The organism is Streptomyces sp. MBT65 (assembly GCF_016612545.1).
Lineage (GTDB): Bacteria > Actinomycetota > Actinomycetes > Streptomycetales > Streptomycetaceae > Streptomyces.
The window spans coordinates 1-48,968 of sequence record NZ_JAENRY010000028.1; the positions used below are offsets into that span (position 1 = coordinate 1).

The following is a 48,968-nucleotide window of genomic DNA, read 5'->3' on the forward strand; positions in this document are numbered from 1 at the left end:
CCGCAGGACACGCTGCACGCCGGCGCGGGGCCGGCGTGCAGCGTGTCCTGCGGGGCGCCCGGAGGCACCGGCGGGAGCTGCGTCGTAGGGGCGCCCCCTTCGGGCGCGGCCGCCTGCGGGGAAGCTGCGGGAGATTCCACCGGCACAGGAGGTGCAGACGGGGCCGGGGGTACCTCAGTGCCCTCGTTCTCGGTGCTCACAGCTCTTCTCCTCGGTCCACGGCTGTTGTTCTCGGAAGCATGCGGTCACACTCTTCACGCTTGTCGATCGGTCCGGCGCGAAACAGCTGTGCATGTGCTTTTGTATGCCGTCAGCTTTTCCCACCGGCCGTCAGAGCACCATAAGCGGTGCCTGTGGGTTCATGGCGAACCTTTATAAGGGATTTGATGGGCGATACAGGGCTTGACGGGCTAAAAAGACATACTCTCCGCGTGCCTCGGCCGCCCGTCCACCGCCCTTCGGTTCCACGCCTTCCCCGTCGCGGTGGCACCATGACGCGGTGACCCACGCACGGCAGCACCGGATCCAAGTCGTCGCCCACCGCGGAGCCTCCGAAGAGGCACCCGAGCACACCCTGGCCGCCTACAAGAAGGCGATCGAGGACGGTGCGGACGCCCTCGAATGCGATGTACGGCTGACCGCCGACGGTCATCTCGTCTGTGTCCACGACCGCCGGGTCAACCGGACGTCGAACGGCCGCGGGGCGGTCTCTGCGCTGGAGCTCGCCGATCTGGCCGCGCTCGACTTCGGGTCCTGGAAGGGCCGCGACCTCTCCCGCGACTCCTGGAAGACACGGGACGAGGAGCCGGACTGGGAGCACCTCCCGGAGGACCGGGCGGACACCTCCGTACTCACCCTGGAGCGGCTGCTCGAACTCGTCGCGGACGCGGGCCGGCGGGTGGAGCTGGCGATCGAGACGAAGCACCCGACGCGCTGGGCGGGGCAGGTCGAGGAACGGCTGCTAGTGCTCCTGAAGCGCTTCGGGCTGGATGCCCCGGCCACCGCCGCCGACTCCCCGGTACGGGTCATGAGCTTCTCGGCGCGCTCGCTGCACCGGGTGCGGGCGGCCTCCCCGACGCTGCCGACCGTCTACCTGTTGCAGTTCCTCTCGCCGCGCCTGAGGGACGGTCGACTTCCGGCCGGTGTCCGGATCGCAGGGCCCTCGATCCGGATCGTCCGCAATCACCCTGCGTATATCGAGCGGCTGAAAAACGCCGGTCATCAGGTGCATGTCTGGACCGTCAACGAGCCCGAGGACGTCGATCTCTGCGTTGACCTGGGCATTGACGCCATCATCACCAACCGGCCGGGGGCCGTTCTGAGCCAGCTCGACGGGAAACATTAAAGAACCTCATAAAGACCGCCAAACACCCCTTGACCCGGGCACCTCACCTGCACCATCCTCCGAACCCGGCCACACCGTCGAAAACCGGCCACCCGATTACAGGGAGTGCTCCGGCGCGTTCGGTCCGTGTTCGATCGTTGTGAATGCGTCACTGAACGTGGATTGGCCGGTTTCCGGTACAGGCCAATGGGGCATCCACACCGTGGCGTGGGGCGAAGGAGGTCTCGGGGGTGGCGTTGGTGGTGGCACAGGAGGTGCCCACGTCGTCGAGCATGGCCGTGTCCCATGGCCCTGCGGGCGTAGGGGAAGCAAGACATCGCATGCGCGACCAGTTGCGTACGGGCGGTGTGTCGGAAGCGGTCATCGACGATGCCGTACTGATCCTCTCCGAACTGCTGAGCAACGCGTGCAAGCACGGCAGGCCCCTGGGCGACGCCCTGGCCGGTGACGGCGACGTCCGGTGCGCCTGGCGCGTGGACACCGGCGGCCGGCTCACGGTCGAGGTGACGGACGGCGGCGGCCCGACCCGCCCGGCTCCGGCCACCCCGTCGGTGACGGCCCACGGCGGACGCGGGCTGAACATCATCAGCGCGCTGGCCGACGACTGGGGCGTACGGGACGAGAACCGGGGCGGGATCACGGTGTGGGTCGTCGTACAGGACGACGACGGCCAGGACGGCGGCGAGGGCGCCGACGACCCGGACGCCGGGCACCCACGCCACGACTTCGCTACGCGCGTCACTTCTCCTACGGTGTCCGCGGCCCCCCGGCGGGAGTTCGCGGACGCGTTCGACGACCTGGACTGACGCGCGCTCCGGGCCGACGCGCCTGTCCGCACGCGCCGGGTTGTCCGTCCCACCGGGTTGTCCACAGGCCGTCCACCACGGTTCCCGCACCGCCGGGTTGTCCACAGGCTCCCGTCGGTCATGGCGTGAACGGCTAGGCTCCCGCCCGTACGAGACGAGCCGTAACCGGGAGACACCCACGATGGCCAAGAAGCGACCCCAGACCACGGCCAAGCGGCCGCAGCTCAGCGACACAGAGGTCCCGGTGGTCGGTGCCCGCGAGCCCTGCCCCTGCGGCAGCGGCCGCCGCTACAAGGCCTGCCACGGCCGCGCGGCCGCCCACGCGGTGACCGAGCTGGTGCAGCGCCCCTTCGAGGGGCTGCCCGGCGAGGGCGACTGGGTGGCGCTGCGCGAGCTGGTGCCCGCGGCCACGGTCGCACTGCCCCTGAAGGGCGGCCTCCCCGAAGGCGTCCCGTCGGTCACGCTCGCCACGGTGCTGCCGATGGCCTGGCCGGCCCTGCGCCGGGACGACGGCTCGGTGCTGCTCGGCCTGCAGAACGACACGGCGTCCGGCGACATCAGCCGCGACCTCGCCGACACCCTCCAGCGCGCGCTGGTCGCCGATCCGGGCACTCCGGTGCAGGCCCGCCGCGCCCCGGCCGACGGTCCGCGACTCCAGGATCTGCTCGACCCGGAAGGCGCGTTCGAGCCAGTTGTGCACCCGGGCTTCGAATTCTGGGTCCCGGAGGCGGAGAACGCGGCGCCGGAGGTGGCCGCCTCCCTGGAGCGCGCCAACGCCGCCGCCATCCCGACCGTGAAGCTCCAGGGCGTCGATGCCGCCTACTGGTGCGAGACGCCCGACAAGAACCATCTGCGCTGGGTCATGCCGTACCCGGAGGAGCAGCTTCTGGACGGACTCGCGCGGCTGCACGCGGCGGGCCGGTCGGGTCTCGGTGAGGGCACCCGTCTCGTGGGGTCCTTCCGTGCTCACGGTCTCACCGTGCCCGTCTGGGACCTGCCGAGCGGGCTCGGCGCGGACGACATCGAGAAGCCGGCCGCCGAGTTCGCCGAGCGCCTCACCGCCGCGCTGGCCACGGAGACACCGCTCACCGCGGACGAGCGCCGCGCGCGCGGCGGCCTCACCAACCGGCAGGTCACGCTGAGCTGACACCCGGAATGGGCCAGGGGTTCGACTGAACGACCGTTCAGCCGCAACAAGCCTGTTCACTCCGGTGACTCCTGTCGCAACTCCCCGTTGTGAAAGGGAAGTCGGTGTCCGAATAGCCGAGATCGAATTTGCGAACCGCCGATCTCTTGTTACCGTTCGAGTAGCCCGGTTGCTGGTGCATCCCCCGTCGCCAGCAACCGGGTCTTTGCTTGCCCGGCTCCCGTTTACGGAACGACGCCGTCCGTCAACTCGCCGTAGGCGCCGAGGAGTTGCTCCCCGAGCGCAGCAACAGCGGCCCGCTCCCACCCCGCCCGGCGAACTCCGCGACGGCCGTGTAGGCCCCCGGCTCGCCCTGGGTCCGCTCGCGGGGTGTCTCGCACAGCGCGGGCTCGTCCTCGGCCTCCACGACGCAGTGCATCTGCACGGTGCGGTCCGCCGGCCCCATGAGGCTCAGCACCGCGTCCAGGCCGTCGCCGGTCGCGTTGCGGTAGTAGGTGCGCGCCCAGGTGTCCTCACCCTGCGTCATGACACAGGTCTGCGCCTCGATGCCGTCGGGGGAGGAGAGTTCGGGCCCGCAGCGCGCGGCCGTCGCCAGTCCCAGGCCGAGCGTCGGCGGGGAGCGGACGGGCGAGGGCGCGACGGACGGCGCCTTGTCCTTGTGGTCGTCGGAGGCGTCGGACGAAGCTGAGCGGCCCGAGCGGCCCGCCGCGTCGGAGGAGCCGGCCGAGCCGAGGGAGCCGGAGGACCGCACCAGGGACCGTACGACCGCGTGACCCTCGTCGCGTACGGGTCCCGCGGACGCCACGGCCAGCGGCAGCGCGACCGCGCACACCGCGACGCCCGCGAGGGCGAGCAGACGAACCATTCGGGGGTCTGGGGGTCGTCCCCCGGAATGACGGCGCATGTAGCGGAAGATAACGACCAACTACGGGCGCCACGTTCCACGCACGCCCGACACCCTTACAACTCGGGCGCGCTCACACCCGTACGAGTGAGGGCCTCGACCACGGCGTCCACCACGGCCTCGACGTCGGGCACCCAGGGCGTGGCCGAGCCGGGCAGTGGTGCGCGCTCCCAGCGGATCCGGCCCTGGCCGGTCTCGGAGGGGGGCAGGGCGAGATAGCCGCCCTCGCCGTGGAAGCGGAGCGAGCCGGGGACGTGGTCCTTGGCGTAGAGCAGCTCGCCCAACTGCTCCAGGGAGTACGGCTTGACGAGCAGCGACCAGCGGGTGGGCGCGGCGACGACCGGGCCCAGGCGCATGCCCTGGCGGTCGAGCGCGGCCAGGGCCCGGGCGGCCGCGGGTGCGGGCAGGCTGACCGCGCAGGGAGCCTTGTCGCCGGTGGCGAGGACGATCGGCGCGGTGGGGCGGTTGCCCCACCACCAGCGCACCATGCGGGCGTCGGTGGTGGCCGCGAGGAGGCCGGGATCGAAGGGGTGGGCACCGGGCACCGTGCACTCAGGGTCCGGACAGCCACAGCGGGCCCGGCCCTGAGGGTCCGGTGCCACGCCCGGGAGTACGGGCCATTGCCATTCTGTCGCGAAGGTCAGGGCCGCGCTGAGCATCTCAGACCTCCTGTTGTCTCGCCTGGACAGGAGCCTGCGTCGCTTTCCGAGGATCTCGCGCATGAGCGCTCGTTCCTTTCCGTTGCACCGCTGGCAACACCGAGGACCACATCACACCATGTGTCGATCACTTCACTGTGCGTACCTGTTGGCGCATCACACCCCTGCCTTCGGCAAGGGGAACCCGTGCGTGCAAGAAAAGCGTGGGCCTGGCGTGGGGGTGGCGAAGTCTGGCGTTTTGCCGTCCCGCGTAGTTCTCTCCGCCTCCGCCACGGGAGGATGGGTCACGATCGTCGGTGGTTAAGACGCCCGGGTCCCTCACCAGGTTCCGGGTGGCCCCCAGCCACCCCTGGCCTTCTCCGAGTACGTACCCATCACGACCGCTGTGACGCTCCGTCGAGCAAACCCAGTCGACCTCAATGGACCGTCCCCTGATGCAGTTTTAGGCCAACTTTGCCAATCCGCAAGAGGAGAGCGAAATACCCCCGCCAAACCCATGGACACCAGGAATCCCAGCAGGACAATGCTGGACATCCCCTCACGAGTGCGTGTACATGTGGAGACACTGCCAGCGGCGCAGAATGACATGGGGGTTTGCGATGCTTTTGAGCAATACGCACCGGTCGGAAAGCCGGACGCCATGACCGCCCCGCATCCTTCGAAAGTGGCTGGAATCGATTCAACGGTTCCCTCGCCCGCACACACTGTCGCGCCCGCGCCTGCCGCCACCGGTACCCCTCCAAGCCCCTCCTCGAACACCCAGAACCCGCCGGATACCGTCCAGAACGCGCCAGGTGCCCTGCTCCAGGACCGGCTCGCCGGCTGGGTGTCCGATCTCACGACCCTCCATGAACTCACGGAGCGGCTGGCACGCACGGACGCACTCGCCGAGGCGCTCCAGGAGCTGCTGCGCGCCGGAGCCGCCCTGGTGGGCGCCCGCCGCGGACTCGTCGTCCTGGAACCCGGCGACGGCCTGGGCCCCGACACCACCATCGGCCTGGGCCTGGCCCGCGCCGACCTCGGCCACATCGAGACCGTCCCGCGCGGGGCGATGTCGTACGGCCAGATTCTCGACGGCGCTCCCGGGGGCGAGGGCGGCGAGATCGTCCACCCCGACCTGTTCGCCGAGGACGGCCTCGACCCGCGCCACCGCGAGGTCGCCGTACGCCTGGGCTACGCGGCCAGTTACGCGCTGCCCCTGGCGACCGACGCGGCCGGGCGGCTGGGCGCCGCCGTGTGGCTCTACGACGAGCCCGCCGAGCCGGTCGAGCGGCAGCGCCATCTGGTCGGGCTGTACGCGCGGTACGCCACCGAGCACCTGGCCCGGGTCCTCGAGGTCGAGCGCACGCGCGCGTGCATGACGACCATCGCCGAGGAGCTGCTGCCGTCCCGGCTCCCCCGCGTGGCCGGTGTGCAGCTCGCCGCGCTGCACCGCACGGGTCCGCGCGGCGGCGGCGACTGGTACGACGCGCTGCCGCTGCCCGATGCCGCGCTCGGCCTCGCGGTCGGCTCGGTGACCGGGTCCGGCCCGAGCGCGATCGCCGCGATGGGCCGGCTCCGGGCGTCCCTGCGGGCGTACGCGGTGATGGAGGGCGAGGACCCGGTCGCGGTCCTGTCCGACCTCGAACTCCTCCTGCGGCTCACCGAACCCGCCCGCTCGGCCACCGCGCTGTTCGCCTACTGCGAGCCCGCGCTGCGCAAGATCACCCTGGCGGGGGCGGGTCACAGCCCGCCGCTCCTGGTCGGGGAGCGGCGCACCGAGTTCGTGGAGACCTCCGTGTCCGCGCCGCTCGGCATGCTGGCCTGCTGGGAGGCGCCGAGCGTGGAGCTGGAGGCCGAGCCCGGCGAGACGGTGCTGCTCTACACGGACGGGCTGCTGCACCGCACCGGCGACCCCATGGACCGCGCCTTCGCCCGTCTCCACGCGGCGGCGGCGAGCGTCCCCAAGGCACTGCGCGAGGACCCGGCCGCGATCGCCGACCACGTGCTGCGGACCGTGCTGCCGGACGGCCTCGACACGGCCGACAGCGACGAGGACGTCGTCCTCCTGGCGGCTCGCTTCGAGTAGTCGCCAGGAAGCCATGTGTAACAGGCCATACGGCCCTGGGCCCCCTTCCGTACGACCGTACGATGGAGGGGGTCCAGTGCCGTATCTAGGAGGATGACCGTGGCCGACGAGCTCACCCCGGCTGTACCGGATCCTGCTGCTACCGCAGCGGGCCCGGAGACTGAGTCTGAGCAGCCTGAAGAGCCGATCAAGAAGCGGAAGAACGGCCTGTACCCGGGCGTCTCCGACGAGTTGGCAGAGAGCATGAAGTCCGGCTGGGCCGACACCGAGCTGCACGATCTGCGGCCCGTCGAGCAGGCCGAGCACACCGCGCGGCGCCGTGCCGCGCTCTCCGCGCGCTTCCCGGGCGAGCGCCTGGTGATCCCCGCGGGCAACCTGAAGGTCCGCTCGAACGACACCGAGTACCCCTTCCGGGCGTCGGTCGAGTACGCGTACCTGACGGGCAACCTCACCGAGGACGGCGTCCTCGTCCTGGAGCCCGGCACCGAGGGCCACAAGGCGACGCTCTACCTCCTGCCGCGCTCCGACCGCGAGAACGGCGAGTTCTGGCTCTCCGGCCAGGGCGAGCTGTGGGTCGGCCGCCGCCACTCCCTCACCGAGGCCGAGAAGCTCTACGGCATCCCCGCCTCGGACGTCCGCGAACTGCCCGAGGCGCTGCGCGAGGCCACCGGCCCGGTCCGGGTCGTGCGCGGCTACGACGCCGGCATCCAGGCCGCGCTGACCGACAAGGTCACCGCCGAGCGCGACGAGGAACTGCGCGTCTTCCTCTCCGAAGCCCGCCTGGTCAAGGACGAGTTCGAGATCGGCGAGCTGCAGAAGGCCGTCGACTCGACGGTCCGCGGCTTCGAGGACGTGGTGAAGGTCCTCGACAAGCCCGAGGCGACCACCGAGCGCTACATCGAGGGCACGTTCTTCCTCCGCGCGCGCGTGGAGGGCAACGACATCGGCTACAGCTCGATCTGCGCGGCAGGCCCGCACGCGTGCACCTTGCACTGGGTGCGCAACGACGGCCCGGTCCGCTCCGGCGACCTGCTCCTCCTGGACGCCGGCGTCGAGACGTACACCCTGTACACCGCCGACGTCACCCGCACGCTGCCGATCAACGGCCGCTTCACCGAGATCCAGAAGCAGGTCTACGACGCCGTGTACGAGGCCCAGGAGGCCGGTATCGCGGCGGTGCAGCCGGGCGGCAAGTACCGCGACTTCCACGACGCGGCGCAGCGCGTGCTGGCCGAGAAGGTCGTCGAGTGGGGCCTGGTCGAGGGTCCCGTGGAGCGCGTCCTGGAGCTGGGCCTCCAGCGCCGGTGGACGCTGCACGGCACGGGTCACATGCTCGGCATGGACGTCCACGACTGCGCCGCCGCGCGGACCGAGACGTATGTGGAGGGCACGTTGGAGCCCGGCATGGTCCTCACGGTGGAGCCCGGCCTGTACTTCCAGGCGGACGATCTCACCGTCCCCGAGGAGTACCGCGGCATCGGCGTCCGCATCGAGGACGACATCCTGGTCACCGAGAACGGCAACCGGAACCTCTCCGCCGGCCTGCCCCGGGCCTCGGCCGAGGTCGAGAGCTGGATGGCGTCCCTGAAGGGCTGACCGTCGACAGCCGGTAGCTGATACAAGACTGATGGCCGGGCACGTGCGGTGCCCGGCCATTCGTGTGCCGGACAGCTGCCGATCGTGTGCCTGGGGGAGGGCTTTTTTCGTGAACGCGCCTAGGGGGAGGGCTTTTTCATGAACGACTTCTGGTCCGGTGTCGGGGTCGACCTGCATCTGGAACCCGACCCGGAGGGCGGCCGCCGGGTCGGTCTCGAACGCGCGCTGCGGGACGCCGTGCGGGACGGCCGGCTCGCCCCCGGGACCCGGCTCCCCGCCACCCGCCGCCTCGCCACCGAACTCGGCGTCTCCCGGGGCACCGCGAAGGCGGCCTACGACCAGCTCGTCGCCGAGGGCTATCTGACCGCGCGCCAGGGCTCGGGCACCCAGGTCGCGCTGCTGCCCTCCGTCGACGCGGAGGCACCGGACGCGGCGGCACGCACGCGTGTACCCCGTTTCGACCTACGGCCCGGCAGCCCGGACGTCGGTGCGTTCCCGGCGGCGGCCTGGCTGCGCTCACTGCGCCGCGCCATCGCGACGGCACCCTCCTTGGCGTACGACTACGGCGATCCGCGCGGCCGTATCGAGCTGCGCACCGCGCTGTCGGGGTACCTGGGGCGGGCGCGCGGGGTGATCGCGCCCCCGGAGCGGATCGTGATCACGTCCGGGTATGTGCAGGGACTCGCGCTCCTCACGCGCGTGCTGGACGGTTCCCGCGTGGCCATGGAGGACCCCGGGCTGCCGTTCCACCGGGAGGTGGTGCGGCACAACGGCGGGCGCGTGGTGCCCGTACGGGTGGATGAACGGGGCGCCTGCGCCGAGGACCTGGGGGACGCGGCGGCCGTGGTGGTGACACCGGCCCACCAGTACCCGACCGGCGTCACCCTGCACCCGGAACGCAGACGGGCGCTCACCGACTGGGCACGCGCGCGTGGGGCACTGATCGTCGAGGACGACTACGACGGGGAGTTCCGCTACGACCGGCAGCCGGTGGGCGCCCTCCAGGGGATGGCGCCGGGACAGGTCGCGTACCTGGGGACCGCCTCCAAGACGCTCGGGCCCGCGCTGCGGCTCGGCTGGATGGTGCTGCCGCCGCACCTCGTCGACGCGGTCGCCGACGCCAAGCTGCACAGCGACCACCACACCGAGACCATCGGCCAGTTGGCGCTCGCCGAACTGATCGACAGCCATGCCTACGACCGGCACGTGCGCGCGTGCCGGCTGCGGTACCGGCGCCGCCGCGACCAACTGCTCGGCCGGCTGGGGGCGCGCAGCAGCGTGCGCGGGATCGCGGCCGGGCTGCACGCGCTGGTGGAGGTCGCCGACGAGGAGGCCGTCCTGGCGCGGGCCGAGGAGGAGGGGCTCGCGGTCGGCCGCCTCGGGGAGCACTGGCACGCGCCTGGCGAGGGGCGGCTCCAGGGGTTGGTCGTGGGGTACGGGACGCCTCGGGAGCGGGTGTATCCGGAGGCCTTGGAGGTGTTGGGGCGGGTGCTGGAGGGGGCGTGAGAGGCCTGGGGCAGGGGCTGGGCGCGTGGTGCGAATTGGACCACTGAAACGGTGACCGATTGGGTCTCTTGAGGGGCCCAAACCCGCCCTATCGTCGTAGCCATGACGAACTCGCTCGTCCCACCCGCGGGCCCCCAACGCACCCTCGCGCTGGCCCAGTTGACCAACTCCGTCGGCGACGGCGCCTACTACGTGACCTCGGCGCTGTACTTCACCCACGTCGTCGGGCTCGCCCCCGCGCGCGTGGGTCTCGGGCTCACGCTCGCGTGGGCCGTCGGTTCGCTGGTGGGGGTGCCGTTGGGGCGGCTGGCCGATCGGCGCGGGCCGCGCGGTACGGCGGTGCTGCTGGCGCTGGCGACGGGGTGCGCGGTGGCGTCCTTCCTCGTCGTCCGGGGATTCGTGCCGTTCGTGATCGCCGCGTGTGCCTACGCCGCCGCGCAGTCGGGGCTCGCGGCGGCCCGGCAGGCGCTGCTGGCGGGGCTGGTGTCCGCCGGGGAGCGGACCGGGCTGCTGGCGCACCTCCAGTCGACGCTGAACGCCGGTCTCGCGGTGGGCGCGGGTCTCGGCGGGCTGGCGCTGCGGGCGGGGACGCGGTCGGCGTACCTCGGGGTGTTCGCGCTGGACGCGGTCAGCTTCCTGGTGTGTGCGGGGCTGCTGCTGCGGCTGCCGTCGGTACGAGCCGGCCGGGTGCGGAAAGCGGGTGGCCTCGGTGTGCTGCGGGACCGGCCGTACGTCGTCGTCACGCTGCTCAACACCGTGCTGCTGCTGCGGATGCCGTTGCTCAGCCTCGGGCTGCCGCTGTGGATCGCGGAGCGGACCCACGCGCCGACCTGGCTGGTCTCCGCGCTGTTCGTGCTCAACACCGGGGCGGTGATGGTCTTCCAGGTGCGCATGGCCCGCGGGATCACGGGGCTCGCGTCGGCCACGCGCGCGGTGCGGCGGTCGGGCTGGATCATGCTGGCGGCCTGTGCGGTGTTCGCGCTCTCGGCAGGCGTGTCTCCGTGGGTGGCCGTGGGCGCGCTGGTGGTCGGGGCGGTGCTCCAAGTGGCCGCCGAGATGGGGCAGTCGGCGGGTTCCTGGCAACTCTCCTTCGATCTGGCGCCTGTTGACCGGGTGGGCGAGTACCAGGGCTTCTTCGGGACAGGCGTCACGGTGGCCAGGACGATGGGTCCGCTGGTGCTGACGTCCCTCCTCCTGGAGTGGGGGACACCGGGCTGGCTGCTGCTGGGCGGGGCGACGGTGGTGGCGTCGTACGCGATGGGGCCGGCGGTGCGGAGGGCCTCCGGCACGGGTGAAGTGACCGTCAGGCAGCGGGTGTTGGCGGGTTGACCGGCACGGGTCCCACCAGGCCGCCCGCGCAGGTCAGTCGCACCGGCGCCGATCCGATCAGGCCACCGGCGCCGATGAACCCACCGCACCCGACCCGGTCAGGCCACTCGCGCCAAAGAACCCACCGCACCCAACCCGCTCAAGCCACCCGCGCCAAAGAACCCACCGGCAACGAGTCCAAGAACAACGCGCCCGCCAGGAGCCCCGCACTTCCGCGGGGGCTCCACGCGCGCGTGTGCAGGTCGGCGTCGAAGGCAGTCAGGGCCTCCGCGCCCGCCGGTGTCGCCGTGCCGCCCGCCTCCAGGATGCCTCGGGCGCCCGCCTGGACCTGGCGCAGGCCCAACGGGCCCGCGGTGTGCAGGAGTTCGGTGTCCTGGAGGGTGGACATGACCGTGAGGAGGGCGTCCAGGCGGGCCTGGGTCTCGGTGGCACCTGCCTGGCGGGCCGTGTCGAGGGCGTCCAACGCCCTGCGTACGTGCGGGAATCCGGCCCTGGCCTCGCCCCGGGCGCCGGCCGCGCCGTACTTGACGGAGATCGACGAACCCCGGGAGGGGCGCCTGGAGGCGCCCTTGTCGTTGAACGCGGTGATCTTCCGTGTGCTCACGGCGATCTCGCGGGCCTTGGCGCCGGGGTCCAGGGCGGCCGCGGCGACCAGGAAGCCGAGGGCCCACAGGGCGCCCTTGTGGCCGCCTCCGGCCAGGCCGACCGAGTGCTCGGTGCACCGGCCGATCGCGCCCAGCTCCGCCCGCAGCGCCGGCGTGGCTTCGCCGGCACGGCGGGCGGCGGCGGCCATCGCCGCGAGGCCGGGCGCCAGCGCCTTGGCCGACCAGCGCAGACTGTCGTGCTCCCGGCGCGTGCTGCGGGCGTCCAGGTCACGCGGGTCGGGCAGGCCCGGCTTGGGAGCCAGGGCCAGCTGACCGGTGAGCGCGGCCACGGCGGCCCGCGCCAGCGCGTCGTCCTCGCGGCTTGTCATGTCCCTTACCTTAAGAGGAGGCCGAGGCGGAAGGGGAGGCACTGTCACTGGGCGCATCGCTGGGCGGGGCGCCCGTGGGGGCGTCGCTCGGCGGGGTGCCGCCTCCGCCGCCGCCCCCGCCCGTGTCCTCCGCGTCCGGGTCGACGCCGAGGGTCAGGGAGCCCTTGTAGCCCTTGGACGGGTCCTTCTTGTGCACGGCCTTGAGGGTGAGCAGACCGCTCGCGGCGCCTCCGCCGTCGTAGACCATGTCGTCGGCGAGGACCGTGTACGAACCCGTGTGCTTGGCGTACGGGTCGAGGGTGAAGATCTCCTCGGCGATGTCGTCGGCGAAAAAAAGCTGGCCGGTGTAGTTGACCTTGCCGCCCTCGTAGGTGCCGTCCTCCTTCTCGCCGCCGGTGTGCACCTTGACGTGGATGTGGCAGGTGCGGGGCGTGTACCAGCCCGGGAAGATCGTCTCGAACTTGACGACCCCGTTGGCGTTGGCAACCTGGTAACCGCGCAGATAGGTCAGGTCGTTGGCACTGTCGCCCTCCTCGCTCTCCGCCGGGGCCGAGCCGCCGGGGTTGGCGGTGGTGTAGCCGGAGTAGTAGCCCCAGGCGTCGCAGTGCCAGATCTCCACGGCCGCGCCGGAGACCGGCGTGCAGCCGTCCGTGGCGTCCACGACGGTCAGCCGCAGGGTGAGCGGGACGCCCGCCTTGCCCTCGGTGATGTCCTTGCGGACCAGCGCGCCGTCGAGGTAGTAGGGGCCCTCCGTGACGCTCGTCATCAGCGTCATGCACTCGCCGCTGGTCGACGTCGCCGTGGCCGTCGTGTCGGCGGTGTCCGCGGTGTCCGCGGTGTCCGCGGTGTCGGCGGACGCCGACTGGAATCCGGCCGCCACCAGGCCGCCTGCGGCGACCGTCCCGCCGGTCACCGCGAGGGCGCGGCGCCGGCTGATCGTTTTGTCTCTGTGGTTCCCGTGGTTCCCCTGGTTTCCCGTCATGGTCGCGAAGCTAGGGAGGGCCGCCGTCAAGGGCGTGAGCGTGCGCTGTGCGCAAGGTAAGAATTCCCAGAAAGCTGAAGTCGGGTCGTCAGGGTCGGGCCGGCATCGGGTCGTCGTCGTGCAGGATCCGCTGGAACAGCCGGTGGTCCCGCCACTGCCCGCCGACGTGCGTATAGCGCGGAGCCATGCCGATCGGCTCGAACCCGCTCTTCTCCAGGACGCGTTGGGAGGCGAGGTTGTCGAGCAGCGTGACCGCCTCCAGCCGGTGCAGCCCGATCGTCTCCCGCGCGATCCGGCACACCCGCTCGACCCCCGCGGTGGCCAGACCGCGCCCCTGGAAGTCGGCGGTGATCCAGTAGCCGAGCGAGGCGCTGCGGAAGGAGCCGAGGACGACCCCGGCGAGCGTGAAGGCCCCGGCGACCCGCCCGTCGGAGACGAGGAGCAGCGGCACGATCCGGCCCTCCCCGAACTCCCGCAGCATCGCCGCCAGCCGCCCGCGCTGCCCTTCGGCGGTGAAGAAGGCGTCCGGGCGGTACGGCTCCCAGGGGCTCCGGTTCTCGGCGAAGGCGGCGGCGAGGGCCGGGGCGTCGGCCGGCTCGGCGAGCCGCAACGTCATACCGTCGGCCAGTTGTTCGGGTCGGATGTCCATGCGCGGATTCTGCCGCCGCGGCGCCGCCACCGAGACACCCGCCTCGAACGCCGAGGCACTCGCGTCGAACGCACCCTCACACCGCCATCAACGGCGCGTCCTTCCGCCACTTCAGGATCTTGTCGAAGCTCACCACCGCCCCGCCCACCCCTGGCTTGTTGCCGATGTGGACGTGGTCGGCGAGCTCCTGGATGAGGCACAGACCGCGGCCGTTCTCGGCCTCGCTCGGGGCCGGCCGGACGGACTGGGTGCGGGCGAAACCGGGGCCCGAGTCCGCGACTTCGATACGACACTTCTCGCCGTCGAGGTACGCGGTGACCCGGTACGCCTCGGTGGGCGTGCCGTGCGCTGTGTCGCCGCCGTGCTCGACGGCGTTGGCGCACGCCTCGCTCAGGGCGACGGAGAGGTCGTAGGAGATGTCCGGGTCGACGCCCGCGGTCTCCATCGTGCCGAGGAACAGTCGCCGGGCGAGTGGCACGCTCGCGGCCTCGCGCCTCAGATGGAGTGACCACCAGATGCTCATGCTCCAGCCTCCCGGCCGCGGCTCGACATAGTGATACCTATTGCCGCCAGTGCCCCTGTGTAAGCACGGAGTTGACGTGATGCCGCCCATATGGGGGATGTGTCCCAAACGTAATTGGTGTATCCGGAGGTAGCTCACGTCGGAGAGTGATCTTTGTGACGTACGACACACTACGGTCCCGATGTTGCGGACCTGCCGTATAGCCGCGACAACGCCGGTGCGATGATGAGCCCGCCATGACTGCCCCCCACCCACGTACGGCGCGCTCCGGAGGTGAACTCCGGGTCCTGCGGGCCGCGGTGTTCGCCGCGGTCTGTGTCGTGCTGGCCGCGGCCGGTCATGCGATCGCCTCCTGCGCCACCGTTCCGCCGTGGACCCTGGGCGCGGGTTTCCTCGTCACGTTCCTCGTCGTGGCCCCGCTCGCCGGGCGTGAGCGCTCGCTGCCGGGGATCGCGGCGCTGCTCGCGGTCGGACAGACCGTGCTGCACACGCTGTTCGGGCTCGGACAGACAGCCAGTACGGCCGGCACGACCGGTACGCCGACCACCGGTGGCCTGTCCGCGTCGGACGCCGCGCTGGTCGCGCGCGCCGCGCATCTGCTGTGCGGGACCACCGCGGCGGCGATCAGCCCGGCACATGCCCAGCAGATCCTCACCGACGCGCGGCTGCTGCCGACCTCGGGCACGACCGGCTCCATGGGCTCGATGAGCGGCATGGGATCGATGCACCACCCGGCGGACGCCATGTCCACCTCCGCCGCCTCCTCCATGTCGCTGCTCCCCTCCGTGTCCATGCTGCTCGGTCACCTCCTCGCGGCACTCGCCGCGGGCTGGCTGCTGCGGCACGGGGACCTGGCGCTGCGGCGCCTGATGGAACTGTCGGCGCAGGGAGTCGCGGAAGGGGCGCTCGTACGGTCCCTGCGCGGGGCCCTCGCCCTGGTGCGCGCCCTGCGGGCCGGGTTGCCGGGGGCGCCCGAGGCGGGGCCGCGGCTGCGCCGTACCGCCTTCTCCGCGCCGCCCGCGCCGCACACCACCGCGCTCCAGCACTCGGTGATCCGCCGCGGCCCGCCGGCCGCCGCCGCACACGTCCTCGCCGCCTGACGCGACGCGACCACCACCCCGCACTCCCTTCCGTGCGTGGAGAGGCCGCCGTCGTGCGGCACACGCGCGTGCCCGGCTTTTTCCGCCGGGAAACCCCTTGGGTCACCCGGGTGTTCACGCGCCCCCTCTTCACCACCGGAACTCACTCGAACTCGAAGTGGAGTGCTCCTTCTTATGAAGGCTTCTCGTATCGCCGCCGCCGCTGCCGTCGCCGGCTCGGCCGTGCTCGTCCTGTCCTCCCCCGCCTTCGCGCACGTCTCCGTGCAGCCGGAGGGCGCGGCCGTCAAGGGCGGCTACGCGGTCGTCGACTTCAAGGTCCCGAACGAGCGTGACGACGCCTCGACCACCAAGCTGGAGGTCACCTTCCCGACCGAGCACCCGCTGGCGTCCGTGATGCCGGAGCCGATCAGCGGCTGGACCGTCAAGGTCACCAAGTCGAAGCTGGCCAAGCCCGCCGAGATGCACGGCGAGACGATCACCGAGGCCGTCACCAAGGTGACCTGGACCGCGACCGGCAAGGGCGTCGAGCCGGGCTACTTCCAGAAGTTCCCGGTCTCCGTCGGCATGCTGCCCACGGACGCCGACCAGCTCGTCTTCAAGGCGCTCCAGACGTACTCCGACAAGCAGGTCGTGCGCTGGATCGAGGTGCAGAAGGACGGCGAGGAGGAGCCCGAGAACCCGGCTCCGACGCTGGAGCTGACCTCCGCCACCACCTCCGGCGCGACCGCCGAGGACGCCTCCGAGAAGACCGAGAACACCGCCGCCGACACCACGTCGTCCGCCGACTCCTCCGACACCACCGCCCGCGTCCTCGGCGTGGTCGGGATCGCCGTCGGCGCTGCGGGCGTGGCGTACGGCGTTCTCGCCGGTCGTCGGCGTACGACCGTCTGAGGCCCGTCACTCATGGCGCGCACAGGGGTCCGTGCGACTCTTGCCTACGGCCCCGGTGCGCGCCGGAGCTCTCACAACTGGGACATTTCTCTATGCGCAAGAAGACGTTCGCGGCGGCCGTTCTGCTCACCGCCGCCACCCTGACGCTCTCCGCCTGCGGCACCGGCGACGACAGCCAGAGCCCTGTCTCCGTGGTCTCCGAGGACACCGCGACGCAGGCCGCCACCGTGCTCGACACCCCGTTCGAGAAGCCGGACCTGGTCCTCACGGACACGCACGGCAAGAAGTACGACCTCCGGGCGGAGACCAAGGGCCGGCCGACGCTGATCTACTTCGGCTACACCCACTGCCCCGACATCTGCCCGCTGACGATGAACAACATCGCCGTCGCCAAGAAGGCGCTGCCCAAGGCCGAACAGGACAAGCTGCGGGTCGTGTTCGTGACCACCGACCCGGCCCGGGACACCCCCTCGGAGCTCGGCAAGTGGCTCAAGGGCATCGACACCCAGTTCATCGGCCTGACCGGCGACTTCGCCACCATCCAGGCCGGCGCCCGCACGATGGGCATCTCCATCGAGCCCACCTCGAAGGACAAGAACGGCAAGCTCGTCTCCGTCCACGGCACCCAGGTCGTCGCGTTCTCCCCGAAGACCGACGGCGGTTATCTGCTCTACGGCCAGGACACCACCGTCGACGACTACACCAAGGACCTCCCCAAGATCATCAAGGGGGAGACTCCGTGAGGCGGTTGGCCGGGCCCGTCGCGGTGCTGACCGGCGCGCTGGTCCTCACCGGCTGCGGCTCGGACGACACGAAGGCCCAGCTCTCGGTCAGCTCCGCGTACATCCCCCAGCCGGTCTCGGAGATGGCGGCGGGCTTCCTGGACATCGCCAACAAGGGTGATGCGAAGGACGAGTTGACCTCCGTCACCAGCGACCTCGGCCCGGTCTCCGTGCACGAGACGGTCGGCCAGGCGATGGAGGAGGTCACCTCCCTCGATGTGCCCGCGCACGGTCAACTCGTGTTCAAGAGCGGGGGCAACCACCTGATGTTCGACAAGCTGAAGCACACGCTGAAGCAGGGCGACAACGTGACCGTGAAGCTGCACTTTGCCAAGTCCGGCCCTCTCACGGTTGAGATGCCCGTGAAGTCGGCGACGTACAACCCCACGACCGGGCACTGAGGGAGGGACCCCACCTTGAAGACGACCATCACCCCCCGCGTCCGCAACCTGGTGCTGCTGCTCCTGGCCGTCACCGGCATGCTCTTCGCCGGGGCCGGGACGGCGTCCGCGCACGCCGCGCTGACCGGCAGCGACCCCAGTTCGGGGGTGGTGGTCGACAAGGCTCCGACGCAGATCTCGCTCACCTTCTCCGAGAAGGTGGCGACGAACGACAACTCGCTGCGCGTGCTCGACCCGAAGGGCAAACGCGTCGACGTCGGCAAACCGTCCAACATCAGCGGTACGACGTACGCCATCCAGGTCCGCAGCGGGCTGCCCGACGGCACGTACACGGTGGCCTGGCAGGTCGTGTCGGCCGACAGCCACCCCGTGGCCGGCGCCTTCACCTTCTCCGTCGGCGCCCCCTCCAGGACCACCGTCTCGGTCTCCGACCAGGACGTCGGCGGCGGGCTCGTCGGCGGGCTGTACGGCTTCGGGCGCTACATGTCGTACGCCGGCTTCATCGTCATGGTGGGCGGCGCCGCCTTCGTCCTGGCCTGCTGGCAGCGGGGCGCCGGGGTGCGCGCGCTGCAGCGGCTGGTCGTCTCGGGCTGGGTCTCGCTGACCGCGGCCACGCTGTGGCTGCTGCTGGTGCGCGGCTCTTACACGACGACCGGGAAGTTCGGCGACATCTTCGACCTGAACCTCCTCGGTCAGGTCCTCCAGACCAAGACGGGCGCGGCGCTCGTCTCCCGGCTGCTGCTGCTCGCCGCCGCCGCGCTGTTCATCGCCGTGCTGTTCGGGGCGTACGACAAGCGGGAGGACGAGGAGAAGCGGGACCTCACGTTCGGGCTCTCCATCGGCGGCGGTGTGGTGGCCGCCGGGCTCGCCGCGAGCTGGGCGCTGGCCGAGCACGCCTCGACCGGGCTGGAGCCCGGCATCGCGATGCCCGTGGACGTCGTCCACCTGCTGGCCGTGGCGACCTGGCTCGGCGGTCTGTCCGCCCTCCTCGTCGCGCTGTACCGGGCCCCCGCCGACAATCCGGTCGGGCGGACGGCCGTACAGAACTTCTCGCGCATCGCCTTCGGCAGCGTCATCGCGCTCGTCGCGACCGGTATCTACCAGTCGTGGCGCCAGCTCGGCTCCTGGTCGGCGTTCACCGACACCGGCTACGGACAGCTGCTGCTCGTGAAGATCGGGCTCGTGGCGCTGCTCGTCGGCATCGCGTCGATCTCCCGGCGTTGGACGGGACGGCTCGCGGAGACGACCGAGACGTCCGAGACAGTCGTAGAAGAAACGGAAGCCGGGGAGTCCGAGGAACGCGAGCCGGAGAAGGAGCACGTCACGGCGTCCGCCAAAGCCGTCGACTCCAGCGCCAAGGCGTCCGCCACGGCCACCGCCTCCACAGCCACCGACTCCACGACCGTCGACGCGTCGGCCGAGGCCGATGCCCACGCGACCGCGTCCACCGCGACCGGCGACTCCCAGCGCGCCGCCCAACTCGCCCGCCAGCAGGCCGCCGTGGACACCACGCGGCAGAAGCGGCTGCGGGACGCGGACCCGATCCGCTTCGGACTGCGCCGCTCGGTGCTCGCCGAGGCCGCCGTCGCCGTCGTCGTCCTCGCCGTCACCACGGCCCTGACGGCCACCGAACCGGGCCGCACCGAGGAGGACGCCAAGGCGGCCAAGGCATCCGCCTCCTCGGCCGCCAACACCTCGTCCTCCGGCGCCCTGACCCTGGACATGTCCTTCGACACCGGAGGCACGGACGGCAAGGGCGTCATCCGGCTCGACCTCGACCCCGCGCGCGTGGGCGGCAACGAGATGCACGTCTATGTGCAGCGCCCCAACGGCCGGGCCTTCGACGTCCCCGAGGTGAAGGTCGCCTTCACCCTCGCCGCGAAGAAGATCGGCCCGCTGCCCGTGACGCCCGACCGCATCACCACCGGGCACTGGGCCGCGACCGGAATCCAGATCCCCATGGCGGGCGACTGGAAGATCTCGGTGACCGTGCGGACCTCCGACATCGACCAGACGACCGTCGACAAGAACGCGCAGATCGGCTGAACCACGCCATGCCTGACCAGTCCATTCCCGAGGCCCGGACCGTAGAGGCACCCCCTGGGGAGACCGTTTCCGAAAACGCCTCCCCCAGGGAGGGCGTTTCCCGCCGACGACTCCTCGGTACGGCCGGTGCCACCGGGCTCGTGCTCGGTGCGGCGGGCGGAGCCGTGGGGTACGCGTCCGCACCGGCCGGGGCCACACCGCTGACCTCGCTGGGCGCGGACATGGCAATGTTTCACGGGAAACATCAGCCCGGCATCACCGAGGGCCTCCAGGCGCGCGGCCATCTCGTCGCCTTCGACCTGGCGGCGGGCGCGAGCCGCAAGGAGGCGGCGGCTCTGCTGCGCCGCTGGTCGACGACCGCCGAGCGGCTGATGGCGGGTGAGGCGGCGGCGCAGGACGACACGGACGTCGCCCGGGACGCGGGGCCCTCGTCCTTGACGATCACCTTCGGCTTCGGCAACAGCTTCTTCGCCCGTACGGGGCTGGAGAAGCAGCGGCCCGTCTCCCTGGACCCGCTGCCCGACTTCTCCTCCGACCACCTCGACAAGGCGCGCAGCAACGGCGACCTGTGGGTGCAGATCGGCGCGAACGACGCCCTGGTCGCCTTCCATGCCATGCGCACGATCCAGAAGGACGCGGGCAGCGCGGCCAGGGTCCGCTGGCAGATGAACGGCTTCAACCGGACGCCGGGTGCCACGGCCCACAAGATGACCGCCCGCAACCTGATGGGCCAGCTCGACGGCACCCGCAATCCCAAGCCGACCGAGTCCGACTTCGACCGGCGGATCTTCGTGCCGGCGTCCGGTTCGACCGACCCGGCGTGGATGGCGAACGGCTCCTATGCCGTCGTACGCCGTATCCGCATGCTCCTCGACGACTGGGAGAAGCTCTCGGTCGGCGCCCAGGAGGACGTCGTCGGGCGCCGCAAGTCCAACGGGGCGGCGCTGTCCGGCGGGACCGAGACGACCGCGATGGACCTGGAGAAGACCGACGCGAAGGGCGCCCTGGTCGTCCCCATCAACGCGCACGCCCGGATCGCCCGCCCCGACCAGAACGGCGGCGCGGCGATGCTCCGGCGCCCCTTCTCGTACCACGACGGCATCGCCGCCGACGGCACGCCGGACGCCGGGCTCCTCTTCGTCTGCTGGCAGGCCGATCCCTTGCGCGGCTTCGTCACCGTGCAGCGGAAACTCGACCGCGGTGACGCCCTGTCGACGTACATCCGCCATGAGGCGAGCGGTCTGTTCGCGGTGCCGGGCGGGGCGGCGAAGGGCGAGTACGTGGGGCAGCGGCTGCTGGAGGGGTGAGCCGTCGCCCGTTGGGGTGGCCGGTGCGGGAAGGGTGCACCGGGTTTCGCAAGGCCCATTAGGGTGAAGTCATGCCAGCCAGCTACGCGTATCTCGGCCCTGAGGGCACCTTCACCGAAGTCGCCCTGCGGACGCTTCCCGAGACGGCCACCCGGGAGCTGATCCCGTACGTGTCGGTGCAGTCCGCGCTGGACGCGGTGCGCACCGGCGAGGCCGAGGCCGCGTTCGTGCCGATCGAGAACTCCGTCGAGGGCGGCATCACCACCACCCTGGACGAACTGGTCGCGGGCGCGCCGCTGATGATCTACCGCGAGGTGCTGCTGTCGATCACCTTCGCGCTGCTGGTCAGGCCCGGCACGAAGATCTCCGACATCAAGACGGTCTCCGCGCACCCCGCCGCCCAGCCGCAGGTCCGCAACTGGATGAAGGCGAACCTCCCGGACGCCCTGTGGGAGTCGGCCGCCTCGAACGCGGACGCCGCCCGGCTGGTCCAGGAGGGCCGCTACGACGCCGCGTTCGCCGGTGAGTTCGCCGCCGCCCGGTACGGCCTGGAGGCCCTGGAGACGGAGATCCACGACGCGGAGAACGCCCAGACCCGGTTCGTGCTGGTGGGCAGGCCCGCCCGTCCGGCGGCCCCGACCGGCGCGGACAAGACCTCGGTCGTGATCTGGCAGCGCGACGACCACCCCGGCGGTCTGCGCGATCTGCTGGGCGAGTTCGCCACCCGGGGCATCAACCTCATGCTGCTCCAGTCCCGCCCGACCGGCGCCGGCATCGGCAACTACTGCTTCTGCATCGACGCCGAGGGACACATCTCCGACCGCCGGGTGGCCGAGGCGCTGGCGGGGCTCAAGCGGATCTGTCTTCAGGTGCGCTTCCTCGGTTCGTATCCGCGCGCGGACGTCGGCGTGGACGGGGTGCGACCGCTCTTCCCGGCCACCTCGGACGAGGACTTCCTGGCGGCGGCCGACTGGGTCGCGCACTGCCAGGACGGCCGTTTCTGACCGGTGCTGCCCTGGTAGCGCCCCGGTAGTACCTGCGTATCTTCGTTATCCACAGAAGTTATCCACAGGTCCGCTTCTCGACCTGGGGACAAGTCGACAACTAAGCACGATCCAGTCGACAAATCTCCCTACAGGCCGTCCACGCGTCCACCGGCGCGTAGGTCACTCTTCGTCCACCTGTTTCCCGCGGGCAATCCTATGGAGCGACGCATTTCCACCCGAAAGTGGACGTGAAGCATGATTGGGACAGGAATTACCCACCGCGCGAAACGTTCTGGAAATGATCGTTTTCGATGTCCACAGATCTTTCGCACACCCTGTGGATAACTCTTCCGGGATGTGGATTCCTGTGGACAACCGCGGCCCCAAGTCCCGTTTCCCGCAAGGGATTCGAGTCAACAGGCCGCAGCGCACCTGCCCCGTTCCAGGGAGCGGGGAGCCTTTTCGTTGACCCGCGTCACCATACGAGAACACTCTGCGCAATTACCCCATAACTACATGTAAGCCGCAGTTCGGAATACCGAGTCGTGAGCCGTAACCCGTCACCGGTAACCTGGTCCGCGTGATTGACCTTCGCCTGCTCCGTGAGGACCCCGACCGTGTGCGCGCGTCCCAGCGCGCCCGTGGAGAGGACGTCGCGCTCGTCGACGCTCTCCTGTCCGCCGACGAGCGACGCAGGTCGTCCGGCGTCCGCTTCGACGAGCTGCGTTCCGAGCAGAAGAGCATCGGCAAGCTCATCTCCAAGGCCTCCGGCGACGAGAAGGCCGAGCTGCTCAAGAAGACGGGGCAGCTCGCCGCCGACGTCAAGGCGGCCGACGCCGAGCAGCACGAGGCGGACGAGGAGACCAAGCGCCTCGCGCTCCAGCTCGGCAACCTCGTGCACCCCGACGTGCCCGTCGGCGGCGAGGAGGACTTCGTCGTCCTGGAGACGCACGGCACGATCCGCGACTTCGCCGCCGAGGGCTTCGAGCCCAAGGACCACCTGGAGCTCGGCGAGGCGCTGGGCGCCATCGACGTCGAGCGCGGCGCCAAGGTGTCCGGCTCGCGCTTCTACTACCTCACCGGTGTCGGCGCGCTCCTCGAACTCGCCCTCGTCAACGCGGCGATCGCGCAGGCCACGGAGGCCGGCTTCGTCCCGATGCTGACCCCGGCGCTGGTCCGCCCGCGCGCCATGGAGGGCACCGGCTTCCTCGGCCAGGCCGCGGAGAACGTGTACCACCTGGAGAAGGACGACTTCTACCTGGTCGGCACCTCCGAGGTCCCCCTCGCCGCGTACCACATGGACGAGATCCTCGACGCGGACAAGCTCCCGCTGCGCTACGCGGGCTTCTCCCCGTGCTTCCGCCGCGAGGCCGGGACCTACGGCAAGGACACGCGCGGCATCTTCCGCGTGCACCAGTTCGACAAGGTCGAGATGTTCTCGTACGTCCTCCCCGAGGACGCGGAGAACGAGCACCGGCGCCTCCTGGACTGGGAGAAGCAGTGGCTGGACGGCCTCGAACTCCCCTACCAGGTCATCGACGTGGCCTCGGGCGACCTCGGCGCGTCGGCGTCCCGCAAGTTCGACTGCGAGGCGTGGATCCCGACCCAGGGCAAGTACCGCGAGCTGACCTCGGCCTCCAACTGCGACAGCTTCCAGGCCCGCCGGCTGTCCGTGCGGCTGCGCGACGGCAAGAAGGTGCAGCCGCTGGCCACGCTCAACGGCACGCTGTGCGCCGTACCGCGCACGATCGTGGCGATCCTGGAGAACCACCAGCTGCCCGACGGCTCCGTGCGCGTGCCCGAGGTGCTGCGTCCGTACCTGGGCGGCCGTGAGGTCCTGACGCCGGTCGCCAAGTGAGCACCGGCTTCCCGTACAAGCTGATCGCGACCGACCTCGACGGGACGCTGCTGCGCTCCGACGAGTCGGTCTCACCGCGCACCCGTGCCGCCCTCGCGGCGGCCACGGAGGCCGGCGCCGCGCACATCGTGGTGACCGGCCGCGCGGTCCCCTGGACCCGGCACATCCTCGACGACCTCGGCTACGAGGGCCTCGCGGTCTGCGGTCAGGGCGCGCAGGTCTACGACGCCGGGGAGCACCGCCTGCTGACCTCGGTCACCCTGGACCGGCAGCTCGCCGGGGTGGCACTCGCCAAGATCGAGGCGGAGGTCGGCCCGCTGTACCTCGCGGCGAGCCGGGACGGCCTGGACGGAGACGTCCTGGTCGGCGACGGGTACGCGGTGACGGGCACGCTGCCGTCGACCCCGCTGTCGGACGTGTCCGAGCTGTGGGCCGCGCCGCTGAACAAGATCTACATCCAGCACCCGACCCTCACGGACGACCGGCTCGCCGAGGCGGCGACGCTCGCGGCCGGCGGTTTCGTCTCGGTCGCGCTGGCCGGCGAGGGCATCGTCGAGCTGCTGCCGCTCGGTCTCACCAAGGCGACCGGTCTGTCGTTGGCGGCCCGCCGCCTGGGCCTGAAGGCCGCCGACACGATCGCCTTCGGCGACATGCCCAACGACATCGCGATGTTCGGGTGGGCGTCCCACAGCGTGGCGATGGCCAACGCCCACGAGGAGCTCAAGGCTGTGGCGGACGAGGTGACGTCCTCGAACGAGGAGGACGGGATCGCGGTGGTGCTGGAGCGACTGCTGGGCTGAAGGGCGAGCCCGGCCTGCGACGACGGGCGCCGCTTCGAGAAGCACCGGCCCCGAAAGTCGGTCCAGTCCCAGTGACGACGTCTTGCGGAGGATGCACGGATCGAACGTGCGCGGGCTTTCCAGGCCCGACCAGGGCTTAGCAAGCCCGTGCCTTACCACTCGGCCAATCCTCCGGGAGGGCGGCCCACGCGATAATGAGTCGCGTGCTCGAAGCGGCCGCCCCGGGCAGCTCCCCGTGGTGGGCGACTCGACGGAGGGGTAACTACTCCGGAGACCGCCGCGGGCTGCCCTGAAGGGAGTCGGACGTACTGTCTGGGATCGACATCGTCCAGCTCCTCTCCCAGTCGGTGGCGCCGGCTGATCCGGCGTCGACACAACAACTGTGCCTGTACGCCGAGTTGGGCGCCACCGAATAAAAGGGCGGCCGTGTGGGGGTCAGCGCCGACGCCACCTGCGCCGACGCGCCTTGCTGAAGAACCATCCCGCGGGCGGCTCGTCCGAGCGCCAGGGCTGCGGCTCGGGCGACTCGTCGCGCCAGCGGGCCGCGAGCATCCGGGCCCGGGCGGACGGCTCGGCCGTCTCGGCGGACCGTATGAAGTCGTCGTCCAGGACCAGCTTGTCCCAGCCGTCCCCGGACTCCGCCTGACCGCCGCCGTACGTCGCCTCTCCGGCCATCCCCGTTCCTCCCAGCCGTGCGTCCTGTTTGCCCAGTGTGCCCGGACAGAGATGAAGCCCCCGTCAAGATCAGGACCTGTCATCTCCGCACCGGGCCCCGCCGTTCCTCAGGCACTGCCCTTCCTCATCGGGCCCGTCACTCCTCGCCCGCGAGCTTCAGCGAGCGCAGCTTCTGGCCGGCGTACCAAGTGGCTCCCACGGTGACCAGGACCAGGAACACCGTCGCCGTGGTCAGTCCGACGTCCGAGGTGACCAGCTCGCCGCCGGACACCTTGTGGGCGACGGCCAGGGACCACTGCTGGACGCTGAGCGTGCGGGCGCCGGCGACCAGGGAGCCGAACAGGGCCTCCCAGACGAGGGCGTAGACGAGTCCGAAGACCACCGCGTGCCGGGACACCGTGCCGAGCAGCAGGAAGAGTGCCGCGTAGGCGATGGAGGCGACCAGGGCGGCCACCGTGTAGGCGACGGCGATCTGCTGGCCGTTGCCGTTCAGGATGAACCCGGAGATCAGCATGGGTACGGCCGAGAACACCATGGTGACGGCGACCGCCACGATCAGCTTGGTGAAGATGATCGTGGGGCGCTTCAGGGGCTTCGACAGCAGGTAGACCACCGAGCCGTCGTCGATCTCCGGTCCGATCGCGCCCGTGCCCGCGATGACGCCGATGATCGGCACCATCGTGGCGAGGCCGAGCCCGCCGAGGACGTCGACCGCGGTCTGGTCGTCGGCGCCGGCGAGGCCGCGCACCACTACGGAGATGGCGATCAGCAGCAGGGGCAGGGCGCTCAGGATGAGGGCCCTGCGCCGGCCGAGCAGGGCCCGGTAGGTGAGTCGGGCGACTGTGGGGTCGTACATCTCTTGGCCTCCTACGCCGCGACGAGATACGAGAAGACGGACTCGAGGGACTCGTCGGACGGCGAGACCGTGAGCAGCCGGATGCCGTGGTCCCTGGCCACCCGGGGCAGCAGGGCGGTGAACCGGCCGAAGTCGACGGCCTGGATGCGCAGCGCGCCCTCGGCCAGGTCGACCTCGATGCCGGACGTCGACGGGTCGGCGATCAGCGCGGCCGCGAGGGCGCGGTCGTCGCTGGAGCGGACCAGGTAGCGGTGCGGGCGGTCGGTCATCAGGCGGCGGATCTTGCGGAAGTCGCCGCTGGCCGCGTGCCGTCCGGCGACGACGACCTCGATGTGCCAGGCGAGCTGCTCGACCTCTTCGAGGATGTGGGACGAGAACAACACCGTGCGGCCCTCGTCGCCCATCCGCCGCAGCAGGTCCATGAGCTGCATGCGCTGGCGCGGGTCCATGCCGTTGAAGGGCTCGTCGAGCAGGAGCAGTGACGGGTCGTGGACCAGGGCGGACGCCATCTTCACGCGCTGGCGCATGCCCTTGGAGTACGTGGAGATCTTGCGGTCCTGCGCGTACTCCATCTCGACCGTGGCCAGCGCCTTCTGGGCGGCCTTGGCGCCGAGGCCGTGCAACTCGGCGTTGGCGACGACGAATTCGCGTCCCGTGAGGAAGTCGTACATCGCCTCCCGCTCGGGGACGATCCCGATGTGCTTGTAGATCTGCTCGTTGCGCCACACCTGCTGGCCGTCGAGGGTGACGGTGCCGGTGGAGGGGGCGAGGAAGCCGCCCATCATGTTGATGAGGGTGGACTTGCCGGCGCCGTTGGGGCCGAGGAGTCCGGTGACTCCGGGGCCGACGTTCATGGTGATGTCGTTGACGGCGACCACGTTGCCGAACCAGCGGGAGACGTGGTCGATGGAGAGCGTGGTCACAGGCCCACCTTCCGGTAGCGGCGGATCAGGAGGCCGTAGGTCGCGGCGATGAGCCCCAGGACGGCGAGGACGTAGACGACGCCTTCCGCGTGGGTGGGGCCGACGCCTCCGGGGAACGCCGAACTCGCGCCCAGGAAGGCCGACTGGAGTCCGTCGATGAGGGTGACGGGCGAGAAGAGGCCGATCCAGGGGATCGCGTTCGTGGCGTTCTGCGCGTCGGCGATCGCCTGGAGGGTGGAGACCGCGCCGTAGGAGATGGTCAGTACGGCGATGACGGCCGCGATGCCGAAGCCTCGGCGCGGGGTGACCGCGGCGATGACCAGGCCGATGCCCGCGAAGAGGAGGGAGAGGAGGGTCACGGAGACGAGTCCCTGGGCGAAGCCCTTGGTCTGGTCGGCGAAGTCGAGCTTCGCGAGCAACGCTCCTACGTAGAGCACGATCAGGGGGGCCGCGGTGAGGATGAACATGGCCGAGGCGAGGGCCGCGAACTTGGCCCTTACGTAGTCGGCGGTCTCGATCGGCCGCGAGAAGTACAGCGGTACGGTCTTGAAGCGCAGGTCGCGCGAGACCGACTGGGGTGCCTGCGAGGCTACGTAGAGGCTGATCACGGCCTGCATGATGATCGCGTAGCGCGTGTAGTCGACGGGCAGGTCCTTGGCCTTCGTGGCGACCGCGACGGCCACCATGATGGCCGCGGGCACACACATGACCACGAACAGCAGCATCGGCAGCACCTTGGACTTCACCGAGCGGCCGAGGCCGTAGGCGCCGCGCAGGGACTGCGAGTAGAGGGAGCGGCGGGCGTAGGCGCGGCCCAGGCGGGGGCCGTTGTAGTTGCGGTAGCCGATGTTGTGGATACGGGTCTGGTCGCCCGGCTGGGGGACCAGGGGCTGGTCAATTGCCATGGCCTACGGCCTCCTTCCGCTCTGCGTCGCTGCCGGTGCCCGTGTCGGCGCCGGTGTCGGTGAAGACCTCGGAGATGTGGTGCCTGCGCTGCTCCATGCGCACCAGGCCGAGGCCGAGGTCCGCGATCACGTCCCGGATCACGTCGTACGTCTCCTCGCCCGAGGCCGTCAGGAGCAGGACGTGGCCAGCGCCGGGCAGGCCGCTGCTGTCGTGGGTGTCGACCCCGCGCGCGTGGAGCGCCTCGCGCACGGCGCGGGTGCCGTCCGGGTGCTCGTCGGTGTCGGTGACCTCGATCGCCAGGGTGGTCGTGGTCTGGGTGAAGTCCGTGGTGGAGCTGGAGCGCAGGAGCTTGCCGCCGTCGACCACGATCACGTGGTCGCAGGTGCGCTCCAGCTCGCCCAGCAGGTGCGAGGTCACCAGGACGGAGATGCCGAAGTCCGTGTGGATACGGCGGATCAGGCCGAGCATCTCGTCGCGGCCGACCGGGTCCAGGCCGTTGGTCGGCTCGTCCAGGAAGACCAGCTGCGGGTCGTGGACGAGGGCCTGCGCGAGCTTGACGCGCTGCTTCATGCCCGTCGAGTAGCCGCCGATGGGGCGGTAGCGCTCCTCGTACAGCCCGACATGGCGCAGGGTGTCGGCGGTGCGCTCGCGCGCCGCGGTCGGGGGCAGGCCGGACATGCGCGCCATGTGGACGACGAACTCGGTGGCCGAGACGTCGGGCGGCAGACAGTCGTGCTCCGGCATGTACCCGACGCGCTCGCGGATGTCGGCACCCTTGGTGGCGACATCGAGGCCGAGCACTTCGGCTCGGCCCTCGGAGGCGGGGGACAGACCCAGCAGGATCTTGATCAAGGTCGACTTGCCGGCTCCGTTGGCACCGACGAGCCCCGTCACACCGGGGCCGACGTCCACGGAGAGCCGGTCAAGCGCGGTCACCCGGGGGAACCGCTTGCTCAGGCTTTCGGTCGCGATCACAGTCACGTCTACGAAGGTAGTGACGCGGACCACTGCGGTCGTCACCCCGCAGAGCTGTACTCACGTCAGACTCCAGACGTACGGGCCCGTAGGGGATGCCCCTACTTGAGGGCTACGCGACCGGCCCGCCGGGTTATCCACAGGTGGAGATCAAGCCTATTGACGGAGCCTCTAACAACTGTCACATTCACCAGTGTCAAGTTACGAGCACGTACCGCAGTCGGTGTGGACAGGTGGGGCGGTGGCATGACTACGGCGGTGACACGCGAACTCTCCGCGGAACTGCGGGGGTTCAGGGAGGTCCAGCGGCTGGCGTACGCGTGCGCCGAGGCCGTCGCGGCCCGGCTGGAGCCCGGGGTGACCGAGCGCGAGGCGGCCCGGATGCAGCGGTCGTGGCTGCGCGCGAAGGGTGTGAAGGACTGGTTCCACCTGCCCTTCGCCTGGTTCGGCGACCGCACGGCGTTCACGAACTTCCGGGTGCCGCTGCAGTTCTTCCCCACGAACCGCCGGCTGGAGCCCGGGATGCCGTTCATCCTGGACATGGCCCCGGTGTACAAGGGCTTCACGGCCGACATCGGGTATTCGGGCTCCCTGGGGGCGAACCCGGTGCAGGACAGGCTGATGGCCGACCTGGAGGCGCATCGTGAGCTGCTCCTGCGCGAGGTGCGCGAGCGGCGCCCGCTGCGCGAGATCTACGAGGACGTGGACCGCCTCATGGTCCGCCAGGGCTACGCCAACCGGCACCGCGCGTATCCCTTCGGCGTGATCGCGCACAAGGTCGACCGGGTGGCCGAACGCCCTTGGTCCCCGCGGCTGTTCGGGTTCGGCACGCAGTCCCTGAAGGGGCTGGCGAGCGACGCGCTGCACGGCCACCGGGACGGCTGGTCCCCGCTGTGGTCGCCGTACCGCTTCTCCGACCATCCCCCGCACCCGGGCCTGTGGGCGGTCGAACCGCATCTCGGATTCCGGGGCACGGGCGCCAAGTTCGAGGAGATCCTGGTCGTCACCGACTCCAGGGACCCCGAACAGAGCGCCTTCTGGCTCGACGACGATCTGCCGCACGTGCGGCGCTGGGCGGAGGACAAGTGACGCTTGAGGGTGCGCGCGAGCGCCGGGTGCGGACCGGCGGAGTCGAGCTGTGCGTGGCCGAGTTGGGGGACCCGTCGAACCCCACGGTGGTCCTGGTGCACGGCTACCCCGACAGCAAGGAGGTCTGGTCCGAGGTGGCCGGCCGCCTCGCCGACCGCTTCCATGTGGTGCTCTACGACGTCCGGGGGCACGGTAAGTCCACGGCCCCGCAGCCGCTGCGGGGCGGGTTCACCCTGGAGAAGCTCACGGACGACTTCCTGGCGGTCGCGGACGCGGTCAGCCCGGACCGGCCGGTGCACCTGGTGGGGCACGACTGGGGTTCGGTGCAGTCCTGGGAGTTCGTCACCGTCGCGCGCACGGAGGGCCGAATCGCCTCCTTCACGTCGATGTCCGGGCCGTCCCTCGACCACTTCGGGCACTGGATCAACAAACGCCTGACCCGGCCCACCCCGCGCCGTGTCGGCCAACTCCTGGGCCAGGGCGCCAAGTCCTGGTACGTGTACCTGCTGCACACGCCCGTGCTGCCCGAACTCGCCTGGCGCGGCCCGCTCGGCAAGCGCTGGCCGAGGATCCTGGAGCGCGTCGAGAAGGTCCCGCGCGGCGACTACCCGACCTCGTCGCTGCCCCAGGACGCGGCCCACGGCGCCTGGCTGTACCGGGACAACGTCCGGGCGCGGCTGCGCAGGCCACGCCCCGACGCGTACGCGCACGCGCCCGTGCAGCTCGTCACGCCCCTGGGGGACGCGTTCCTGTCGGAGCGGCTCTACGACGACCTGGAGCTGTGGGCGCCGGGGCTGGTGCGCCGCACGCTGCCGGCCAAGCACTGGATCCCGCGCACGCGACCCGATCAACTGGCCTCCTGGATCACGGAGTTCGTGACCGCCCACGAGGGCGACCGACCTTTGCCGACACCGGCGACCGGCAAGTACGTCGAGCGGTTCGGCGGACAGCTCGTGCTGGTCACGGGCGCGGGCAGCGGTATCGGGCGGGCCACGGCGTTCGCCTTCGCCGAGTCCGGCGCGCGCGTGGTGGCCGTCGACCGGGACGCGGAGAGCGCGGCCCGCACCGCCGAACTGGCCCGGCTGATCGGCGCCCCCGAGGCCTGGGCGGAGACCGTCGACGTCTCCGACGAGCAGGCCATGGAGAAGCTCGCCGCGAAGGTCGCCGCCGAGTACGGCGTGGTGGACGTCCTGGTGAACAACGCCGGAATCGGACTCTCCGGTTCCTTCTTCGACACCACCCCGGAGGACTGGAAGAAGGTCCTCGACGTCAACCTGTGGGGCGTGATCCACGGCTGCCGGCTCTTCGGGAAACAGATGGCCGACCGCGGCCAGGGCGGCCACATCGTCAACACCGCGTCGGCGGCGGCCTTCCAGCCCTCCAAGGCACTGCCCGCGTACGGCACGTCCAAGGCGGCGGTGCTGATGCTCAGCGAGTGCCTGCGCGCGGAGCTGTCCGGGCAGGGGATCGGTGTCTCGGCGATATGCCCGGGCCTCGTCAACACCAACATCACCTCGACCGCGCACTTCGCCGGGGTCGACGCCGACGAGGAGAAGCGGCGCCAGAAGAAGTCGGCGCGCCTGTACGGGCTGCGGAACTACCCGCCGGAGAAGGTCGCCGACGCGATCCTGCGGGCGGTCGTCCGCAACCAGGCCGTCGTACCCGTCACCCCGGAGGCGCGCGGCGCCCACCTGATGTCCCGGTTCGCCCCGCGCGCGCTGCGGGCGATGGCCCGGCTGGAGCCGCCGCTGTGACCTGCGCGGACGAGCACGACGAGAACGAGCACGAGCACGATGTGAGGGAGCACCACGCGCGCGAACACCACGCGATCGCGCCCCGCCGGGTCTCCTTCGACTGGTCGCGCACGCCCCTGCACTGGATCCCGGACGAGCCGACCGCCACGCATGTCCTCAACGTCCTGCATCTGCTGCTGCCGGCGGGGGAGCGGTGGTTCGTGAAGGTCCTCAAGGAAGGCCTGCCACTCGTCAAAGACCCTCGACTCCGGGCCGACGTCAAGGGGTTCATGGGCCAGGAGGCCACGCACAGCGTCCAGCACGCGCACGTGCTTGACGCGCTCACGGCCCAGCGGTTCGACACCGCGGCCTTCACCCGGCATGTCGACTTCCTCTTCGAACGGCTGCTCGGTGAACGCCCGCCGCTCGGCGCGCCGGTCCCGGAGCGGGAGTGGCTGCGTTTCCGGCTCGCGGTCGTCGCGGCGATCGAGCAGTTCACGGCGGTGCTGGGCGACTGGATCCTGACCGCCGAGGGCCTCGACCGGGCCGGCGCCGACACGATCATGCTGGACCTGCTGCGCTGGCACGGCGCGGAGGAGGTCGAACACCGCGCGGTCGCCTTCGACATGTTCCAGCACTGCGGCGGCCACGGCCTCCCCCGCTACGCGCACCGCGTCGTCGGCATGGCGGTCACGGCCCCCGTGATGCTCGCCCTGTGGGCCTGGGGCACGGCCTACTTGATCCGCCACGACCCCCAACTCCCCGCCCACGCCCGCTACTCCCTCGCCGGACACAACAAGGCCGTACGAAAAGGCCTGCTCCCCACCTGGAGTTCGCTCGGCGCGGCCGTCCCCCGCTATCTGCGGCGCTCCTACCATCCGTCGCGGGAGGGGTCGTTGCGGCGGGCGGTGGAGTACCTGAAGCGCTCACCGGCGGCGCGGGCGGGGGCCGCGTGACCTCCGGGGCAGGTCCCGACTCCCGCTCCCGCGAGCCCACCTACCGCATCGAGGACCTCGCTCGGCTCAGCGGTGCCACCGTCCGGACGATCCGTGCCTACCAGGACCGCGGTCTGCTCCCCCGGCCCGAGCGGCGCGGGCGGGCCAATGTGTACGCCGACGTCCATCTCGCCCGGCTCCGGCAGATCGCGGACCTGCTCGACCGCGGCTACGGGCTGTCCTCCATCAAGGAGTTGCTGGACGCCTGGGACGCGGGCCGGGGTCTTGGCGGGGTGCTCGGGCTGGTCGCCGAGGTGGACGGGCCGTGGACCGACGAGGAGGCGGTCCGGGTCTCGCGTGCCGAGCTGGAGCAGCGCTTCGGCGGCAGCACGGACGCCGCGGCCGTCGCCGAAGCCGTCGAACTCGGCGTGCTGGAGCCGGTCCCCGGAGACCCCGACTCCTTCCTCGTGCCGAGCCCCCAAGAGCTGGCGGTCGCCGTCGAGTTGCACGCCTCGGGGGTTCCCCTGTCCGCGATCTCGTCCCATCTACGGGAGTTGAGGGTCCAGGTCGAGCACATCGCCTCCCGTTTCCTGGAGTTCACCACCGAGCACGTCTTCGCCCGCTACCTCGAAGGACCGCACCGCCCGACGGACGCGGACGCCACAGAAGCGGCCTCACTCGTACGACGACTGCGTCCCCTCGCGCAGCAGACCGTGGACGCCGAACTCGCCCGCGCGATGCGCCTGTTCGCCAACCGGTCGCTGCGCCGGCACCTCGGAGAAGCGGAGCCTGCACGGTCGGCGTTCTCGTCACGTTCCGTGGCCGTGCCCGAGACGACAATGCGGGCCGTGGAGGCGCTGGTTGGTACGGCGAACGCGGCGGACTTCATCGCGCTGGCGGCTGAACGGGAGCTGCGGGCAAGGGCGTTGGATGCGCTCATGCCAAGGGGTGGGCCCCCAGCTGATCTTGACGAACAGGGCTGACATGACAGGGAGTTGTCCACAGAAACGGCAACTCCCCCTGTGGATAACTACAGTTGGTTGTGGATCAAACATCGGCCACAAAAGAAAATGCGTGATCCACGTCTCTCGCGTCATGCTGAGCGGATGGACGAAAGACGCACCGTGAAGGTGTCGAAGTACCTCTCCAAGCATCTGCGCCACCAACCCGAGCGGATCGGGCTCGCGCTCGACGAGGCCGGCTGGGTCGAGATCGACACGCTGATCACGGCCTGTGCCGCACACGGGTTCCGGTTCGACCGCGAGGAACTCGACCACGTGGTGGCCACGAACGACAAACGCCGCTTCGCGATCGAGGGCACCCGTATCCGCGCCAGCCAGGGCCACAGCATCGAGGTCGACCTCGGACTGCCCCCGGCCACCCCGCCGCCGTACCTCTTCCACGGCACGGTCGCCCGCAACCTGGAGGCGATCCGGGCCGAGGGGCTCAGGCCCATGAACCGTCACGCCGTACACCTCTCCGCCGACCGGGAGACGGCGACCCGCGTGGGTGCCAGGCGCGGCCGGCCCGTCGTGCTCTCCGTGGACGCGGGCGCGATGCACCAGGACGGCCAGGTGTTCCGGGTCAGCGAGAACGGGGTGTGGCTCACGGAGGCGGTGCCCGTGCGCTATCTGCGGTTTCCCGAGTCGCACTGACCCCGGACGGCCCGGGGAGGCCCGGGAAACCCGACCGGGTATGGCCTCGGTCGTGTCACCCCCGGCATGATCAGTGGTATGGACCACTTCCCCACCACCGAGGCCGCCGTCACCGCCCTCCGTGCCCTCGCGGCCGAGTACGCGCGCGAGATCGAGGTCACCCATGACATCGGCGCCGATCAGACCTCACGCCGTACCTCCGCGGGCTTCGGCGTCACCGTCGACCCGGACGGCTCGCTCCCGCACGAGGCCTTCGCCGAGTTCGGCGGACTGCCCCGGGTGAGTGTGCGGCTCTATCCCGAGGACGACGCCCTGATCACGGTCGAGGGCATCGACTGCCCCGACGTCGCCCGCGACGACGTCCCCGCCTTCCTCCGCTCCCTCTTCGACGGCCGCGCGTACGTCAAGACCCGCCGTTTCCCGCCCGCATGCCGCCTGATCGTCCCGCTGCCCGGCGACCGGACGCACGAGGAGTGGATCTCGATGATCATCCTCACCCCGTGGCTCAACAGCCGCATCCAGTGACGGTTTCACGTGAAACACGCACGGCCCATAACCTGGGAATCATGAGTCTGCGTCTGAGCACCGTGATCCTCCCGTACCGCCGCTGGAACGAGGGGAGCCGCAAGGCGTGGCAGCGCGCGGAACAGCTCGGCTTCCACACCGCCTACACCTACGACCACCTGTCCTGGCGCACCTTCCGGGACGGCCCGTGGTTCGGTGCCGTACCGACGCTCACCGCCGCCGCGGCCGTCACCGAGCGGATGCGGCTGGGCACGCTCGTCACCTCGCCGAATTTCCGGCACCCGGTGACCCTCGCCAAGGACCTCATCTCCCTCGACGACATCTCCGACGGGCGGGTCACCCTCGGCATCGGCGCGGGCGGCACCGGCTTCGACGCCACCGCGCTCGGGCAGGAGCCGTGGACCCCGCGTGAGCGGGCCGACCGGTTGGGAGAGTTCGTTCCGCTGCTGGACCGGCTGCTCACCGAGGACTCGGTGTCGTACGAGGGCGACTTCTACTCGGCGCACGAGGCCCGCAACATCCCGGGCTGTGTGCAGCGGCCCCGGCTGCCCTTCGCGGTGGCCGCCACCGGGCCACGCGGGCTGAAGCTCGCCGCCCGGTACGGGCAGGCGTGGGTGACCACCGGAGACCCCAGGCTGTTCGAGAACGGCACCCCCGAACAGTCGGTTCACGCCCTCCGCGGGCAGGCCGAGAAGCTGGCCGACGCGTGCGCCGCGATCGGCCGGGAGGCGGCGGGGATCGACAAGATCCTGCTCACCGGCTTCACCCCGGACCGCAGCCGTCCGCTGGAGTCCCTCGACGCCTTCGTCGACTTCGCGGGCCGACACCAGGAACTGGGCTTCACCGACATCGTGATCCACTGGCCCGTCCCGGACTACGCCGACTTCGCCGCGGACGAGAAGGTCTTCGAGCAGATCGCCATGGAGGCTCCGACGCAGCTCCGCTGAGTCGGCACCACGACACCACAGCATCACCGCATCACCGCTCCGTCGGGACCGTGGAGTGCATCGGCCCTGGTGGGAGCGGTGACCACTCACCTGTGCACTCTCCCGCACAGCCGTGCGGGCATATGCGGGAGAATGGCCCGGTGACCTCAGCTACTCGACAGCCCGAGACCCCGGCCTCCGCCGTCCCGCCACGGCTGATCGCCACCGACCTGGACGGCACTCTCCTGCGCGACGACAAGTCGGTGTCCCCCCGCACGGTGGCGGCCCTGGCGGCGGCCGAGGAGGCGGGTATCGAGGTCTTCTTCGTCACCGGCCGCCCGGCCCGCTGGATGGATGTCGTCAGCGACCATGTCCACGGCCACGGCCTGGCGATCTGCGGCAACGGCGCCGCCGTGGTCGACCTGCACGGCGGCCCCGGTGCCCACCGCTTCGTGAAGGTCCGCGAACTGGCCCGCGAGAACGCCCTCGACGCCGTACGCCTGGTGCGTGACGCGGCGCCCGGGACGGTGTACGCGATCGAGCAGACCTACGGCTTCTACCAGGAGCCGGCGTATCCCAAGCTGCACCTGGAGATCCCGGACACCCTCGCCCCCGCCGAGAAGCTCCTGGCGCCGGACGCCCCGGGGGCCGACGAGCCGGTGCTGAAGATCCTCGCGTTCCACCCCGAGCTGGACCCGGACGTCTTCCTGGACGTCGCCCGCCGCGCCCTCGGCGACCGCGCGAACGTCACCCGCTCCAGCCCGAGCGCCCTGCTGGAGATCAGCGGTCCCGGGGTGTCCAAGGCGAGCACGCTCGCCCTGTGCTGCGCGGAGCGCGGTATCGCGCCCAAGGAGGTCGTCGCCTTCGGCGACATGCCGAACGACGTCGAGATGCTCACCTGGGCGGGACAGTCGTACGCGATGGGCAACGCGCACCCCGACGTGCTCGCGGCGGCCTCCGGGCGGACCGTCGACAACAACGAAGACGGTGTGGCGGTCGTGATCGAGCGGATGCTGGCCGAGCGGCGGTAACGGCAGCCGGCTCCGGCTGCGACGGTGGCCGGTTGTAATGGCGGCTGGTTGCAATGGCGGCCGGTTGTAACGGGCGTAGTCCTGGATCACGCCCCTTACCCACCTGGCCCTAGCCGAGCGGGACTCCTCGCTGTGCCAGCCAGGGCAGTGGGTCGAGCGCCGATCCCAGCTCCGGGGTGACCCGCACCTCGAAGTGCAGATGCGGGCCGGTGGAGTTGCCGGTCGTGCCGGACTGGCCGATCCACTGGCCGGTGGTGACGCGGTCGCCCTGGTCGACGGTGACGGCGGCGAGATGGGCGTACTGCGTGCAGTAGCCGCCCGGGTGCTCGATCACGACCTGGATGCCGAAGGCGCCGCCGCAGGACACCCGGACCACCCGGCCCGCTCCGGCCGCCCGCACCGGTGTGCCGATGGGCACCGCGAAGTCCTGACCGGTGTGCCGGTTCGCCCAGCGGGAACCGCCGCTGCCGAAAGCCGCGGACAGTTCGACCGTCTCCACGGGTGCGACCCATGAGGCGGTGACCTGGTTCGGCGGCTGGTCGAGGCGGACGGCGCCCCGGCAGGTGCCCGCCGCGACCGAGGCGTCCGCCTGGCCCTGCAACTGCCCGCGCGCCTCGTCGAGTCTCCGCTGGATGCCCTGTTTCAGGTCGGCGAGTTCGGCGTTCCGCTTCTTCAGTGCCCGCCACGCCGACGCCGCCTTCGCCTCGTCCGCCGCGAGGCGTACCTCGGCCCGCCGGCTTCTGCCGATCGCATTGCCGACGGCGAGATCCGCCTGGGAGAAGACGTGCTGATCGCGCATCAGATCCTCGGGGCTGTCCGCGAGGATGATCCGGGCCGCCATCGGGATCCCGCCGCCGCTGCGGTACTGGGCGCGGGCGATCCGGCCCAGGTCCTCGTGGAGCCGTGCGGTCTCCCGCCGTTCGCCGTCCAGTCGGGCCTCCGCCTGCTGGGCGCGGGCCTGTTGGGCGTCCGCCTCCTGCCGTCCCGCCTCGTACCGCTGGGTCGCCAGGGCCGCGTCCTCGTACAGCCGCGCCACCTGCGCGCTGACGTCCGCGGTGGGCTGGTCGTCGTCGCCTGGACGGGCCGCCAGGACGGCGATCGCGCACAGCAGCACCGGAACGAGCAGCGGATGACGGCGAGATGAGCGCATGTCAGCGATCGTGACCCGAGTGAAGGACCGGGGCCCTGTTCACGTCGTACGCATGGGGGACGCGTTGCTGCGAACGGCTCAGCACCAGGCCATGGTGACGAGCTCGGCGGAGGGCCCTGGTGACGGGTTCAGTGGAGGGCCATGGCGACGCGCTCAGTGAGGCGCCTGCCACACCACCGTCGTGCCGCCGCCGTCCGCGCCGATACCCGGCCCGTACCAGCTGTCGCCGCCCAGGGATTCGGCCCGCCGCTTGAGGTTGTTCAGGCCGCTGCGCCGGCCGCCCGCGGGGATGCCGACCCCGTCGTCCGCGACGGTGAGCCGGACGCCGGGCCGTCCGTCCGGCAGGGGCGCGGTCGCGTCGACGACGACCTCGATACGGGTCGCCCGCGCGTGCCGGAACGCGTTGGAGAGGGCCTCGCGCAGGGCCGCGACGAGGTTCTTGCCGGTGAGGTCGCCGACCGTCGTGTCGATCGCGCCGACGAAACGGTGCGCGGGCCGGAAACCGAGCGGCACGGACGCCATGTTGATCTCCCGCAGCACCCGTGTGCGCAGTCCGGAGGGCGCCTCGGCGGGGCCCTGCTGGAGCGCGAAGATCGCGGTGCGGATCTCCTGGATGGTGACGTCGAGTTCGTCGACGGCGTTGCCCACACCACGCCGCACCTCGGGGACGAGCGGTCCGCGCCGGGCGCTCTCCAGCATCATCCCGGTGGCGAACAGCCGTTGGATGACCAGGTCGTGCAGATCACGGGCGATCCGGTCGCGGTCCTCGTACACCGCGAGCCGTTCCCGGTCGCGCTGGGTCTCGGCCATCATCAGCGCGAGCGCGGCCTGCGAGGCGAACTGGATCGCGAGGGTGCGTTCGGTCTCCGTGAACCGCCGCCCGCCCTGCGCGCGGGGCGTGACCAGGGCTCCCAGGACCCGCCCTCCGCTTTGCAGGGGCAGTGCCATGATCGGCCCGTACGCGCGTGCGAGGGCGCTGATCATGCGCGGATCGGTGGCCGCGTCCGCCACGAACACCGGCCGTCCGGCGAGGAGTAGGGCCATGATCTCGCTCTCCGGCGGGACGACCCTGCCGAGCTGGTCCGACGGCCGTTCCGAGGCCACGGCGACGATCTCCATGCCGCCCTCCTCGGCGGGCAGCAGCACGATCCCGGCCTCCGACCCGGACAAGCGGCGGGCCCGTTCCGCGACGACCTGGAGGGCCTCCTCGGCGTCCCCGCCGGACAGCAGGGCGGTCGTGACGGCCACCGACCCGTCGATCCACCGCTCACGCTGCTGGGCGGCCTCGTACAGCCGGGCGTTGCCGACGGCGATACCGGCCTCGGTCGCCAGCACCCGGACCATGGTGACGTCGTGGTCGTCGAACGGGACCCCGCCGCGCTTCTCGCCGAGATACAGGTTCCCGAAGACCTCGCCCTGGACCCGGATCGGAACACCGAGGAAGCCGCGCATCCGCGGATGGTGCTCCGGAAAGCCCCAGGACCGCGGATCCTCGGTCACATCCGCCAGCAGCACCGGCTCCGACTCCCGGATGAGCGCGCCGAGCAGCCCCGTGTGCCCGTCGGGGAACCGCCCGATGCGCCGCGCGGTCCCCGCGTCGACCCCATGGAAGACGAAGTCGGCGAGGGCGTCGCCGTCCTCGTCGACGACTCCGATCCCCGCGTAGCGCGCGTCGGTGAGAGTGGCCGCCGCCTCGCAGATCCGCTCCAGTGTGGAGTGCAGTTCGAGCCCGCTCCCGACGGACCGCATCGCCGCCAGCAACTGCGGCATCCGCACAGCCGGTTCGGCCGACGGTCCCGAGGCGGGCGACGGGGGACCGGAACGCGCGGCGGCTGACATACCCCGAGCGTAATTAGTCCCCTTTGACACGGAAAGTCGAGCAGATCCACCGCCGGGTGCCCTAACCGGCCGCCACCAGCACCTCCGACTCCGCCTCCCGCTCCGCCATCCCCCGCAACGGCCCCGCCACCGAGGCCAGTCCGGCGTACGGCCCCCGCTGCACCACACGTCCTTCGTCCAGCACGATCACCTCGTCCACGTCCTCCAGACCCGCGAGCCGGTGCGTGATGAGCAGGGTCGTACGGCCTTCCGTGGCGGCCAGCAGATCGGCGGTGAGCGCGTCGGCGGTCGCCAGGTCCAGGTGTTCGGCGGGTTCGTCGAGCACCAGGACCGGGAAGTCGGCGAGCAGCGCGCGGGCCAGTGCCAGCCGCTGCCGCTGCCCGCCGGAGAGCCGCGCCCCGTGCTCACCGACGAGCGTGTCGAGGCCGTCGGGCAGCCCGTCGGCCCAGTCCAACAGCCGGGCACGCGCGAGCGCGGCCCGCAGTTCGTCCTCGGTCGCGTCCTTCTTCGCGAGGAGCAGGTTCTCGCGCACCGAGCTGTCGAAGAGGTGCGCGTCCTGGGCACAGAGCCCGACGAGCCGTCGTACGTCGTCGCCGTCCAGGGCGTACGCGTCCACGCCGGCCAGCGTGTAGGAGCCAGCGTCCGCGTCGAGGAAGCGCAGCAGCACCTGCGCCAGCGTCGTCTTGCCGGACCCGGAGGCCCCGACCACGGCGACCCGGCGGCCCTTCTCCAGCGTGAGGTCGAGCCCGGCGAGCGCGTCCCGGTCCTGGCCTGTGTGGCGGGCGGCCAGTCCCTGCACGACGAGCGGGAAGGGTGTCGCGGGCGCCCGGCGGGGCCGTTCCGGTTCCCGTACTGGCTCGGGGGCGTCCAGGACCTCGTACACACGCTCGGCGCTCTTGCGCACCCGCTGCCGGTACTGCACGGCGAGGGGCAGTCCGAGGACGGCCTCGAAGGCGGCGAGCGGGGTGAGGACGACGACGGCCGTCACCACACCGCTGAGCCGTCCCGCGGCGACCGCCTGCGCTGCCACGAGGGCGGTGGCGGCGACGGTCAGGCCGGAGATCAGGGCGGTGAGGCCGTCGCCTAGCGCGGTCGCGGTGGCGGCGCGGGAGGCGATCCGGGTGAGGACACCATCGGCCCGCTCGGCCTCGGCGGTACGGGCGGGCAGCGCGCCGGCGACCGTCAACTCGGCGGTCCCGGTGAGCAGTTCGGTCACCCGGGTGGCGAGCGCTCCGCGGGCCGGGGCCAGCCGCCGTTCGGCACGGCGGGCCACGGCAACGGTCAGGAGGGGGACACCGACGCCGGCCGCGAGAAGACCGACCGCGAGCACGGCACCGGCCTCGGGCAGCAGCCAGGCCGTGAAGCCGACCGTGGCGGCGGAGACGGCGGTCGCGACCCCGGCGGGCAGCAGCCAGCGCAGCCAGTAGTCCTGGAGCGTGTCCACGTCGGCGACGAGCCGGGAGAGCAGATCGCCGCGTCGGGTGTCGCGCAGGCCGGCGGGCGCCAGCCGTTCGAGGCGCCGGTAGACGGCGACCCGGGTGTCGGCCAGCATCCGCAGGACGGCGTCGTGCGACACGAGCCGCTCCGCGTACCGGAACACGGCCCGCCCGATCCCGAAGGCCCGGGTCGCCGTGACCGCCACCATCAGATACAGCACGGGCGGCTGCTGCGAGGCCCGCGAGATCAGCCACCCGGAAGTGGCCATCAGCCCAACTGCGCTACCCAGCGCGAGACTTCCGAGCAGCAGCGCCAGGACCAGGCGGCCGCGCCGGGCACCGGACATGGCACGGACCCGGGCGAGGACGCTGCCCGTGTGTGCCGTAAGCCGTGTCTCGGGCTCGTAGGAGGCTTCGGGGCTCTCCGGCACCTCCGGGCTCGTACCGGCGATTGTCGGCACGGCCTCCGCGCGAACCGCGGCCACGCCCTCCGTCACCCGCACCACCCGGTCGGCCACCGCCAGCAGGGCCGGCCGGTGCACCACGAGCAGGACGGTCCTCCCGACCGCCAACCGCCGTACCGCCTCGACCACTTCGGCCTCGGTCGCGCCGTCCAGCGCGGCCGTCGGCTCGTCGAGGAGCAGGACGGGCCGGTCGGCGAGGAAGGCCCGCGCGAGCGCGAGCCGCTGCCGCTGCCCGGCGGACAGCCCGGCCCCGTCCTCGCCGAGCACACTCCCGATCCCCTCGGGCAGCGCGTCCACGAACTCCAGGGCCCCCGCATCGGCCAACGCCCGCCGTACCGCGGTGTCGTCGGCGTCGGGACGGGCCAGCCGTACGTTCTCGGCGATCGTCCCGGCGTACAGCTGCGGGCGCTGCGGCACCCAGGCGATCCGCGACCTCCATCGCTCCAGGCCGACGTCGGTGAGATCGACTCCCCCGACCCGTACCCGGCCCTCGGCGGGCCGTACGAACCCCAACAGGGCGTTCAGCAAAGTGGACTTGCCCGAGCCGCTCGGGCCGACGAGGGCGACGGTCTCGCCGGGTTCCACCGTGAAGGACACGTCCGACACGGCGTCCACGGACCGCCCGGGATAACGGACGGTCACGCCCTCGAAGGCCAGGGCGTCGGAGGGTACTTCGGCGGTTCCCGTAGCCGGTACCGGTGTCTCCAGTACCGAGAAGATCTCCTCGGCGGCCGCGAGGCCCTCCGCCGCCGCGTGGTACTGCGCGCCGACCTGACGCAGGGGCAGATACGCCTCGGGGGCCAGGACGAGGACGACGAGACCGATGTAGAGGTCCATGTCGCCGTGGACGAGCCGCATGCCGATCGTCACGGCGACCAGCGCCACGGAGAGCGTGGCGAGCAGTTCCAGGGCGAAGGAGGAGACGAAGGCGATCCGCAACGTCCGCATGGTCGCCTGCCGGTACTCGCCGGTGATGCGCCGGATCGAGTCGGCCTGCGCCTTGGCCCGCCCGAACACCTTCAGGGTCGGCAGCCCCGCGACCACGTCCAGAAAGTGCCCGGAGAGCCGGGAGAGCAACTGCCACTGACGGTCCATCCGGGACTGCGTGGCCCAGCCGATCATCACCATGAAGAGCGGGATGAGCGGGAGGGTGCCGACGATGATCGCCGCCGAGACCGAGTCCTCGGTGACGATCCGCGCCAGCACCGCCACCGGGACGACCACCGCGAGCCCCAACTGCGGGAGATAGCGCGAGAAGTAGTCGTCGAGAGCGTCGACACCACGGGTGGCGAGGGCGACCAGCGAACCGGTCCGCTGCCCGCTCAGCCACCCCGGGCCCAACTCCACGGACCGCTCCAACAACCGTCGCCGTAGCTCCGACTTCACGGAGGCGCTGGCTCGGTGGGCGGCGAGTTCGGTAAGCCAGGAGACCAGCCCACGGCCACCCGCTACGGCCACCAATAGCAGCAGGGGAGTGCCGAGTTCACCGACGGACTTGCCGTGCTGGAAGGCACCGACCACGACCTCGGCGATGAGCATCGCCTGGGCGATGACCAGCAGCGCACCGAGGGCTCCCAGGCCGACGACCGCCATCAGGAAGAGGCGGGTGGCACGGGCGTAGCGGAGCAGACGTGGGTCGATTGGTTTCACGTGAAACACACCCTCTTCTCGGGAGACCCCGACTTCTCAGTAGGTCCCAAGGGGGCATGTTTCACGTGAAACATGCCCCAAGTCGGACTCAATGCTCGGACTCAGTGCGCTGCCTCGGCGATGTGCTGCGTACCGATCCGCTTGCGGAACACCCAGTACGTCCAGCCCTGGTAGAGCAGGACGATCGGGGTGGCGATCCCCGCGCACCAGGTCATGATCCGCAGGGTGTACGGGCTCGACGAGGCATTGGTGACCGTGAGGCTCCAGTCCGCGTTGAGCGAGGACGGCATGACGTTCGGGAAGAGCGACAGGAAGAGCATCGAGACGGCGGCAATGATGGTGACCCCGGAGAACGCGAACGACCAGCCCTCGCGCCCGACTTGGATCGCCCCCAGCGCCGCGACCAGGGCGACGACGGCCACGATCAACGCGACGAGGCTCTTGCCGTCACCGCTGTCGACCTGGGTCCAGATCAGGAAGGCCAGTGCCAACAGGGCGGTGAGGAGGCCGACTTGAAGGGCCAGCTTCCGGGCCCGCATCCGGATGTCCCCGACGGTCTTGAGCGCCGTGAACACCGCGCCGTGGAAGGTGAACAGCGTCAGCGTGACCAGGCCGCCGAGGATGGCGTACGGGTTGAGCAGGTCCCAGAAAGTGCCGGCGTACTCGAAGTTCTTGTCGATCTTCACGCCCCGCACGATGTTGCCGAAGGCCACACCCCACAGGAACGCGGGGAGCAGCGAGGTCCAGAAGATCGCCGTCTCCCAGTTGCGCTGCCAGTTCTCCTCTGGCCGCTTCGCCCGGTACTCGAAGGCGACGCCCCGGACAATCAGGCAGACCAGGATGATCAGCAGGGCGAGGTAGAAGCCGGAGAAGAGGGTGGCGTACCACTCGGGGAAGGCGGCGAAGGTCGCGCCGCCGGCCGTGAGGAGCCAGACCTCGTTGCCGTCCCAGACCGGGCCGATCGTGTTGATCAGCACCCGCTTCTCGGTGCGGTTGCGGGCGAGCAGCTTGGTGAGGATGCCGACCCCGAAGTCGAAGCCCTCCAGGAAGAAGTAGCCGGTCCACAGGACGGCGATGAGGACGAACCAGACGTCGTGCAGTTCCATGACTGTTGCAGCTCCCTCGGCCTAGTACGAGAAGGCCATCGGCTTGTCGGCGTCCTGGGAGTCGCCGCCGATCTTCGTGGGCGGGTTGAGGTCGGCCTCGGTGAGTTCGGGCGGGCCGGCCTTGACGTACTTCGCGAGCAGCTTGACCTCGATGACGGCGAGGATCGCGTAGAGCGAGGTGAAGACGATCATCGAGGTGAGGACCTCGCCCTGGGAGACGCTGGGGGAGACCGCGTCACGGGTCTGGAAGAGGCCGTAGACGACCCAGGGCTGGCGGCCCATCTCGGTGAAGATCCAGCCCCAGGAGTTGGCGATCAGCGGGAAGCCGAGGGTCCAGATGGACACCAGCCAGTAGAGCTTGGTGAGTTTCGGGCCGAGGGCCTTGTTCTTGAAGAGGACGACGTTCGGCACTTCGTCGTCGCCGACCCGCAGATGCCGGCCCAGCATGAACTTCTTGCGGGTCAGCCAGAGTCCGGCGAGGCCGACGGCGAAGGACGCCATGCCGAAGCCGATCATCCAGCGGAACGCCCAGAAGGTGACGGGGATGATGGGCCGGTAGTCGCCGGGACCGTACTTCTCCTGCTCGGCCTTGTTGGTGTCGTTGATGCCGGGGACGTACGAGTTGAAGTCGTCGTCGGCGAGGAACGACAGTATCCCGGGGATGGACAGCTCGACGCTGTTGTGGCCCTTGCTGACGTCGCCGTAGGCGAAGATCGAGAACGGCGCCGAGTCCTGGCCGTCCCACAGGGCCTCGGCGGCGGCCATCTTCATCGGCTGCTGCTTGAACATGACCTTGCCGAGGGTGTCCCCGCTGACGGCGGTGAGCAGGCCGGCGATGGTGACGGTGATCAGGCCCAGTCGCAGCGAGGTCTTCATCACGGAGATGTGCTTCTTGCGGAACAGGTGGAAGGCCGCGATGCCGACCATGAACGCGCCGCCGGTCAGGAAGGACGCGGAGAGCGTGTGGAAGGCCTGCGCGAGCGCGGTGTTCTGGGTCAGCACATGCCAGAAGTCGGTGAGTTCGGCACGGCCCTTGGCCTTGTTGATCCGGTAGCCGACGGGGTGCTGCATCCACGAGTTGGCCGCGAGGATGAAGTACGCCGACAGGATCGTGCCGATCGACACCATCCAGATGCAGGCCAGGTGGATCCGCTTGGGCAGCTTGTCCCAGCCGAAGATCCACAGCCCGATGAAGGTGGACTCGAAGAAGAACGCGATCAGCGCCTCGAAGGCGAGCGGGGCCCCGAAGATGTCGCCGACGAACCGCGAGTAGGCGGACCAGTTCATGCCGAACTGGAACTCCTGCACGATGCCCGTGACGACGCCCATGGCGATGTTGATCAAGAAGAGCTTGCCCCAGAACTTGGTGGCCCTGAGGTACTTCTCCTTCTCCGTGCGCACCCATGCGGTCTGCAACCCGGCCGTGAGGGCGGCGAGCGAGATCGTCAGCGGGACGAACAGGAAGTGGTAGACGGTGGTGATACCGAACTGCCATCGCGCCAGTGTCTCCGGCGCCAGAGCCATTTGCACGTCGTCAGTCTCCTTACGTCGCCGTGGTCACAGCGGCAGTTTGCCCCTTATGTCACATGCAGCACTGGACAAGCAGGACACGCTTGTGAACGCGTTCACATTCACAAGGAATTATGGCGCATGCCCGTTCGATGCGTGATGGGCGGGGGGTCCCTAAGGAGGTCCCGTACGTCACATCCCCCAGAGCCGGTCGGCCTATGGCGCGGGGCGCCTTGGTTTCACGTGGAACCAAGACGCCCCGGGGACTCGCGACAGTCGGTCACAACTCCTTGTGGAACCCCTCCGCCACCTTCAGGAAGATGTCGTTGGCCTCGGTCTCCCCGATCGTGATCCGCACGCCTTCGCCCGCGAACGGCCGCACCACCACGCCCGCCCGGTCGCACACGGCCGCGAAGTCGAGCGTGCGCTCCCCCAGCCGTAGCCACACGAAGTTGGCCTGGGTCTCCGGGACGGTCCAGCCCTGGGCGCGCAGCGTGTCGACCACGCGGGTGCGCTCGCTCACCAACGAGCCGACCCGGCCCAGCAGTTCGTCCTCGGCGCGCAGCGAGGCGACCGCCGCGTCCTGCGCGAGCTGGCTCACCCCGAAGGCCACCGCCGTCTTGCGCAGCGCCGCCGCCACCGGCTCATGGCCGATCGCGAAACCGACCCGCAGCCCGGCGAGGCCGTACGCCTTGGAGAAGGTCCGCAGGACGCAGACGTTCGGCCGGTCGCGGTAGAGCTGGACGCCGTCCGGCACGTCGAGATCCCGGATGAACTCCCGGTACGCCTCGTCCAGTACGACCAGCACGTCGCCGGGCACCCGGTCCAGGAAGCGCTCCAGCTCGGCCCGCCGGACGACCGTGCCCGTCGGGTTGTTGGGGTTGCAGACGAAGATCAGCCGGGTCCGGTCGGTGACGGCGTCCGCCATCGCGTCCAGGTCGTGCACATCGCCCGGGGTCAGCGGCACCTGCACCGGAGTGGCGCCGCTGATGCGGGTGATGATCGGGTACGCCTCGAAGGACCGCCAGGCGTAGACGACCTCGTCGCCGGGACCTGAGGTCGCCTGGATCAGCTGCTGGGCGACGCCGACCGAGCCGGTGCCGGTGGCCAGGTGGGAGACCGGGACGCCGAACCGTTCCGCCAGCTCGTTCATCAGGCCGGTGCAGGCCATGTCGGGGTACCGGTTGAAGTTCAGGGCGGCCGCGGTGACGCTCTCCATGACACCGGGGAGCGGGGGGTACGGGTTCTCGTTGGAGGACAGCTTGTAGGCCACCGGACCGTCGGCCGCGGCAGGCTTGCCCGGCTTGTAGGTGGGGATACCCTCCAGCTCGGCGCGCAGCTTCGGGCTCGTCTCGCTCACCGCAGTCCTCCTTGTGACCACCACCGGGTTCGAATACTGCTCACCTTATGAGGATTCGGGGGCGGTGCGTACAGGTCGTGTTCCGGGTGAGCGGGCGACGGGGCCGACGGGTGGGTTCCGGGTGTGTGGTCGGCGTCCGTGGCGTGCTGTCATGTGCCTGTCGGGTGCGCCCCACGCGTCACATCCGCATCAGGGGCAACACCGTACGAAGGCGCACGAACCGGGGGCGCGCTGTACATATATCTATGCGCCGGTAGCTCGCGCCGTGGCGCGCATCCCTCGTGCAGGTGAGTTGAGACCTCTTCGAAACATGGGGGTCTTGGCAGGCCCATGCGCGTCGACAAGTCACGTAATGCCATTGCATCGTTTAACTGACTTTGTTTCTAAGGTAGTTGACTGCTTTTGACCTTGCAGAAACGTGCCTGTCAACGCGTGCATATGCGTCCGCACTACCCCACCGCATGAGCCCTACTATCGGCTCGCCATGACAGCAGCAGGGAAGCACCAGGTGAGCCGCGCGGAAACCTCTCGTCGAGGAAGCCGGCCGGGCCGGGCGGGAATCAGAGACGTGGCCGCCGCGGCCGGAGTCTCCATCACGACCGTCTCCGACGCCCTCAACGGCAAGGGCCGGCTCCCGGACGCCACCCGACGCCATGTCCGAGAAGTCGCCGACCGGCTGGGCTATCGGCCCTCCGCGGCGGCTCGCACACTCCGTACCGGCAAGTCGGGCCTCATCGGCCTGACCGTGACGACGTACGGGGATGAACCTTTCACCTTCACCGAGTTCGCGTACTTCGCCGAGATGGCGCGGGCCGCCACCTCGGCCGCGCTCGCCCGCGGCTACGCCCTCGTGATCCTCCCCGCGACCTCGCGCCACGACGTGTGGTCGAACGTCGCCCTGGACGGCACGGTCGTCATCGACCCGTCCGACCAGGACCCGGTGGTCAGCGAGCTCGTCCGGCAGGGTTTACCGGTCGTCTCCGACGGCCGCCCGGCCGGCTCGCTCCCGGTGACCGCGTGGGTCGACAACGATCACGAGGCCGCGGTCCTGGGCATCCTGGACCACTTGGCCGACGCCGGCGCCCGCCGGATCGGTCTGCTCACGGGCACGAGCACGGACACGTACACACACCTCTCGACCACGGCATACCTGCGTTGGTGCGAGCGGGTGGGCCAGGATCCGGTGTACGAGTCGTACCCGGCGCACGATCCGTGCGCGGGGGCCGTCGCCGCCGACCGGCTGCTCGCCCGGCCCGACCGGCCCGACGCGGTGTACGGCCTGTTCGATCCCAACGGCACGGATCTGCTGGCGGCGGCGCGGCGTTACGGGATGCGGGTGCCGGAGGATCTGCTGCTCGTGTGCTGCAGCGAGTCGACGGTGTACGCCAACACCGAGCCGCCGATCACCACGTTGTCGCTGAAGCCGCGGCGGATCGGTACGGCGGTGGTGCAGCTGCTCATCGACGCGATCGAGGGGGTCGATTCCGATCTGCCGATCGAGCAGGTGATACCGACGGAGCTGATCGTGCGGACGTCGTCGCAGCGGCGGCCGCCGCGGACGACGACG

At 70.7% G+C, this 48,968-nt stretch carries 42 protein-coding genes and 1 tRNA gene; 25 read left to right on the plus strand and 18 right to left on the minus strand.

Translation table 11 applies throughout. The annotated features are described in order from the left end of the window. Positions 1-499: 499 nt before the first annotated feature. The 3 genes from JHN63_RS08865 (at position 500) to JHN63_RS08875 (ending at position 3,298) form a co-directional block, all read left to right on the plus strand. Positions 500-1,345 carry a glycerophosphodiester phosphodiesterase gene (locus tag JHN63_RS08865; RefSeq protein ID WP_200678592.1) on the plus strand — a complete coding sequence of 282 codons (846 nt, stop codon included), beginning with the start codon at positions 500-502 and terminating at the stop codon, positions 1,343-1,345. Positions 1,346-1,575: 230 nt separating this feature from the next. Next, entirely contained in the window at positions 1,576-2,151 is a 576-nt protein-coding gene (locus JHN63_RS08870) for an ATP-binding protein (RefSeq protein ID WP_200678594.1), read from the plus strand. Between the two features lie 181 nt (positions 2,152-2,332). Beyond that, positions 2,333-3,298: a DUF5926 family protein gene (locus JHN63_RS08875; RefSeq protein WP_200678596.1), complete on the plus strand. Its 966-nt coding sequence runs from the start codon at positions 2,333-2,335 to the stop codon at positions 3,296-3,298. Positions 3,299-3,542: 244 nt separating this feature from the next. Here JHN63_RS08875 and JHN63_RS08880 read toward each other — a convergent pair whose 3' ends face one another. Next, positions 3,543-4,163, minus strand: a complete 621-nt coding sequence (locus tag JHN63_RS08880; protein ID WP_307781854.1) for a hypothetical protein — start codon at positions 4,161-4,163, stop codon at positions 3,543-3,545. A gap of 95 nt (positions 4,164-4,258) precedes the next feature. Then, positions 4,259-4,924 carry a bifunctional DNA primase/polymerase gene (locus tag JHN63_RS08885; protein ID WP_200678600.1) on the minus strand — a complete coding sequence of 222 codons (666 nt, stop codon included), beginning with the start codon at positions 4,922-4,924 and terminating at the stop codon, positions 4,259-4,261. 460 nt (positions 4,925-5,384) lie between these two features. Between JHN63_RS08885 and JHN63_RS08890 the strand changes: the two genes are divergently transcribed. From JHN63_RS08890 to JHN63_RS08905, 4 genes are all read left to right on the plus strand, one after another. Then, entirely contained in the window at positions 5,385-6,929 is a 1,545-nt protein-coding gene (locus tag JHN63_RS08890) for a PP2C family protein-serine/threonine phosphatase (RefSeq protein ID WP_200678659.1), read from the plus strand. Positions 6,930-7,022: 93 nt separating this feature from the next. After that, positions 7,023-8,525, plus strand: a complete 1,503-nt coding sequence (locus JHN63_RS08895; RefSeq protein ID WP_200678602.1) for an aminopeptidase P family protein — start codon at positions 7,023-7,025, stop codon at positions 8,523-8,525. Between the two features lie 138 nt (positions 8,526-8,663). Then, entirely contained in the window at positions 8,664-10,031 is a 1,368-nt protein-coding gene (locus JHN63_RS08900; protein ID WP_200678604.1) for a PLP-dependent aminotransferase family protein, read from the plus strand. Positions 10,032-10,133: 102 nt separating this feature from the next. After that, positions 10,134-11,360, plus strand: coding sequence for an MFS transporter (locus JHN63_RS08905; protein WP_200678606.1), 1,227 nt, complete (start codon positions 10,134-10,136; stop codon positions 11,358-11,360). 139 nt (positions 11,361-11,499) lie between these two features. On the opposite strand, the gene JHN63_RS08910 is transcribed toward JHN63_RS08905, so the two are convergent. From JHN63_RS08910 to JHN63_RS08925, 4 genes are all read right to left on the minus strand, one after another. After that, on the minus strand, positions 11,500-12,333 hold the full coding sequence (locus JHN63_RS08910) for a triphosphoribosyl-dephospho-CoA synthase (RefSeq protein ID WP_200678608.1): 834 nt from the start codon (positions 12,331-12,333) through the stop codon (positions 11,500-11,502). A gap of 10 nt (positions 12,334-12,343) precedes the next feature. After that, positions 12,344-13,315: an intradiol ring-cleavage dioxygenase gene (locus tag JHN63_RS08915; RefSeq protein WP_234476332.1), complete on the minus strand. Its 972-nt coding sequence runs from the start codon at positions 13,313-13,315 to the stop codon at positions 12,344-12,346. Between the two features lie 88 nt (positions 13,316-13,403). After that, a complete protein-coding gene (locus JHN63_RS08920; protein ID WP_200678610.1) occupies positions 13,404-13,964 on the minus strand; it encodes a GNAT family N-acetyltransferase in 561 nt (186 codons plus the stop codon). Between the two features lie 76 nt (positions 13,965-14,040). Continuing rightward, positions 14,041-14,487, minus strand: a complete 447-nt coding sequence (locus JHN63_RS08925) for an ATP-binding protein (protein WP_200678611.1) — start codon at positions 14,485-14,487, stop codon at positions 14,041-14,043. 236 nt (positions 14,488-14,723) lie between these two features. Between JHN63_RS08925 and JHN63_RS08930 the strand changes: the two genes are divergently transcribed. From JHN63_RS08930 to JHN63_RS08970, 9 genes are all read left to right on the plus strand, one after another. Next, on the plus strand, positions 14,724-15,587 hold the full coding sequence (locus JHN63_RS08930; protein ID WP_200678612.1) for a hypothetical protein: 864 nt from the start codon (positions 14,724-14,726) through the stop codon (positions 15,585-15,587). Positions 15,588-15,761: 174 nt separating this feature from the next. Then, entirely contained in the window at positions 15,762-16,478 is a 717-nt protein-coding gene (locus JHN63_RS08935) for a YcnI family protein (RefSeq protein WP_200678613.1), read from the plus strand. Positions 16,479-16,570: 92 nt separating this feature from the next. Further along, complete coding sequence (locus JHN63_RS08940; RefSeq protein WP_200678614.1) at positions 16,571-17,221, plus strand: SCO family protein; 651 nt, start codon at positions 16,571-16,573, stop codon at positions 17,219-17,221. Further along, on the plus strand, positions 17,218-17,661 hold the full coding sequence (locus JHN63_RS08945; RefSeq protein WP_200678615.1) for a copper chaperone PCu(A)C: 444 nt from the start codon (positions 17,218-17,220) through the stop codon (positions 17,659-17,661). Before JHN63_RS08940 ends, JHN63_RS08945 begins: the two co-directional genes overlap by 4 nt. A gap of 15 nt (positions 17,662-17,676) precedes the next feature. Beyond that, positions 17,677-19,707, plus strand: a complete 2,031-nt coding sequence (locus JHN63_RS08950) for a copper resistance CopC/CopD family protein (RefSeq protein ID WP_200678616.1) — start codon at positions 17,677-17,679, stop codon at positions 19,705-19,707. Between the two features lie 8 nt (positions 19,708-19,715). After that, positions 19,716-21,014 (plus strand): iron uptake transporter deferrochelatase/peroxidase subunit, encoded by a 1,299-nt coding sequence (efeB, locus tag JHN63_RS08955; protein WP_200678618.1) that lies wholly within the window; start codon positions 19,716-19,718, stop codon positions 21,012-21,014. A gap of 71 nt (positions 21,015-21,085) precedes the next feature. Beyond that, positions 21,086-22,018, plus strand: a complete 933-nt coding sequence (gene pheA, locus JHN63_RS08960; RefSeq protein ID WP_200678620.1) for a prephenate dehydratase — start codon at positions 21,086-21,088, stop codon at positions 22,016-22,018. Positions 22,019-22,580: 562 nt separating this feature from the next. Further along, positions 22,581-23,858: a serine--tRNA ligase gene (gene serS / locus JHN63_RS08965; RefSeq protein ID WP_200678622.1), complete on the plus strand. Its 1,278-nt coding sequence runs from the start codon at positions 22,581-22,583 to the stop codon at positions 23,856-23,858. After that, entirely contained in the window at positions 23,855-24,658 is an 804-nt protein-coding gene (locus JHN63_RS08970) for an HAD family hydrolase (protein WP_200678624.1), read from the plus strand. Before serS ends, JHN63_RS08970 begins: the two co-directional genes overlap by 4 nt. An 85-nt stretch (positions 24,659-24,743) precedes the next feature. On the opposite strand, the gene JHN63_RS08975 is transcribed toward JHN63_RS08970, so the two are convergent. The 6 genes from JHN63_RS08975 to JHN63_RS09000 form a co-directional block, all read right to left on the minus strand. Further along, positions 24,744-24,831, minus strand: a tRNA-Ser gene (locus tag JHN63_RS08975). 262 nt (positions 24,832-25,093) lie between these two features. Next, complete coding sequence (locus JHN63_RS08980; RefSeq protein WP_200678626.1) at positions 25,094-25,333, minus strand: hypothetical protein; 240 nt, start codon at positions 25,331-25,333, stop codon at positions 25,094-25,096. 136 nt (positions 25,334-25,469) lie between these two features. Next, the gene (locus JHN63_RS08985; RefSeq protein ID WP_200678628.1) at positions 25,470-26,189 is read right to left on the minus strand and encodes an ABC transporter permease subunit; all 720 of its coding nucleotides are present in this window, start codon (positions 26,187-26,189) and stop codon (positions 25,470-25,472) included. Between the two features lie 11 nt (positions 26,190-26,200). Next, the gene (locus JHN63_RS08990; protein WP_019073425.1) at positions 26,201-27,112 is read right to left on the minus strand and encodes an ABC transporter ATP-binding protein; all 912 of its coding nucleotides are present in this window, start codon (positions 27,110-27,112) and stop codon (positions 26,201-26,203) included. Continuing rightward, on the minus strand, positions 27,109-28,017 hold the full coding sequence (locus JHN63_RS08995; protein ID WP_200678630.1) for an ABC transporter permease subunit: 909 nt from the start codon (positions 28,015-28,017) through the stop codon (positions 27,109-27,111). The genes JHN63_RS08990 and JHN63_RS08995 overlap by 4 nt, the downstream gene beginning before the upstream one ends. Beyond that, positions 28,007-28,993 carry an ABC transporter ATP-binding protein gene (locus JHN63_RS09000; RefSeq protein WP_200678662.1) on the minus strand — a complete coding sequence of 329 codons (987 nt, stop codon included), beginning with the start codon at positions 28,991-28,993 and terminating at the stop codon, positions 28,007-28,009. Before JHN63_RS09000 ends, JHN63_RS08995 begins: the two co-directional genes overlap by 11 nt. Positions 28,994-29,239: 246 nt before the next feature. On the opposite strand from JHN63_RS09000, the gene JHN63_RS09005 reads away from it, so the two are divergent. The 8 genes from JHN63_RS09005 to JHN63_RS09040 all read left to right on the plus strand — a co-directional run bounded on the left by JHN63_RS09005 (position 29,240) and on the right by JHN63_RS09040 (position 36,887). Continuing rightward, positions 29,240-30,082 (plus strand): M24 family metallopeptidase, encoded by an 843-nt coding sequence (locus JHN63_RS09005; protein ID WP_200678632.1) that lies wholly within the window; start codon positions 29,240-29,242, stop codon positions 30,080-30,082. Then, positions 30,079-31,836 (plus strand): SDR family oxidoreductase, encoded by a 1,758-nt coding sequence (locus JHN63_RS09010; protein ID WP_200678634.1) that lies wholly within the window; start codon positions 30,079-30,081, stop codon positions 31,834-31,836. The genes JHN63_RS09005 and JHN63_RS09010 overlap by 4 nt, the downstream gene beginning before the upstream one ends. A 41-nt stretch (positions 31,837-31,877) precedes the next feature. Continuing rightward, entirely contained in the window at positions 31,878-32,771 is an 894-nt protein-coding gene (locus JHN63_RS09015) for a metal-dependent hydrolase (protein ID WP_200678664.1), read from the plus strand. Continuing rightward, positions 32,768-33,733, plus strand: coding sequence for a MerR family transcriptional regulator (locus JHN63_RS09020; RefSeq protein WP_200678636.1), 966 nt, complete (start codon positions 32,768-32,770; stop codon positions 33,731-33,733). The genes JHN63_RS09015 and JHN63_RS09020 overlap by 4 nt, the downstream gene beginning before the upstream one ends. 123 nt (positions 33,734-33,856) lie before the next feature. Continuing rightward, the gene (locus JHN63_RS09025; protein ID WP_200678638.1) at positions 33,857-34,405 is read left to right on the plus strand and encodes an RNA 2'-phosphotransferase; all 549 of its coding nucleotides are present in this window, start codon (positions 33,857-33,859) and stop codon (positions 34,403-34,405) included. 78 nt (positions 34,406-34,483) lie between these two features. Further along, the gene (locus JHN63_RS09030; RefSeq protein WP_200678640.1) at positions 34,484-34,930 is read left to right on the plus strand and encodes a hypothetical protein; all 447 of its coding nucleotides are present in this window, start codon (positions 34,484-34,486) and stop codon (positions 34,928-34,930) included. A 41-nt stretch (positions 34,931-34,971) separates the two neighbouring features. Continuing rightward, the gene (locus JHN63_RS09035) at positions 34,972-35,877 is read left to right on the plus strand and encodes an LLM class flavin-dependent oxidoreductase (RefSeq protein ID WP_200678641.1); all 906 of its coding nucleotides are present in this window, start codon (positions 34,972-34,974) and stop codon (positions 35,875-35,877) included. A gap of 122 nt (positions 35,878-35,999) precedes the next feature. Then, positions 36,000-36,887 carry a Cof-type HAD-IIB family hydrolase gene (locus JHN63_RS09040; protein ID WP_200678643.1) on the plus strand — a complete coding sequence of 296 codons (888 nt, stop codon included), beginning with the start codon at positions 36,000-36,002 and terminating at the stop codon, positions 36,885-36,887. 109 nt (positions 36,888-36,996) lie between these two features. On the opposite strand, the gene JHN63_RS09045 is transcribed toward JHN63_RS09040, so the two are convergent. From JHN63_RS09045 to hisC, 6 genes are all read right to left on the minus strand, one after another. Then, complete coding sequence (locus JHN63_RS09045) at positions 36,997-38,037, minus strand: M23 family metallopeptidase (protein WP_200678645.1); 1,041 nt, start codon at positions 38,035-38,037, stop codon at positions 36,997-36,999. Between the two features lie 153 nt (positions 38,038-38,190). After that, positions 38,191-39,876: a GAF domain-containing protein gene (locus tag JHN63_RS09050; protein WP_200678647.1), complete on the minus strand. Its 1,686-nt coding sequence runs from the start codon at positions 39,874-39,876 to the stop codon at positions 38,191-38,193. Between the two features lie 61 nt (positions 39,877-39,937). After that, entirely contained in the window at positions 39,938-43,426 is a 3,489-nt protein-coding gene (gene cydD / locus JHN63_RS09055; protein WP_200678649.1) for a thiol reductant ABC exporter subunit CydD, read from the minus strand. A gap of 101 nt (positions 43,427-43,527) precedes the next feature. Then, on the minus strand, positions 43,528-44,532 hold the full coding sequence (gene cydB, locus JHN63_RS09060; RefSeq protein WP_200678651.1) for a cytochrome d ubiquinol oxidase subunit II: 1,005 nt from the start codon (positions 44,530-44,532) through the stop codon (positions 43,528-43,530). Between the two features lie 21 nt (positions 44,533-44,553). After that, positions 44,554-46,062, minus strand: coding sequence for a cytochrome ubiquinol oxidase subunit I (locus tag JHN63_RS09065; protein ID WP_200678653.1), 1,509 nt, complete (start codon positions 46,060-46,062; stop codon positions 44,554-44,556). A gap of 259 nt (positions 46,063-46,321) precedes the next feature. Next, positions 46,322-47,401: a histidinol-phosphate transaminase gene (hisC, locus tag JHN63_RS09070; protein WP_200678655.1), complete on the minus strand. Its 1,080-nt coding sequence runs from the start codon at positions 47,399-47,401 to the stop codon at positions 46,322-46,324. Between the two features lie 484 nt (positions 47,402-47,885). Between hisC and JHN63_RS09075 the strand changes: the two genes are divergently transcribed. Beyond that, the coding region (locus tag JHN63_RS09075) for a LacI family DNA-binding transcriptional regulator (RefSeq protein WP_200678657.1) at positions 47,886-48,968 on the plus strand (1,083 nt) is incomplete at its 3' end.

Bases quoted from the DNA above. Each gene is read 5' to 3' on its own strand.
- JHN63_RS08910 (WP_200678608.1), bottom strand. From the start codon at position 12,333: ATGACAAGCCGCGAGGACGACGCGCTGGCGCGGGCCGCCGTGGCCGCG.
- JHN63_RS08980 (WP_200678626.1), bottom strand. From the start codon at position 25,333: ATGGCCGGAGAGGCGACGTACGGCGGCGGTCAGGCGGAGTCCGGGGAC.
- JHN63_RS08890 (WP_200678659.1), top strand. From the start codon at position 5,385: ATGCTGGACATCCCCTCACGAGTGCGTGTACATGTGGAGACACTGCCA.
- JHN63_RS08880 (WP_307781854.1), bottom strand. From the start codon at position 4,163: ATGGTTCGTCTGCTCGCCCTCGCGGGCGTCGCGGTGTGCGCGGTCGCG.
- JHN63_RS08875 (WP_200678596.1), top strand. From the start codon at position 2,333: ATGGCCAAGAAGCGACCCCAGACCACGGCCAAGCGGCCGCAGCTCAGC.
- JHN63_RS08915 (WP_234476332.1), bottom strand. From the start codon at position 13,315: ATGACGGGAAACCAGGGGAACCACGGGAACCACAGAGACAAAACGATC.
- JHN63_RS09030 (WP_200678640.1), top strand. From the start codon at position 34,484: ATGGACCACTTCCCCACCACCGAGGCCGCCGTCACCGCCCTCCGTGCC.
- JHN63_RS08885 (WP_200678600.1), bottom strand. From the start codon at position 4,924: ATGCGCGAGATCCTCGGAAAGCGACGCAGGCTCCTGTCCAGGCGAGAC.
- JHN63_RS09045 (WP_200678645.1), bottom strand. From the start codon at position 38,037: ATGCGCTCATCTCGCCGTCATCCGCTGCTCGTTCCGGTGCTGCTGTGC.
- JHN63_RS08935 (WP_200678613.1), top strand. From the start codon at position 15,762: ATGAAGGCTTCTCGTATCGCCGCCGCCGCTGCCGTCGCCGGCTCGGCC.
- JHN63_RS08895 (WP_200678602.1), top strand. From the start codon at position 7,023: ATGACCGTGGCCGACGAGCTCACCCCGGCTGTACCGGATCCTGCTGCT.
- JHN63_RS08905 (WP_200678606.1), top strand. From the start codon at position 10,134: ATGACGAACTCGCTCGTCCCACCCGCGGGCCCCCAACGCACCCTCGCG.
- JHN63_RS08995 (WP_200678630.1), bottom strand. From the start codon at position 28,017: ATGGCAATTGACCAGCCCCTGGTCCCCCAGCCGGGCGACCAGACCCGT.
- JHN63_RS09025 (WP_200678638.1), top strand. From the start codon at position 33,857: ATGGACGAAAGACGCACCGTGAAGGTGTCGAAGTACCTCTCCAAGCAT.
- JHN63_RS08900 (WP_200678604.1), top strand. From the start codon at position 8,664: ATGAACGACTTCTGGTCCGGTGTCGGGGTCGACCTGCATCTGGAACCC.
- JHN63_RS08925 (WP_200678611.1), bottom strand. From the start codon at position 14,487: ATGAGCATCTGGTGGTCACTCCATCTGAGGCGCGAGGCCGCGAGCGTG.
- JHN63_RS09050 (WP_200678647.1), bottom strand. From the start codon at position 39,876: ATGTCAGCCGCCGCGCGTTCCGGTCCCCCGTCGCCCGCCTCGGGACCG.
- JHN63_RS09035 (WP_200678641.1), top strand. From the start codon at position 34,972: ATGAGTCTGCGTCTGAGCACCGTGATCCTCCCGTACCGCCGCTGGAAC.
- efeB (WP_200678618.1), top strand. From the start codon at position 19,716: ATGCCTGACCAGTCCATTCCCGAGGCCCGGACCGTAGAGGCACCCCCT.
- cydB (WP_200678651.1), bottom strand. From the start codon at position 44,532: ATGGAACTGCACGACGTCTGGTTCGTCCTCATCGCCGTCCTGTGGACC.
- pheA (WP_200678620.1), top strand. From the start codon at position 21,086: ATGCCAGCCAGCTACGCGTATCTCGGCCCTGAGGGCACCTTCACCGAA.
- JHN63_RS09040 (WP_200678643.1), top strand. From the start codon at position 36,000: ATGCGGGAGAATGGCCCGGTGACCTCAGCTACTCGACAGCCCGAGACC.
- JHN63_RS08940 (WP_200678614.1), top strand. From the start codon at position 16,571: ATGCGCAAGAAGACGTTCGCGGCGGCCGTTCTGCTCACCGCCGCCACC.
- JHN63_RS08930 (WP_200678612.1), top strand. From the start codon at position 14,724: ATGACTGCCCCCCACCCACGTACGGCGCGCTCCGGAGGTGAACTCCGG.
- JHN63_RS09005 (WP_200678632.1), top strand. From the start codon at position 29,240: ATGACTACGGCGGTGACACGCGAACTCTCCGCGGAACTGCGGGGGTTC.
- JHN63_RS08920 (WP_200678610.1), bottom strand. From the start codon at position 13,964: ATGGACATCCGACCCGAACAACTGGCCGACGGTATGACGTTGCGGCTC.
- JHN63_RS08985 (WP_200678628.1), bottom strand. From the start codon at position 26,189: ATGTACGACCCCACAGTCGCCCGACTCACCTACCGGGCCCTGCTCGGC.